Below are 57,671 nucleotides of genomic sequence, written 5' to 3'. Positions count from 1 at the left end.
ACATACGTCGCAACGACCCTCACCAGACCGGTGACGGAGCGCCCGACAACGGGAAGGACGAGAAGCCTCGTCCTTTCCCGACCCTTTCAACCTTCCTCGGCATGGCGGCCGTACTGTTCGTGCTGTGGYTGYTGGCCACCGGCCTTCCGCACCTGTTCCCGAAGACCGAACACCCRGCGCCGTCCAACATAACCGATACTGGAACCCAAAAATGAGCCAGTCCAAATCCGCTGTTATCATGGATGCGCGCATCCTGGTGCCCGCCATCGGCGGCGCCTTCCGCAAGCTTGACCCGCGCACGCTGGTCAAGAACCCGGTGATGTTCGTCGTCGCGGTCGTCTCGCTGCTCACAACCGTGCTTTTCGTCCGCGACCTGGTCACCGGCGGCGGCGATCTCGGCTTCACGCTGCAGATCATCATCTGGCTGTGGTTCACCGTGCTGTTCGCCAATTTCGCCGAGGCCGTGGCCGAGGGCCGCGGCAAGGCGCAGGCCGACTCGCTGCGCAAGGCGCGCACCGAGACTCAGGCCAAGCTGCTCAACAACGGCGACCGCACCAAATTCAAACTGGTGCCGGGCACCAGCCTGAAGGTCGGCGATGTCGTGCTGGTCGAGGCCGGCGACATCATCCCGTCCGACGGCGAGGTGATCGAAGGCGTCGCCTCGGTCAACGAGGCGGCGATCACYGGCGAATCCGCGCCCGTCATCCGCGAATCCGGCGGCGACCGTTCGGCCGTCACTGGCGGCACCCAAGTTCTGTCCGACTGGATCCGCGTGCGCATCTCCGCCGCGTCCGGCCAGACCTTCCTCGACCGCATGATCTCGCTGGTCGAGGGTGCGGAGCGCCAGAAGACGCCGAACGAGATCGCGCTCAACATCCTGCTGGTYGGCATGACGCTGATCTTCGTGCTGGCTACCGCAACCATTCCGAGCTTCGCCTCCTATTCGGGCGGCTATATCCCGGTGACGATCCTCGTCGCCCTGTTCGTCACGCTGATCCCGACCACGATCGGCGCGCTGCTCTCGGCCATCGGCATCGCTGGCATGGACCGCCTGGTGCGCTTCAACGTGCTCGCCATGTCCGGCCGCGCCGTCGAAGCCGCCGGCGACGTCGACACGCTGCTGCTCGACAAGACCGGCACCATCACGCTTGGCAACCGCCAGGCGACCGAGTTCCGCCCGGTCAAGGGCGTCACCGAGCAGGAACTGGCCGACGCCGCCCAGCTTGCCTCGCTGGCCGACGAGACGCCGGAAGGCCGCTCGATCGTCGTGCTGGCGAAGGAGAAATACGGCATACGCGCTCGCGACATGGCAACGCTGCACGCCACCTTCGTGCCCTTCACCGCGCAGACCCGCATGAGCGGCGTCGACATCGACGGCTCCTCGGTGCGCAAGGGCGCGGTCGATGCGGTGCTCGCTCATGTCAATCAGGCGACCGTCGCTGCTCACGGCACGCGTCCCACTGGCGACGCCATCCGCGACCTGCAGGCTGTTGCCGACGAGATCGCCAAGGCCGGCGGCACGCCGCTGGCGGTCGAGCGCGACGGCCGCCTGCTCGGCGTCGTCCACCTCAAGGATATCGTCAAGGGCGGCATAGCTGAGCGTTTCGCCGAGCTGCGCAAGATGGGCATCCGCACCGTGATGATCACGGGCGACAACCCGCTCACCGCAGCGGCGATCGCCGCCGAGGCCGGCGTTGACGACTTCCTTGCCCAGGCGACGCCCGAGAACAAGCTGTCGCTGATCCGCGAGGAGCAGGCCAAGGGCAAGCTGGTCGCCATGTGCGGCGACGGCACCAACGACGCGCCGGCGCTGGCCCAGGCCGATGTCGGCGTCGCCATGAACACCGGCACGGTCGCCGCGCGCGAGGCCGGCAACATGGTCGACCTCGACAGCGACCCGACCAAGCTGATCGAGATCGTCGAGATCGGCAAGGCGCTGCTGATGACGCGCGGCTCGCTGACCACCTTCTCGATCGCCAACGACGTGGCCAAATACTTCGCCATCATCCCGGCGATGTTCGCGGTCTTCTACGTCGCGCCCGGCCAGTCCACCGGTCCGCTGCAGGCGCTCAACATCATGCACCTGGYGACACCGCAGAGCGCCATCCTGTCGGCCATCATCTTCAACGCRCTGATCATCATCGCGCTGATCCCGCTGTCGCTGAAAGGCGTGAAATACCGTGCCATCGGCGCCGGCTYGCTGCTCACCCGCAACCTGCTGATCTACGGCCTCGGCGGCATCATCGTGCCGTTCGCCGGCATCAAGGCGATCGACCTGATCGTCACGGCCCTYGGCCTCGCATAAGGATTTGCCCCTATGTTCAAGCAACTCAGACCCGCTCTTGTCATGATCGTCTTCTTCACGGTGCTGACCGGCCTCATCTATCCGATCGGCATGACCGGCATCGCCCAGGCGCTGTTCCCGAGCCAGGCCAATGGCAGCCTGATCACCAGGGACRGCAAGGTGATCGGCTCCAGCCTGATCGGACAGGCCTTCGCCGGCGACCGCTATTTCCACAGCCGGCCATCGGCCGCCGGCGACGGCTACAATGCGACGTCCTCCAGCGGCTCGAATCTCGGCCCGACCAATCCCAAGCTCATCGAGCGCATCAAAGGCGATACCGAGAAGCTGAAGGCCGAAAACCCGAACGCACCGGTGCCGATGAACCTCGTCACCACCTCCGGCAGCGGCCTCGATCCCGACATCRGCCCCGAGGCCGCCTATTTCCAGGTGCCGCATGTCGCCAAGGCCCGCGGCGTGGACGAGGCCAAGGTGAAGGCGCTCGTCGACAGCCATGTCGAGGATCGCGAGCTTGGCGTCCTCGGCGAACCGGCGGTCAATGTGCTGGCGCTGAACCTTGCGCTGGACGAGCTGAAATAATCCGCCCGCGCCGGGGATCGACACGGTCCCCGGCGCAATTCATGATTGGACTGATGCCGGACGACAGGACCGACCCCGAGAACCGCCCCTCTCCCGACGCGCTGCTGGAGCATGCCGAGCGCGAGGGTCGCGGCCGCCTGCGCATATTTCTCGGCGCAGCGCCCGGCGTCGGCAAGACCTACGAGATGCTGATGGCGGGCCGCGCCCGCCGCGCCGACGGCGTCGATGTCGTGATCGGCGTCGTCGAGACRCATGGCCGTAAGGAAACCCAGGCCCTGGTCGACGGCTATGAGGTGATCCCGCGCCGCCTGGTCGACTATCGCGGCCAGACCTTGGACGAGATGGACATCGACGCCATCCTGAAGCGGCACCCCGCGCTTGTCCTGGTCGACGAGCTTGCCCACACCAACGCGCCGGGCAGCCGGCACCCCAAGCGTTATCTCGACGTCCAGGAGATCCTTGCGCAAGGCATCGACGTCTACACCACGCTCAACATCCAGCATGTGGAAAGCCTGAACGACGTCGTCGCCCAGATCACCCGCGTCAGAGTGCGTGAGACGGTTCCCGATTCCATCATCGACGAGGCCGACGACATCGAGGTCATCGACCTCACCMCCGACGACCTGATCAAGCGGCTGCACGACGGCAAGGTCTATTTCCCCAACACCGCGCAGCGCGCTATCGAGAACTATTTCTCGCCGGGCAATCTGACGGCGCTGCGCGAGCTGGCCCTGCGCCGCACGGCCCAGCGCGTCGACGAGCAGCTGCTCAACCACATGCAGTCGCACGCCATTCCGGGACCGTGGGCGGCCGGCGAGCGGGTTCTCGTCTGCGTCGACTCGCGGCCAGGCGGGGCGGCCCGCATCCGCTATGCGCGAAGGCTCGCCGACCGGCTGCGCGCGCCCTGGACGGCGCTGCACGTCGACACGCCGCGCCTCGCGGGCCTGTCCGAGGAGGACAAGGACCGCCTGGCCAGGAACCTGCGCCTCGCCGAGCAGCTCGGCGCCGAGATCGCCACCATTCCCGGTCAGAACGTCGCCCAGGACATCGTGCGCCACGCGACGGCGAACAACTTCACCCATATCGTCATCGGCCGGCCGACCCGCTCGCGCTGGCGCGAGCTGATCGAGGGCTCGCTCACCTATGACCTGATCCGCAATGCCGGCGACATCAGCGTCCACGTCATCTCGGGCGCCGAGCGCGATGACGACGCTCCGCCGGCACGGGTGAAGGCGGCGCCCGAGCAGAAACCTTTCCAGATCTGGCCCTATCTGTTCTCGACGGCCTATGTCGCCGGCGCGCTGGCCGTCAGCTCGATCCTCGACCAGTTCCTCGACGTCCGCAATCTCGCCAGCGTCCTGCTTCTGGCGGTGCTGACATCGGCCGTGACATTCGGGCTCTGGCCGGCGCTCTATGCCTGTTTCCTCTCCGCGCTTGCCTTCAACTTCTTCTTCCTCGAACCGCGTTACACGCTGACGATCAGGGACCCGGAAAGCATCGTTGCCTTTGCCGTTTTCCTCGTCGTCGCCGTCATCGCCAGCAACCTGACGGCGCGGGTGCAGCGCCAGGCGGTCGCCGCGCGCTCGCGGGCGCGCGCCACCGAGGACATCTACTCCTTCTCCAAGAAGCTCGCCGGCGCGGGCACGCTCGACGATGTTCTATGGGCCACCGCCTTCCAGATCGCCTCGATGCTGAAGGTCCGCGTCGTGCTGCTTTTGCCGGAAAACGGCACCATCACCGTCAAGGCCGGCTATCCGCCGGACGACACCCTGGCTGAGGCCGATATCGCGGCCGCGCGCTGGGCCTGGGAGCACAACCGCGCCGCCGGCCGCGGCGCCGACACCTTGCCCGGCGCAAAACGCCTCTATCTCCCCTTGCGCACCGGACGAACCGCGATCGGCGTCGTCGGCCTCGACAATGACAAGCAGGGTCCGCTGCTCACGCCTGAGCAGCAGCGTTTGCTCGACGCCCTCGCCGATCAGGCTGCCGTCGCCATCGAGCGCGTACAGCTCGTCGCCGATGTCGACCGTGCCAGGCTTGCGGCTGAAGCCGACCGGCTGYGCTCGGCGCTGCTCACCTCCATCTCGCATGATCTGAAGACGCCGCTTGCCGCGATCATGGGCGCGGCCGGCACGCTGAAGGAATTCGCGCCGGCGCTTCCGGAAARGGACCGCGCGGAGCTTCTGTCGACGGTTGTCAGCGAGTCCGAGCGGCTGAACCGCTTCATCGCCAACCTGCTCGACATGACCAGGATCGAGTCGGGCGCGATGGAACCGAATTCGGCGCTCCATTATGTCGGCGATGTCGTCGGCTCGGCGCTGAACCGGGCGCAGAAGATCACGGCCGAGCACAGAATAGAGACCGACATCCCGGCCGACCTGCCAATGCTCAAGCTCGATCCCGTGCTGTTCGAGCAGGCGCTGTTCAACCTGCTCGACAATGCCGCCAAATACGCCTTGCCCGGGTCTGCCATCCGCCTGCAGGCCTGGGTCGACAGCGGCGCTGTCATCCTGCAGGTGATGGATGAGGGGCCGGGTATCCCGCCCGATGACCTGGAGCGGATATTCGATACCTTCTACCGCGTGCGCAAACGCGATCAGGTGCGCGCCGGCACCGGTCTCGGTCTGTCGATCAGCCGCGGCTTCATCGAGGCGATGGGCGGCACGGTCGCGGCGGCCAACCRCACCGACCGTTCGGGCGCGATCTTCACCATCCGCATGCCGGTGCCGGCTGAGTTGCCGGCGCTCGGCGCACCGCTTACGGATGATGCGGCATGACAAACCGGACCGTCTCCATTTTGATCGTCGACGACGAGCCGCCGATCCGCAAATTGCTGCGCGTCGGCTTGGGCAGCCAGGGCTATGCGGTCTCCGAAGCGCCGAACGCCAAGGCGGCGCTCGAACTCATGCAGACCGAACGGCCGGACCYGATCCTGCTCGATCTCGGCCTTCCCGGCATGACCGGCCTCGAGTTGCTTGGCAAATGGCGCGGCGACGGGCTCGACATTCCGGTCGTCGTTCTCTCCAGCCGCACCGACGAGGCCGGTATCGTCGCGGCGCTCGAGCTCGGCGCCGACGACTACGTGACCAAGCCCTTCGGCATGAACGAGCTCGTCGCCCGCATCCGCGTGGCGCTGCGCCACAAATTCCAGCAGCAGGGCGAGAAGCCTGTGTTCCATACCGGCGACCTCTCGGTCGATCTGGTGAAGCGGATCGTCAAGGTCGAGGGCAAGGAAGTGAAACTGTCGCCCAAGGAATACGACATCCTGCGCATGCTCGTGCAATATGCCGGCAAGGTGCTCACCCACCAGTTCCTGATGAAGCAGATCTGGAACGACTCGACCGACGTGCAATATCTCAGGGTCTACGTGCRCCAGCTGCGGCAGAAGATCGAGAAGACGCCTGACCAGCCGCGCTACATCATCACCGAGACCGGCGTGGGATACCGTTTGCGCGAGGTTGAGTAGGTTCGACGGAGTCTCTATCGAAGCCCCTGTCCAAGGTCAGGGCGAGCGAAGCTCCTGGTGAGACGATCAGAAGGATGCTGTGGCGTCGCGTTCCTTCACACCCCCCTCTGTCCCGCCAGCGTTTCAGATTTCTGCCCGCCGCAGCGCTCTTCTGTCGAAGGCAGTATCCTGGCAGTGCAGACCGATCAATCCGCCGACAAATCCGCCGTCCGCGCAAGCGCGCTTCCAAAACCGTTGAGCGAGATGGTGAAGGAGATCGGCTGCATGGTGTCGGCGGCGATTGCGTTGATCTTCAGCGTGGTGCCGTTCTGCAGAAGCGGCGTGGTATCGGCGTCGAACGTCACCGGCACAAGGCAACCCACCGCCTGGCATGTGTTGAACTGCAGCGTCCCGTCCAGCTTCTTGTCGTCGATCTCGAGCGAGATGCCGTTGGCGAGCGCAAGCCCGAAGGGCAGCGCCAGCGTGCCGGCGGAGTCCTGGCCGGTTTTGGTCGTCAATTCGATCGCCAGCAGCCGCTGGCCGCTCTRCTTATTGAACTGCTGATGCGACAGGCTGCAGACCTTGTTAGTGCCGGTGACCTGGCAGTTGACCGTCCAGTCGCCATGCGTTTCCGACAGCGCCGAGGCGCCGCCCGGCAGCTGCGGCTTGGCCGTCGCGTCGGCGGGCTTGGCCGCGGGCGCCGCCTTGTCGCTCTTGTTCTGCGCGGCAAACCCGGCCGCCGGCACACCGGCAATGCAGGCGGCTGCCAGCATCGCCGCGATAGACGCGTACTTGGTCCTCATGACATCCCTTCTTGGCCGTCGTCCCGCGTCAGCTAGAAGCTGACCTTGAGAGACGCGCTGACCGCGTTCTGCTTGACCGTTTCCCCGAAGGCGCCGTTGTACCTGACCGCCAGGCCGACGCCGTTGACGCCATTGAGCTCCAGCCCCGCGCCGACCCGATAGAGCGGCGAATCGATGGCCTCCGTCAAGTGCAATGCCGGGTTRCCGGGGAGATTCTCGGCGGCGGCGAAACGCCCCTCGATCTCCCACTGCTTGGTGGAGAACTCGACGCCGGCCTTCCCGTAGATGCGGAAACTGGCGATGTCGCTGACCGGGATGTCGGCGCCGACCTCCAGCGCCGGCGTCACGGCATAGAACATGTTGTCGCTGCCGTCGAAGCTGAAGGCGGCGACCGAGCCCTCCTCCTTGCCGGAGACGTCGAGCCAGCGCGCGTCGAACTGGAGYGTCGGCTGCAGGTAGAAAGCGCCCATCTGATGCGTCATGCCGACCCGCGCCGAACCCCCGAACTGGGAGGTATCCTGATTGTAGGTGACGCTGTTGCCGATGCCGTCGAGCAGCTCCTCGGGCAGATAGACGCCGTCCAGCGTCTCGCCGGGAATGAAGCCGACCTGATCGATATGGGTGTCGCGCTCGCCCTTGAAGGAGCCGGTGCCGCCGCCGAGCGCGAAGTCGGCGAAGTAGTTGTTGTTCTCGTACTTGGCCAGCGCATAGGYCTGCCAGGATTCGCCCTTTGTGTCCGACAGCTCATCGCCGTTGAAGGCGATCTTGGAATCATACTCGGTGCGGCCGATCGTGGCGCCGAGCGACCAATTGTGCCCTACCTCGGCGATGCCGCCCAACGACATGGTCTTCAACGTATCGTCCCGGCTGGTGGTGCCGGCGCCGGCATTCCTGCTGTATTCGGCCTGCGGGGTGATGGTGCCCCAGATACAGCGGTCGTCGGTATTCTTGTAGGCCGCGACGCCGGTGCATTCATGCGCCTGGTCGAGCATGGTGTCGGTGGAGYGGTTGATCATGTCGAAGGTGTGCACGGCATAGTGCGGGGTGAGCCGCGTCAGCGCCGCGCCCAGCTCCGCCTCGGTCTGCGAAAAGCGCAGCATGTTGATCAGCCGCGCCATCGGATTGTCCGGGCTCGAGGCGGCCTCGACGTCGTCGAGATACTGCGCCATCTGGAACACGCCGGGATCCGTCGTGCCGGRGCCCGGATCCTGCGCCAGCTCGAGGAAGGTCGGGTTGTCGGCGTAGAGCACAAGGTCGGTGCCGTTGTCGACACGGGTCAGGAAGTTGAAGCCGACCGCCGGATGCAACGTCTGCGCCGTGATGCCGGAATCCGTCATCGCCGAGCCCGTCGCCAGCGTGTATTGCGTGAACAGCTTGTCGATCGACAGGAAGTTGAGCGGCGCCGTGCCGGCGAAATCGCCCGTCTCCGTCAAGGTCAGCTTGTCGGTGATCTGGTTGTCGAGGTCGATATCGGTGACGAAGGAGCCGGTATTGTCCTGGGTCCAGCCGCCGGTGACGTCGACCGTCGCCACCACGCCGATGCCCTGGTTGGTCATCAGGCCCTGGTTCTTGAACATCCCGCCGGCGCCGAGATTGATCGATTTAAGACCGACGAACGAGGAATCGGCGAAATTGTCGAACTCGTTGATGCCGCCGCCGAGATCGACATTGCCGATCACGCGGCCGAGGCCGACGATGCTCTTCTGGTTCTTGAAGGTATCGTTGCCCGAGGTGCCGGTGACCGCGAGCGGGCTGAACTGGTCGAGCAGCGATTCCAGGATCGCATCGTCCGGCACGACGGGACCGGGCGCCAGGAGCGAGGCGCTGAAGGCCGCCAGTTTCGATTGCATGATCGAGAAGGTCGGCGTCGCGCCCATCRCATAGAGCAGGCTGTTGTTGTTGACGGTGTTGTCCTGTCCGCCCACCAGCATGACGGCAACGCCGGTGCTGGAACCGCCGATCGTGTACTGGCCCTTGAGATCGATGGTGATGTTGCCCTTGGTGCCCTGCGCCGTGCTCTCGCCATAGGCCGCCACCGAGTCGGCGCCCTGCGCGAACAGGCTGCCGCCGGCGGTYAGATGGACGAGGTTGGAGTTGCCCTGGCCGGTGGCGCTCTGGCCGAACATCGCATAGGAGCTAGCGCCCTTCACCCAGACCTGGCTGTCGGTGCTGGCTGTCGCCGCCGCCGCGTCGCCGATACCGCCTTGCGAGCCGGCCGCCGACTGGTTCATGTCGAGCGAGGAATTGCCGCCCGCGCCACCGCCGCCACCGACCGCCTGGGCGACGATGCCATGCGCGCGGTCGCCATCGGTCTCGATCGCGCCCGACTGGATGATGGTGACCGTGCCGCCGGTGCCCTTGGTGCCGCCCGGCGTGTTGAAGCCGATGGCATTCGGCCCGCCGCCGTCGTCATCGGCGCCGAAGCGGCCGAAGCCCGCGCCGCCGAAACCGCCGCCGCCGCCGACCGATTGCGCGATGATGGCGATGGAATCCTTGCCGTGCGTGATGATCTCGCCGGTGCGGGTCACCGTCACGTCGCCGCCGTCGCCGCCATTGCCGCCAAGGCCGCCGATGGCCAGTGCGTTCGAGGCCTTGCCGCTGGCGTCGCCGCCATAACCGCCGCCGCCGCCGATCGACTGCGCCACCACGCCATGGGCGCGCGCGCCGAACGTCTCGATCTTGCCGGAGACGTCGACCTCGACCTTGCCGCCATTGCCGCCGCTGCCGCCGAAGCCGCCGATCTGCAGCGCCACCGAGCTGTCGCCGGCCGTGTCGGCCGTAACGGTTCCGCCGTAGCCGCCGCCGCCGCCGATCGACTGGGCGAAAATGCCGATCGCGCCGTCCTTGTTGGTGGTGATGACGCCGTCATTGTTGACGATGACATGGCCGCCATTAGCGCCGTCGCCGGCCGGCAGGGAAACCGCGCCGCCGATGCTCATGTCGGCCGTCGAAGCGCTGGCCGCTGCGCCCGAGGCGCCGCCGCCGCCGCCGACCGATTGCGCGAAGATGCCATGCGAAAGATAGCCGTAGGTCGTGATCTCGCCGTGGTTGTCGACGGTGACGTCGCCGCCGCGGCTGCCCGAGCCCCCGATGCCGCCGATCGACAGGTTGACCGCGACGTCCTCGGCCTCGCCGGTCTCGGTCGAGCCGCTGCCGGCCGCGCCGCCGCCGCCGCCGATCGACTGTGCGAAGACGCCGTAGGAATTGTCGCCGTTGGTGACGATCTGGCCGCTCGCATTGTTGATCACATGGACGAACTTGCCGATGCCGCCGTCGCCGCCGAGACCGCCGAGCGATGCCGCGATCGAAACCTTGGCGTCCGCCGATGTCGAGGCGGCCGCGCCGCCGACGCCGCCGCTGCCGCCGATCGACTGCGCCATGATGCCGTGCGAGTTGGCCATGTCGGTCTCGATGATGCCGCTGTTGGTGACATGCACCTCGCCGCCGTCGCCGCCGCCGGCGCCCAGCCCGCCCATCGAGAACTTGACATCGACCGTGCCGCCGTCGCTTCCGGTGCTCTTGCCCGCGCCGCCTGAACCGCCGCCGCCGCCGATCGACTGCGCGAAGACGCCGATCGAGTTCTCCCGCTTGGTCCAGATGAAGCCGTTCGAATTGTTGGTGACTTCGACGAGCGCGCCGTTGCCGGCGCTGCCGCCGCCGCCGGCGATGGCGCCGCCAATGGCGTATTCGGCCGTGGCGCCGGCCGAGGCCGAGCCGCCGACGCCACCGCCGCCGCCGATCGAACTGGCGCTGATGCCGTAGGAGAAAGCGCCGTCGGTGATGATCCAGTTGTTGTTGGTGACGGAAACCTCGCCGCCATTGCCGGCCGTGCCGCCCGGAAGGGCGAGAGCCACGCCGATCGAAACCGAGGTCGAGCCTTCGTCGCCGGAGCCGATATCGCCGCCTACGGTTTCGTCCGAAGCCGACGCGGCGCCCGCCGCGCCACCGCCGCCGCCAACCGACATCGCCATGATGCCAGTGGAGCCAAAGCCTGAGGTGAGGATGATGCCTGTGTTGTTGACCGTGACCTTCATGGCGTCGGCGGCGCCGCCGCCGGAGCCGGCGAGACCCATGTTGACGCTGACGCTGGTCTGGCTGGTGCCACCGATATTGTAGGACTTGGCCGTGCTGGAGCCGCCGATGCCGCCACCGCCGCCGATCGACTGCGCCATGATGCCGGACGAGAAGGCGCCGGTCGTGGTCAGATTGCCCGAATTGATGACATCGACCGTGTTGCCGTAGCCGCCCTTGCCGCCGCTGCCGCCCATGGCAAAGTTTGCGTTGACGGTGACGCCATCGCCGCCGCCCAGGGAAGCCGAGCCGCCGGTGCTGGTGCCGCCATTACCGCCGCCGCCGCCGATCGACTGCGCCACGATGGCGCTGGAGGAATCGCCGTCCGTGGAGACGGTCATCGCATTGGTGACGTGCACATCGCCCGCGTTGTTGCACTTGGTCGGATCGTCGTCGATGCACCCGCCCCCCTTGCCGCCGATGTTGACGGTCGCCGTCACCGTCACGCTGTTGCCGTAACCGCCCGCGCCGCCGAACGTGTCGCCGCCATTGYCGCCGCCGCCGCCGACCGACTGCGCCAGGATGCCGACGGCCTGGAAGCCATGCGTGATGATCTGGCCGCCGCCGACCAAGCCGGACTCGACCGTGACTTTGTTGCCCTGGCCGCCGTTGCCGCCGCTGCCGCCGATGGCGACGCCGACATTGATCGTGACCTCGTCGCTGACCGCGCCGGCGATCGAGGTGGCGCGTCCGCCATTGCCGCCGCCGCCGCCGATCGACTGCGCCACGATGCCGCCCGAGCCGTCAGCGTCGGTCAGCGATACGATCTTGCCGTTGGCCTTGACGAACACCTCGCCGCCCGAACCGCCGTCGCCGCCGCTGCCGCCGACGGTCACCGCCACGGCCGCGGATGCATAGAGCCCGGCGCTGAAGGCGCCGGCGACGGCCTTGCCGCCATTGCCGCCGCCGCCGCCGATGGCCTGCGCGATGATGCCCTTGGCGCCCATGCCGCTGACGGTGATGTCGCCGGTATGGTCGACCGTGACCTTCATGGCGTCGCGGCCCGCGCCGCCATCGCCGCCGACGGCGACGCCGACGCCGACGAAAGCGCCGACCGACACCGCGCCGGCATTGCCGCCATTGCCGCCGCCGCCGCCGACCGATTGCGCCATGATGCCGTGGGCGAGGTCGCCCTTGGTCGTGATGTTGGCGGTGTTGGTGACCTCGACCTCGGCGCCGTTGCCGCCGCCGCCGCCCTTGCCGCCGACGCCGACCGCGGTGAACAGGCCGCCGGCCCCCGCCAGGCCGCCGTCGCCGCCGCCGCCGCCGATCGCCTGGGCCAGGATGCCGACCGACAGATCTTCATTGGTCTGGATCACGCCCGAATTGGTCACGGTGACCTTCATCGCGCTGCCGCCGTCCGCGGCCGCGCCGCCGACCGCGAGCGAAGGCCCGCCGACGGCGATCGAGAAGCCGCCCGAGCCGCCGCCGCCGCCGATCGACTGCGCCTGGATACCGTGCGACTGGATTCCGTCGGTGGTGATGTCGGCGCCATTGGTGACGTCGACGGTGTTGCCATTGCCGCCGCCGGCGCCGTTGCCGGCGATGCCGACATTGAGCGACAGGCTGCCGGCTATGCTGCCGCCGCCCGTGCCGCCGCCGCCGCCCACCGACTGGGCGAGGATGCCCGTCGAATGGTCCTTCATCGTATGGATGGTGCCGTCGTCGATGTCGACGGTGACGGTGTTCGACGCGCCCGCCGCGCCGCCCTTGCCGCCGACACCGACGGAGGCGCCGGCGGCGAGGTTGAACGAGAAGCCGCCATTGCCGCCACCGCCGCCGATCGACTGCACGACGAGCCCGGCCGAATTCACTTCATGCGTGGTGATGGTCGTGCTGGCGGAATGGTATTCGACGGCGCCTGCCCCGCCGCCGCCGGCGCCGTTCCCGCCGACGCCGACGGTGATGCCGGCGCTCAGGCCGATGACGCCGCCGCCATTGCCGCCGCCGCCGCCGATCGACTGCACGATGATGCCGGCCGAGCGCTCGCCGAAGGTCTCGACCGAGCCGTTATAGGTCGTGTGGACAGCAACGCCGGCACCCGCCGCTCCCGCGCCGCCGCCGATGCCGACGGTTGCTATCGCCGCGAATGTCCCGGCGAAGCCGCCATTGCCGCCGCCACCACCGATCGACTGCACGATCAGGCCGGCCGAATCCGCGCCATGCGTGGTGATGGACTGCGTCCCGCCATCGGGCGAGCGGAAGAAGACCTCGCCGCCGTCGCCCCCTTTGCTGCCCGAGCCGCCGACACCCACGGTGGCGCCGAAGCTGCCGGCAACGACGAAGCCGCCATTGCCGCCGCCRCCGCCCAGCGACTGCGCGATGATGCCGGCCGACCGCTCCTTGAAGGTCTCGACACTGCCGCCCGAGGTCACGTCGACCTTCTTGCCGGCGCCGCCGGCGGCGCCCTGGCCCCCGACGCCGACCGCAACCACGCCGGCGCCGCTCAGCGCAAAGCCGCCATTGCCGCCGCCGCCACCGACCGATTGCGCGAGGATGCCCGTGGAATCGCTGCCGTTCGTCGTCACCTTGGCGTTGGCGATGTTGTAGGTCACCACGTCGCCGTCGCCGCCGGCGGAGCCGCTGCCGCCGATGGCGACCGATGCGATCGTGCCGATGGCGAAGCTGCCGCCGCCATTGCCGCCGCCACCGCCGACCGATTGCGCGAGGATGCCGATTGCCGAATTGCCGGTCGTGCTGACGACCGCGCCCGCGCCGGCCTGGTTCACGTTGACGGCGCCRCCGTTGCCGCCCGTGCCGCCGCCACCGCCGATCGCCACCGCGATATTGGCGCCCGCCGAAAGCGCGAAGCCGCCGTTGCCGCCGCCGCCGCCGACCGACTGGGCAAGAACACCATGCGCGCCGTCGCCGCTGCCGTCCGCCCCCGTGGTGATCGTGCCGCCGACATTGGCATTGACGGTGCCGCCCTTGCCGCCGCCGCCGCCCGTGCCGCCGATTGAGACCACGCCGGCCGCGCCGCCGCCGTCGCCGCCGCCGCCGCCGATCGATTCGACGAGCATGCCGATGGCGCCGACGCCGTTGGTCTTGATCGTGCCCGTGTTGGTGCCGGTGGCGGTGCTGCCGTCATTGCCCGCGGCGCCCGACCCGCCCCCGCCGAACAGTCCGAAAGCACCGCCGCCGTCGCCCCCGCCGCCACCCACCGACTGAACGACCATGCCGCTGGCATAGTCGCCCATCGTTGTGATGTTGCCCGAGTTCTTGCCGTCCACCGTGCCGCCGATCGTCGGCACGCCGCCATTGCCGCCGCCGCCGGCGATCAGGCCGCCGCCGCCGGCGCCATCGCCGCCGACGCCGCCGGCGGAACGCACGAGAATGCCCTTCGAGAACGCCCCTTGCGTGAGGATCGTGCCGGCATTGTCGACCGAGGCGGGACCGCCGTAGCCACCAGCTCCGCCATCGCCGCCATCGCCGCTGCCGATCGCTCCGGCAAAGCCGCCGTCGCCGCCATTGCCGCCATCCGAGATGGCGCTGATGCCATTGGAGAAGTCGCCGGTCGTGGTTATGTCGCTGCTGGAGGTGGTGGTGACGGTGGCCGTGCCGCCATTGCCGCCGCGGCCGCCGACGCCGCCATCCGACAGGCCCAGAGAAGCGGCGAATCCTCCATCGCCGCCGTTGCCGCCGCTTGCGTTGGCGATGATGCCATCGGCGGATCCGCCTGACGTCTGCAGCACGGCGGTGTTGGTGATGTCGACGACGCCGCCGGGCCCGCCATCTCCGCCGTCGCCGCCCTCGAGTTCGACAAAGGGCGGGATCGCGRTGGCGTGGATGACGGTCCCGCCGTCGCCGCCGTCGCCGCCCTTGGCGCTGCCGACAAAGGCAGCCGTTCCCACAGTGGAGATGGGAGCATTGTTGGTGAAGGTGGAATTTCCGCCGGGGTCGCCGTTCTCGCCGTCCGAATCGCCGAAGGCATTGGCGCCATCGTCGCCAGGCGCCCCGTCATTGTTGATCACCACCTGCGCATGGGCAGAGCCGCAATGGACGGAAAGCCCGGCCAGAGCCGTCGCGCCGAGCAGAAAACCGAGACGGCCCGCCAGGACCGCGGCCCGRCCGATGCTCAGGTTGAAATCGCCGGCTCCTGTTCCCCTGGCACCGGACCGATGATCCGCAATGCACAACGCACATTGCGCGCGCTGATTCGAAAACAGCGACATGCCCCACCCCTCGTCGTGATCGCGCTCACCACCCTTAAGTCAGCGCCACGTCCCTTGCGGCTTGCAGGCCGCGTCATGCCCGTCCAAGTCGATACACCGCCCGGTTGATGAGCGATGCCTTCTTTAGGATATCCTAACTTTTTGGTTGTGGAAGCCAAAAACTTACGTAAGGGACACTGACCAAATCGCACGGCGTTTGCCAGTCGTCATATGACGACAATCGCGCGGCTTCCGTGAGCCGCATCACGCTTTGCAGTCAGCCATGGCGTTATTGGCCGCCCGCACTATATGAAATGCATGGTTTTTCGTATGGGAGCCGCGCGGATGCTTCGTCACTCTCTGGCTGTTCTGGCTGGCGCCATGCTGGCGGCCGCGATTTCTCAGGTCGCGCCGTCTTATGCGCAAATCGTCATCCCGACGAACCGCAACGCATTGGTGCAACAGAATGAGCTGCAGCAATTGCAGAACAGGTTGCAGCGGCAGCAGTACCAGCAGCAACAGCAGATCTATCGCGAGCTGGACCGGCCGACCCCGCCCAGGAGCCAGCCCGATGTGCCGGTATATGACAAGACATGCCGGATGGAAGCGGTTGGCAACACGATTTCCAGGGTTTGCCGCTGACATTTTGTTTTTTTCAGTTTATTAGCCGACTTWCTTGCTGGCAAAATGGCGGATTGCAAGGGCGGTGGTTTTAGAGCAATTCCAGGAAAAGTGTGACACGGTTTTCCGTCAGGAATTGCGTCAGGACAGAGAAATAGAGCGGTTCGCCGTTTCGACGAAACGGTGAGACRCCGCGCGGACAGCATGYGGCAAAACGCTGCTCTCACCGGAATTTGGGATGRCAACGACCAAAAAGAAAGCAGTTCGCAAAGCCAGGAAAGGCCAACGGATCCGCCAAGTGGCGGCCATTCCGTATCGGTTGGGGRAAGACGGCAGCCTCGAAGTGCTGCTGGTCACCTCGCGCACCACGCGGCGCTTCATCGTGCCGAAGGGTTGGCCGATGAAGGGCAAGAGCGGTCGCAAGGCGGCAACGATCGAAGCCCAGGAAGAAGCGGGCGTTCTGGGCAAGGCGCTGAAGCAGCCGGCCGGCACCTATTCCTATTGGAAACGCATGACCAACGGCTTCATTCGCGTCGATGTGGCGGTCTACCTGCTGCAGGTCACCGAGGAGCTCGCCGACTGGCGGGAAGCCGCGAACCGGCAGCGCGCATGGCTGCCGGCGGCAGATGCCGCATTGCTCATCGACGAGCCGGAGCTTTCGACGCTGTTGCGGGATTTGACCGTTCCGGCGGCGGCATAGGCAATCCCTGTTCGGTGTCGTTCGGAAGGGGCGCGGCGTGGCGGTGCAGGCACAGAGYCATTCCCTGGTCAGCCGCCTCTGTTTCGTTCGCCTTCCCGCGATTGTTCCGCGGTTTCGAGTGGCCCTCATTCGCTGCTTGACTCATACATATCCCAACGGTTATACGTCAATTAATAGCCAACGGGTTATTGATTGGAATGACGACCGCGCATGACATGCTGTTCAGGACGCTTGYCGATCCGACGCGGCGCGCCATCTTCGAACGTCTGTGCCGCCAGGGCGAGCAGACGGTCGGGGCGCTGACCGCGCAGGCCGGYGTATCGCAGCCGGCGGTGTCGAAGCATCTCGGCGTCCTCAAGGAGGCGGGTCTGGTGCGCGACCGCCATGAAGGGCGCCAGACCCATTACAGCGCCCAGCTCAAGGCGCTTGCGCCCTTGATGGACTGGACGCGCGACATGGCGGGATTTTGGGAAAGCCGGTTCGACGACCTGGAAGACCTGCTCAAAAGGATGGATCAATGAATGAAGCCGCAACGCGCTCCGTCATCGTCGAGCGCGAGATACCTTTTCCGCCGGAAAAGATCTGGCGCGCGCTCACCCAGCCGCATCTCATCGAGGAGTGGCTGATGAAGAACGACTTCAAGCCGGCCGTGGACCACCGCTTCAGCCTGAACGCGGAATGGGGCGGTGTCGACTGCCAGGTGCGGGCGGTCGAGCCCAACAGGACCCTATCCTACAGYTGGGACACCAAGGACCTCGAGAGCGTGGTCACCTGGACGCTCACCCCGACGGGCACGGGCACGCATCTGCGCATGGAGCAGATCGGCTTCCGCACGGATCAGAAGCCGTATTATCGCGGCGCCACGGTTGGCTGGAAGCGCAACTTCACGGCCCTGGAGCAGCTGCTTTCGCGGATCGATTGACGTCCGCCGAAGCTTCAAAAGACAAACACGGTCCTGGCGGGGCGGCAAACCGCAGGCRTAAGCAATGGAGACAGGAAATGAAGATCAAGCTGACCAGCATCTATGTCGACGACCAGGAAAAGGCGCTCGGCTTCTACACCGACGTGCTGGGCTTCACCAGGAAGRCCGACTTCACCAACGGACCGTTTCGCTGGCTAACTGTCGTCTCGCCGGACGACCCTGACGGCACCGAGCTGCAGCTGGCGCTCAACGACAATCCGGCCGCAAAAACCTATCAGCAGGCCATCTTCAAGCAGGGCCAGCCGGCGCTGATGCTGTTCACCGACGACGTCAAGGCCGACCATGAGCGCATCAAGGCCAATGGCGGCACCTTCGCCATGGCGCCGACCGCGGTGACGGGCGCCACCATCGCGCAGCTCAACGACACCTGCGGCAACCTCGTTCAGCTCTCGCAGCTGGCGCGCTGGTAGGCAGCTCGATCCGTCTCGTCATTTGCAAGGGAGGTTAGATTGAACTGGAGCAAATGGATCAGGCAGCTTCACCGCTGGCTGTCGATCATCTTCACCGTCACCGTCATTGCCAATTTCGCCGCCATGACCATGGGTCCGCCGCCCGCCTGGATCGTCTATTCGCCGTTGATCCCGCTTTTCCTGCTGCTGTTCWGCGGGCTCTACATGTTCGTGCTGCCCTATACCGGCAGGCAGCGCGGTGAGCCGGCGGGCGAGCGCACGGGATCGGCCTGATGGCGAAGGCGAAATCGAAGGCTGCCGGGTCCGCGAACGCGAAACCTGCCCTGCTTTCAGGCGGCAACCCGCAGATCGCCAAGGGCTATGGCGACGCTCCCGTGCAGGCCTACATCGCGGCGATGCCGGGCTGGAAGAGCGAGGTCGGGCGCCGGCTCGACCAACTCATCATGGACGCCGTCCCCGAGGTGCAGAAGGCCGTCAAATGGAACTCTCCATTCTACGGCATGGAAGGCGAAGGCTGGTTCCTCGGCATCCACTGCTTCGCCAGATACATCAAGGTGGCGTTCTTCCGAGGCCTGTCGCTGGAGCCCGTGCCGCCGGTCGAATCCAGGAGCAAGGACACACGCTATCTCCACATCCATGAGAACGATCGGCTCGACGAGGCGCAGTTCGTCTCCTGGGTGAAGCAGGCAAGCCAGTTGCCCGGTGAACGGATGTAAGCGCGGCAACGATCAAGCGCCGTCTCCCTGAAAGAGACACGATTGCAATTTCCATTCAGCCGCGGGAGAACCGAACATGGAAAAAGACGGCGCCCAGGGCGAGAAGTCTCCATCCGAGCTGATCGATGCGAGGATCGATGAACTCGGCGACTGGCGCGGAGAGACGCTTGYCCGGCTCCGCGCCCTGATCCGRCAAGCCGCGCCCGAAGCGGTCGAGACGTGGAAATGGCGCGGCGTGYCGGTCTGGGAGGATGCCGGCATGATCTGCACCGGCGAGACCTACAAGGCCGTCGTCAAGCTGACCTTCGCCAGGGGCGCGGCGCTGCCCGATCCCAAAAAACTCTTCAACTCCAGCCTTGAAGGCAATACCAGGCGCGCCATCGATTTCAAGGAAGGCGACACGATCGACGCCGACGCCCTGAAGGCGCTCGTCCGCGAAGCCGTGAGCCTCAACAGATCGAAGACCAAACGCTGAGAGGCGGCGACCGAGGGGCGTTATCGGATTGATTTTGCCGAATTTTACTTCGGCGCGCTCGCACCGGGGATATTTACTATGCGCCAAATATCGCCATCACGCGGCGTAAACGTCCTTCAGTTGCTGAGCAATAATTCATGAAACAAATACTGGACAAATTTATCGGCCGTTAAGTCAGGCGCGCTATCTGGATCGGTGTCGCCGGTAACCGGGCGACATGCGGGGAAGAACATCGTCTCAACCGACGGATGAGCCGGTCGGACAGACACCGAGGGAGCCAGAACGAGCTCCATGGGAATGGGATGAAGCTGTCATCGACCGACGCCGCCCCGCGTCTCATCGGACTGGTCTGGCCTTTCGTCGCGGTCGTGCTGATCCAGGCGCTGGTTGCGACACTCAGCCTCCACACGCTGTCTGCCGTGCGCGCCTATGTCGGCGGCGAAAGCCAATGGTCGAAGGGGCAGAAGCACGCCATCTATTTCCTCAGCCTCTATGCCGACACAGGCCGGGAAGAGTATTTCAACGAATATCGCCAAGCCATCGCCGTGCCGCTCGCAGATCGCGCCGCGCGGCTGGCGCTCGAACAGGCCGAGCCCGACACGAATGCGGCCCGGCTTGGCTTTCTTGGCGGCAACAATCACCCCGACGATGTCGCCGGCCTGATCTGGCTGTTCCGGAATTTCCGCGGCGTCAGCTATCTCGATACCGCGATCCGCCACTGGACGGATGCCGACGAGATGATCCTCGCCATCGAAAGATTGGGCGACGACATGCATCGCAGGCTCGATAACGGGCCGGCATCGTCAGCCGAGATCGGTCTGTGGAAGGCGCAAATCCACCAGCTCGACCGCCGGATCGGACCGCTCGCCAAGGCCTTTTCCGACAGTCTCGGCGAGGGATCGCGCTTCATCAAGATGGCGCTGACGGCGGCCAATCTCGCCACCGCTGCCCTGCTTATCCTGCTCGCCGTCTGGCGCACGCGCAAGCTGATGAAACAGCGCCAGGCATTTCAGAACGCCCTCAATGCCGAGCGCGAGCGCGCTCAGATCACATTGGCCTCGATCGGCCAGGCCGTCATCAGCACCGATGCCGAGGGGCGGCTGGACTATATGAATGCCGGAGCGGAGAGGCTGCTCGCCTGCCCGCTGGCCGCCGCCAAGGGCAAACCGGTCGCCTCGTTGTTCCGGCTCGTCGACAAGGACAGCGGCGTCGAGGAGACCGATCTGATCACGCGCCTGCTCGCAGGCGAGCCGCGCCGGTCCAACGTGCGCCCGCAGCTTCTGGAGCGTCTCGACGGCTCGGTCGTGCCCGTGGCGCTGAATGGCGCGCCGCTGATCGTTTCCGGCGCGATCCTGGGGTGCGTTCTGGCCCTGCACGACATGACGCGCGAGCAGGACTATATCGAGCGCCTGTCGTGGCAGGCATCGCATGATGCGCTGACCGGGCTCGTCAACCGCCGCGACTTCGAGAACCGGCTGGCGGGCGCGATCTCCGAAGCGCCGCAAAGGCCGCGCCGGCACGCGCTGATGTATCTCGACCTCGATCAGTTCAAGCTGGTCAACGATACATGTGGCCATGCCGCCGGCGACCAGCTGCTGCGCCAGATCTCGGTGCTGCTCGCCAACGAGCTGCCGCCCGGCGACATCCTGGCGAGACTGGGCGGCGATGAGTTCGGCGTGCTGCTCTTCGATTGCGATGCCGACTGCGCCGCCGCGACCGCCGAGCGGTTGCGCGCCACGGTCCAGGATCTGCATTTCTCCTGGGATGGACGTCCCTTCAACATCAGCGTCAGCATCGGCATGGTCGAAGTCGCCAATGCAGGCATGACGCTGGAGGAGGTGCTGCGCGCCGCCGACGTCGCCTGCTACATGGCCAAGGAAAAGGGCCGCAACCGCGTCCAGCTCCACAATGACGGCGACACGGCACTTCGTGAGCGCTTCGGCGAGATGGCCTGGGTGCAGCGCCTGCATGCCGCGCTGGACGAGAACCGCTTCAGGCTGCACGCGCAGGAGATCGCGCCGCTGCGCGACGATATCGCCGAGGCAGGCGCGCACATCGAAATCCTGCTGAGGCTGACCGACGAGGACGRCAGCTTCGTCACCCCGCAGAGCTTCATACCGGCGGCGGAGCGCTACGGGTTGATGACGGCGATCGACCGCTGGGTGGTGCGCAACACCTTCGCCATCTTGGCGGCGAGGCTCGCCGACCCGCAGGCGGTGCCGGTATCCACCTGCGCGATCAATCTCTCCGGCGCCACGTTCGGCGACGAGACGTTCCTCGGCTTCATGCGCGAGCAGTTCGCCGCGCATGCCATCGCGCCCGAAACGATCTGCCTGGAGATCACCGAGACCAGCGCCATCGCCAATCTGACCGAAGCCATGCGCTTCATCGCCGACCTGCGCGGGCTCGGCTGCCGCTTCGCGCTCGACGATTTCGGCTCCGGCATGTCGTCCTTCGCCTATCTGAAGCATCTGCCGGTCGACTACCTCAAGATCGACGGCGGCTTCGTCAAGGACATGCTCGACGACCGCATCGATCGCGCCATGGTCGAGATGATCCACCACATCGGCAAGGTGACGGGAAAACGCACCATCGCCGAATTCGTCGAAAGCGACGGCATTCTCGACGCCTTGAAAGCGATCGGCGTCGACTATGCGCAGGGCTATGCGATTGCCCGGCCCCAGCCATTCGATGCCACCACCGTTGTGCGCGGCAATCGCAGCGAGCGCGATGCAACGGCGGATAGCTGGGAGGCTTTGGCGCGGACGCTGCGCCGCAAAGCCGGCTAATTACCCAGCAATTCCAGGAAAAGTGTAGAGCGGTTCGCCGTGAAACGGTGAAACGCTCTAGGCGACAACGCCTCCGGCCTGCCGTTCCAGCAGGATCGTCGGCTTGTCGTGATAGGTGGTGCGCAAAATCTCGCGATAGCCGTTCTTCTCGGCCACCTTCTGCGAAGCGCCGTTTTCCGGATCGATGATGCAGACGGTTCTCGCCTGTCCGAACGCCTCGTCGCTCCAGGYGACGATCCGCCCGACGACCTCGCTGGCAAGCCCCCGGCCATGCGCTTCCGAGGCCAGCGCCCAGCCGGCTTCCGGCACGCCTTCGATCGAAGGTTCGATCTCGCGCTTCAGGTCGTGGAAGCCGGCCTCGCCGATGAAGCGCCCCGTCGCCTTGTCCTCGATCGCCCAGAACCCGTAGCCGATCAGCGACCACAGCCCGGCATGGCGCAGGAAACGCATCCAGCTTTCCTCGCGCGTGCGCGGCTTGCCGCCGATGAAACGGGTGACGGCGGGCTCCGCCCACATGGCGGCATAGGTCTCGAAATCACCCAGACGGTGCGGCCGCAGGACGGTGCGCGCCGTATCAAGGATCGGCACGCCGGCTTCCGTCTTGATGCTCATGGCATTCCCCTCCATCGAGGCCGCGGCGCTTAGAGCGTTTCACCGTTTCATGGAAACGGCGAACCGCTCTATCCTTTTGTTTTTACGCAATTCCGGACGGAAAAACCGCTCACACTTTTCCTGGGATTGCTCTAGCAAACCAGCGCGTTCGATCAAGAGCCAGGATAATACGGTGGCTCTTCCAGCCATAACGGCCATATCGCGGCTGCACGCCTATGGGCTTTTCGCCGGGCGGTGCTAGTTTGCGCGCGAAGCCGATCCAGAAACGCAAGTCGACCGGAGAAGAACCATGGACACCACGGACCTGTTGCTGGCGATCGCGCATCACCTGCTGGTGTTCTCGCTGGCCGGCATCATCGGCGCCGAGTTCGTGCTGGTGCGCGGCGATCTGGGCGCGGCGACGCTCAAGCGCCTTGCCGGCATCGACCGTCACTACGGCATCATCGCCGCGCTGATCGTCATCGTCGGCGTCTGCCGGGTGTTCTTCGGTCTGAAGGGTTGGGAATTCTACGTCTACAATTGGGTGTTCTGGGCAAAGATGGTGGCCTTCGCCATCGTCGGCCTGCTGTCGATCGTGCCCACGATGCGCTTCCTCTCCTGGAACAGGCAGGCGAGCAGCAATCCGTCTTTCGCGGTGCCGGCGGCGGAGCTCGCCTCGGTGAAGAATTATGTCCGCGCCGAGGGCTTTATCTTCCTGCTTATTCCGGTCTTCGCCGCGGYGATGGCGCGCGGCTACGGTTATTAGAGCAATTCCAAGGAAAAGTGGGCAGCGGTTTTCCGTCCGGAATTGCGTCAAAGCAACCTCTAGGCTTCGGCCGGAAACGTCTCGTCCAGCGGCGCGATCGGCACCAGCGGCGCCGGCACGTCGGTGGTCTTTTCCTTCGACTTGCAGATATCGGCGATCACGCAGGCCGGGCAATCGGGCTTGCGCGCCTTGCAGACATAGCGGCCATGCAGGATCAGCCAGTGATGCGCATGGCGCATATATTCGGCAGGGATGACCTTGAGCAGCCCTTGTTCCACCTGTTCCGGCGTCTTGCCGGGCGCCAGCCCGATCCGGTTGCCGATGCGGAAGATATGCGTGTCGACCGCCATGGTGTGCTGGCCGAARGCGACGTTGAGCACGACATTGGCGGTCTTGCGGCCGACGCCGGGCAACTTCACCAGATCGTCGCGATCCTGAGGCACCTTGCCCGCATGGTCGTCGATCRGCGCCTTCGACAGCGCGATCACATTCTTGGCCTTGTTGCGCCACAGGCCGATGGTGCGGATATAGTCGCCGACCTTCGCCTCGCCCAATGCCAGCATCCTGGCTGGCGTGTCGGCTGCCGAAAACAGCGCCTTCGTCGCCTTGTTGACGCCCGCGTCTGTCGCTTGCGCCGACAGCACCACCGCGACCAGCAGGGTGAAGGCGTTGACATAGTCGAGCTCGCCTTTCGGCTCCGGCCGTTGGACGGAAAAACGCCGGAAGATTTCATGCACCTCGGCAGGGCTGTAAAGCGGCCGGGAAGCGGCTTTTCGCGGCCGAGCGCCAGGCGCCCGGCCGCTGCCGGCAGGGGCGGGCTGAGGTTTTTTGACAGCTACGGATTTTTTCGACTTGGGAGGCGCCATTTCCTTCCTATAATATTCCCTCATGAGCGACACAAACGCCTCGTTCCAGGCCGACGAGCCATTTTTCCAGGCCCTGCTGACGCCGCACCGCTCGCTCGGCCGAACCGGCTTCCTGATCCTGATGGGGGCGCTTCTGTTCGGCTGGGCGGTCACCGGCGCGTTTTTCCTGGCGCATGGCGCCTGGCCGGTGTTCGGCTTCTTCGGCCTCGACGTGATCGMCGTCTATATCGCTTTCCGCGCCAATTACCGCGCAGCGCGCGCCCGCGAGGAGATATCGGTCTCGCGCACCAGCCTCGACATCCGCAAGACCGCCCCTTCAGGCCRCTCTGAAAGCCATCGCTTCAATCCGTTCTGGACACGGTTTTCGATCGCCCGCCATGCCGAGATCGGCATCACCAAAATGGCGGTGGAAGCGCAGGGCAGGAGCGTGGCGATCGGCGGCTTCCTCAATCCCGACGACCGTGAGAGTTTCGCCACCGCCTTTTCGCGCGCGCTGGCGACCGCCAAGGCGCGCTGACGCCCAAGCAATCAGAACCGGTACCGCAGCAGCCTGCCGACCTTGCGCATGGCGGGGATGAGTTTCCAGAGGCCGATGAACAAGCGCGCGGACCAGCCAAGCCGCGCGCCTTGCTCCGGCTTGTAGGACGGAATCTCGCCGATGAAGCGAAGTTTCGGAACAGCCCGCTCCAGCTCGCGCGGATCCTCGATGGCCCAATGGACTTCGGAGCCTGTTGCCTTGATGGCCGGATTGAGGCGCATCAGCTTCAGCCCGAAACGGCTGTAGGCGTCGAACATCAACTCGCCGCCGGCAAGATGCGCGACAAGCCGCGCGAACAGCCGCGGTCCCTCGTCGGCGGCAAGATAAGGCGTAAGCCCCTCCGCCAACACCATGGCGGGACGGTTGCGGGGCACCATGGTCAGCCAGTCCGGCTCGATCACCGACGAGGCGACAAGGTGATAGCAGTCACGAGGCGGATAGAGCCTGCGCCTGAGCTCGATGACCTCCGGGTAATCGACGTCGAACCAGTCGACGCCCGGCGGCGGGTCGACGCGAAATATCCGCGTATCGAGCCCGCATCCCAGATGCAGCACGATCGCATCCGGATATCTCGCAAGGAAGTCCGCGGCGCAGACGTCCAGTGTTTTCGCCCGGATCGCAAAGCCCAGGCCGAGATTGCCGTCGACCTTGAGCCGCGAGAAATCATAGTCGATCTTCTTCACCGCCTCGTCGGCGAGGCGATCCTGGAGCAGCGAATTGGGCAGCCGGCTYTCCAGCGCCTTGCCGTAAAGCRTCATCAGCAAGGTTTCCTTCGCTYCGGTCAGATCGACCTTTTCGCCGGCCATGATTGTCCTCTTCGGTCCGAAGCTGACTCTATCTGGGTGGGTGTGGAGTGAAGGCAAGTTTCGGGTGGTTGCAAAGCTCTGGAAGACCGATATTCGCGGCCAAGGAGATATTGCCATGAACGCTCAGATGACCATGAATACGCGGATGAAACCGACCGCGATCCTTGAGAACGACATCACGCCGCAAGGCAGCGACTACGACGTCGTGCGCCGCGCCATCGAGAAGATCAGCCTCGACTATCGCGACCAGCCCTCGCTGGAGGTGCTGGCCGAGGAAGTCGGCGAGACGCCGACCGGCCTGCAGAAGCTGTTCACACGCTGGGCGGGATTGTCGCCCAAGGCCTTCCTGCAGGCGGTGACGCTCGACCATGCGCGCAGGCTGCTCGATTCCGGCATGCCGCTCCTGGAGACTTCGTTCGAGCTCGGCATGTCCGGCCCCGGCCGGCTGCACGACCTCTTCGTCACCCATGAGGCGATGTCGCCCGGCGACTACAAGACCCGGGGCGCGGGTCTCACCATCCGCTACGGCTATCACATCTCGCCTTTCGGCATCGCGCTGATCATGGTCACCGACCGCGGTCTCGCCGGCCTTGCCTTCTGTGACGCGGGCGGCGAGCGGGCCGCCTTCGCCGACATGTCCGGCCGCTGGCCGAACGCGACCTATATTGAGGACATGTCGGCCACCCAGGCTTACGCCGCGCGGGTCTTCGACCCGACGCAATGGCGTGCCGACCAGCCGCTGCGGGTGGTGATGATCGGCACCGATTTCCAGCTTCGCGTCTGGGAAGCCTTGCTGCGCATCCCGATGGGCAGGGCCTGCACCTATTCCTCGATCGCGGCAAGCATCGGAGCGCCCAACGCCAGCCGRRCCGTTGGCGCGRCCGTGGGCGCCAACCCGATGTCCTTCGTGGTTCCCTGCCATCGGGCTATCGGCAAGTCCGGCGCGCTCACCGGCTACCACTGGGGCCTGACGCGCAAGCGCGCCATCCTCGGCTGGGAAGCGGGGCAAGTGGCGTCCTGAAACAATCGATTTTTTCGCGCGCCATTGCGAAAAACCGCACATCGTAATATAAATCGGTACAACCTAAATAAAACGATTGGCCTATTCGCAAAATGCAACCGGCGACAACCTGTGGTTATCGTCGGGTTTCTTTTAAGTTGCTTCCCGATATTATTTAAGTTAACGCTAAATTAACCACGATAAAGGGAAGATGACCCTACGTTGAGCCGCATCATCCGGCTCGAAAGAGGGGTCTCAATGAAGTTCTTCCGCGCCGCCTTGGCTGCATGCTGTCTGGCCGCCTGCGCCGGCCAGACAGCATCGGCGGCCCCCACCGGAAATGTGCTGTTCAACGGCACGATCACCGCGACCTGCACGGTTACGATCAACTCCAACGGCACGATGACCGTCAGCAGCAATCTTCAGTCGCTGAGCTCGCACAATGCCGGCGGCTCGGCCGGCAGCGCCCAGGTCGATACGACAGGTGGCGTCCAGCTCAGCGTCGACCCGGTGACGACCACAACCGTGCCGTCCAGCGACGTCACAGCCACCACCTGGACGYCAACTTTTGCCACCACCGGCGCGCAGACGATTGCCGAAACCGGCACTGCGACCGCGCTGACGGTGCYGGGCACATCGACGGTCGCGATCAATCTTGCCGGCACCAAGAGCGGCACGAACCGCTTCTCCGCCRGCAACTACCAGGCAACGGTGACGCTGCGCHGCGAATAGTCCTCTCGCGAAAGGAACGGTCCTTGAGAACGATTGCAATCCTGGCGGCGGGCCTGATCGCCGTGCTGTCTCCCATCGCCGCGACCAGCCAGTCGATGACGCCGATGCGGGGCGAGGTACGATCCTTCACCGATGCCTTCGCCGTTCGCGTCTTCCCGGRCAACCCGTACAACCAGCGCATACGTGTCGAGGTTCATGTCTACGACCAGGATTTCCAGCCGGTCGCGGCCAGGATCACGCCGAGCGCTTTCCTTCTGGCCGGCCAAGCGTCGCGCCCTGTSCTGGTGGTCGTCCCGTTCGACGGCGCGAACGAGCGTAAAGTGCGTATCTGTACCGAGAGTATCCCCTTTCCAAGCGAGCAGACCCAGATAAGGGCACAGATATGCGGAAAGTTCTTCGGGCATCGCAGGTTCTGACCTTGTCCCTGCTGCCCGTCCTGGCTGTCGTAAGCCAAGGGCTTGCCGAGGATATTCTGAACCTGAACCAGAACCAGACGGGTTTCAGCCTGCCCGGCGTCAGCCTGCCCCAGGGCCAGGACGAAGTTCATGCCAGCGACGGCACGACCTGCCGCTCGGCCGTTTCCGGCAGCGGCGCCTATCTCGACCTTGGCGTCATCCGAGGCAACAACTCGAGCAACCAGGCCAACAGCGACATCGCCACATACGGCCGCGTCGTGATCCCGATCGGGCGGACGCCGAAACGCGTCGATTGCAGCCGCCTCTACGAGCTGGAGGTCGAGCGCCTGCAGCTGGAATTGAAGCTCCTCAAAATGGGCGTCGGCGCCGACGGCCAGACGACGGGGAGTGTGGACGCTTCCTCGCCCCAAGGCGCCGCGCCCCGAACCAGCGCGGCCCAAGCCGGCGCGACCCAAGCCGGCGCGCCCCAGGTCAAATCAGCGGGATGGGCCGACGAAGGCTGGACCATCAGAGGCACGACCGGCAGTGAAAAGAAGAAGAAGCGAAAATAGCTCTGCATTGTTGGCGCTGGCAGTGCTTGCCTGCTTCAGTCTCCCGGCGCAGGCGGCGATCATCGGCACCTGCACAATTGTGATCGGGGCATCGGGGACGATGAAACCGAACCCCGCCATCAACATCTTCGGCTCCAAGCAGGCAGGCGGATCGAGCGCCGGCGCCTCCATCACCGCGAACTCGACGCTGTGTTCCATCCTAAACCTGCTGGACTGCTATTCCGTTTCCACGCCGGCGCCGGTCGCGTTCACGTCCGCGCCGAGCGGCGGCGACACCAATGTCTCGTTCGCCTCCGTCTTCCGCCTCGACGGCTCGGGGCTGGATATACCGGGCAGCTCGCCGCAAAAGCTGACCAACGGCACCCACACCATCCAGGTCGATCTGACGRCCACGAAGTCGCCGGGCATCTTCCCAGCGGGCAGCTACCAGGCCGAGGTCACCGTCCGCTGCGAATGATGCTGTGGGCCAGACCGCGCGGACAGCGACGTGATCTGGCAACCGGCGGACTTTGCGGCTAGCTTCGCGCCCAGCACGCAATTCCAGGAAAAGCGCTTCGCGTATTTCGCTGGAGTTGCGCAAGAAGCAGAATCTTGGAGCACGTCCGCCTTTACGCAGGCTGACCCGCTTCAACGGGAGGCAGTCTTTGATCATCGTCGTCGGCTCGATCAACCTCGATCTCATCGCCAATGTCGACCGCTTGCCGGAGCCCGGCGAGACGGTGCGCGGCTCGGGCTTTGCCACCGCGCCCGGCGGCAAGGGCGCCAACCAGGCGCTGGCCGCGGCGCGCGCCGGCGCCCAGGTGCGCATGGTGGGCGCGGTCGGCAAGGATAGCTTTGCCGCCGAAGCGCTCGCCCTTCTCAAGGCCGGCAATATCGATCTGTCCGGTGTCGGCCAGAGTTTCGCCTCCACCGGCACTGCCTTGATCCTGGTCGGCGCCGACGGAGAGAACGTCATCGCCGTCGTGCCGGGCGCCAATGATTCGGTGGTGCCGGGCGATGTCGCCAAGGCTTACCTCAAAAAGGGCGATGTCGTGCTCTTGCAGCATGAGATCCCGCTGCAGACGGTCGAGGCCACGCTGGATGCCGCGCGCGCGGCAGGCGCGGTCAGCGTCCTCAACACCGCCCCCTTCCGGGCTGAAGCCGCCGGCTTCCTCGGCAAGGCCGACTATGYCGTCGCCAACGAAACTGAATTCGATCTCTATGGCGAGGCACTGGCGCTTTCGGGCCGTGACCGCCCTGCCCGCATGCGCGACTACGCCCAAAAGACCGGCCGCGCCATCGTCGTCACGCTCGGCGGCGATGGCGTRCTCGCCGCCACGCCGCACGATTTCCTCACCGTTCCGGCGCTGAAGATCACGCCGGTCGACACGGTCGGGGCCGGCGACACTTTTTGCGGCTATTTCGGCGCCGGCCTGTCATCCGGCCTGTCGCTTGAGCAAGCGCTCACGCGCGCCGCCGCGGCCGGGTCGCTCGCCTGCCTGAAACCCGGCGCGCAGCCGGCGATCCCGCTGACAAAGGATGTCGACGCGGCTTTGGCGGGCACCCGTTAAGCCATGCGCCCCGTCACGAAACACGCCGTGCCCCCGGCCAGCGACATCTGCCGCCTCTCCGCCATCGAGCTCGCCGACAGGATCAGGCAGCGACAACTATCGGTGCATGAAGTCGTCAGTGCTTTCCTCGACCGCATCGAAGCCGTGAACCCGCTGGTCAACGCCATCGTCTCGCTGCGCGAGCGCGCCGACATCCTGGCCGAGGCTGACAGGGCCGATGCCCATCTGGCCCACGGCGGCGAGGCCGGATCGCTGTTCGGCCTGCCGATCGCCATCAAGGACCTGGCCCTGACCAAGGGCCTCAGAACCACTTTCGGCTCGCCGATCTTCGCCGATTTCATTCCCGACACGGACGACTTCTTCGTCGAGCGCATCCGCAAGGCCGGCGCCATCATCATCGGCAAGACCAACACCCCGGAGTTCGGGCTGGGCTCCAACACCTACAACCCGGTCTTCGGCTCGACGCTCAACGCCTTCGACCCGACGCTCACCGCCGGCGGCTCGAGCGGCGGCGCGGCCGTGGCGCTGGCGCTCGACATGGTGCCGGTCGCTGACGGCAGCGATTTCGGCGGCTCGCTGCGCAACCCGGCCGCCTACAACAATGTCTACGGCTTGCGTCCCTCCCAGGGGCTCGTGCCCGCCGGCCCCGACATCGATGTCTTCCATTCGCAGATGGGCGTCGAAGGGCCGATGGGCCGCAGCGTGCGCGACATCGCGCTGCTGCTCGACGAACAGGCCGGCTATCACCCGCGCGCGCCGCTGTCGCACGCCAAGGAGGGGTCGTTCCTTAACGGCCTGGAGGCCAAGGCAGCCGGCGGCCGCGTCGCCTGGCTGGGCGACCTCGGCGGCCACCTGCCGATGGAGCCTGGCGTGCTCGATCTCTGCGAGGCCGCGCTTGCCCGCTTCGCCGACGCCTCGTTCCACAGTGAAAAGCTGGTTCCCGATGTCGATTTCGAGGCGCTGTGGCAGGCTTTTGTCATCTTGCGCCAGGCAAGCAGCGGCTGCGGACTGAAGGCGCATTATGACGATCCCGCAAAACGCAGGCTTTTGAAGCCCGAGGCTGTCTGGGAAGTGGAGCAGGCGATGCGGCTCACCGCGCCGCAGATCCATGCCGCCAGTGTCCGGCGTACCTCGTGGCACCGCACGCTGCTATCGCTGTTCGAGCGCTTCGACCTCATCGCCTTGCCGACCGCGCAGGCCTTCCCGTTCGACGTGACCACCCACTGGCCGCGCGAGGTCGCGGGGCGGACCATGGACAGCTATCACCGCTGGATGCAGGTCTCCGCCTTTGCAACGCTGGGCGGCTGCCCGGCGCTCGCCGTGCCGGCCGGCTTCGATGAGAGCGGCCGGCCGATGGGCATGCAGCTGATCGGCCGCCCGCGCGGTGACCTTGCCGTGCTCAAGGCCGGCGCAGCCTATGAGGCGACACTGCCATGGTCGGCAGGGGCGGCGTAACGGGTCGCCCCGCGCAGCCAGCTTGCGCCAGCATCAATCCCGTGCATTGATCGCGTTCCGCCCAAGTCGGCGCTGTCCTGCTCGAGGGAAGATCATGTCGCTGGAACTCTACGCCACTTACGTCGTCGCTTGCATCGTCATCATCCTGGTGCCGGGTCCCACGGTCACGCTGATCATCGCCAACAGCATCCGCCACGGCTCGCGCGCGGGCTTGRCCAATGTCGCCGGCACGCAGGCCGGACTCGCCATCATGATCGCCATCGTCGGCATTGGCCTCAACACGCTGATCGCCGGCATGGGTCACTGGTTTGAATGGGTGYGGYTGCTCGGCGCCGCCTACCTGATCTGGATGGGCGTGCAGATGTTCCGCGCGAAAGGCGCCCTGAATCCGGACGGATCGGCGAAAAAGCCGCGCGGCGGCTTCTTCCTGCAGGGTTTTCTGGTCGCGATCAGCAATCCGAAGACCTTGGTGTTCTTCGGCGCCTTCTTCCCGCAGTTCATCGCGCCACAGGGCAACTACACGCTGCAGATCGTGGTCATGGGCCTGACCGCCATGATCTTCGCCGCCATGTCGGACTCGACCTACGCGCTTGCGGCAGGCCGCGCCGGCCGCATCCTCTCGGCCAGCCGCGTCAAGCTGATGTCGCGCATCAGCGGCAGCTTCCTGGTCGGCGGCGGACTGTGGCTGGCGTTCTCGAAGGCGAAGTGAACACCTTTCCTTCTCCCCCTGTGGGAGAAGGTGGATCGGCGCGAAGCGCCGAGACGGATGAGGGGTGTTCCAGCGGAGTGAGACGTTAGCGCTCCCTGGAACACCCCTCATCCGACCGAGCTTCGCTCGGCCACCTTCCCCCACAAGGGGGGAAGGAAGAGGTGCTACAGCCGCCCGAGCCGCTCCACCAGCAGCGCAAAGAAGCCGTCATGGTCGATGTCGCGCATCACCATGGCGTTCTTTTCCCGCTTGGTGACGCCCCACCAGTCGATCACCGTCATGCCCATGGTGAGCTCCGACGCGGTCTCGACGCTGACATTGCAGTGGCGACCCTTGAACAGCTCGGGCTTGATCAGATAGGCGATGACGCATGGGTCGTGCAGCGGCCCGCCGTCGGTGCCGTATTTTTCCTCGTCATAGCGCTCGAAGAACTCCAGCATCTCGGCGGTCGCGGTGCCGACCTTGGTGTCGAGCTTACGGAACGCCTGGATGCGCTTGGACGAGGTCAGCGCCTTGTGGGTGACGTCGAGCGGCATCATCACGATCGGAATGCCCGATTTGAACACCAGATCGGCGRCTTGCGGGTCGACATAGATGTTGAATTCGGCGGCCGGCGTGACATTGCCGCCTTCGAAGAAGCCGCCGCCCATCAGAACGATCTCCTTGATGCGCGGCGCGATCCTGGGCTCGCGTATCAGCGCCAGCGCGATGTTGGTGAGCGGTCCGAGCGGGCAGAGCGTGATCGTGCCGCTTTCCTCGCGCATCAGCGTCTCGACAATGAAATCGACGGCATATTGTTCCTGCAGCGGCATGGTTGGCTCAGGCAATTGCGGGCCGTTCAGGCCGGTCTTGCCATGCACTTCCTCGGCGGTGACCAGCTCGCGCGCCAGCGGGCGGATAGCGCCGGCATAGACCTTGATGTCGGGCCGGCCGGCCAATTCGCAGATCTTGCGGGCGTTGTTCTGGGTCAGCTTCAGCGGCACGTTGCCTGCAACCGCGGTGATACCGACGACCTCCAGCTCGGAACTGCCAAGCGCCAGCAATATGGCGACGGCGTCATCCTGGCCGGGATCCGTGTCGATGATGATCTTTCTGGACTGGGGCATTTCAATTCCTTTTGGGGAGTCTTTTTGGGCGGGGCTTACAGCATGATCCCGAACCGGAGGTCAGCGTTAGCAAAAAGTGGGAACCGGTTTTCGGATAAGATCATGCTCCAACGAAGAGGTGAACCAGGATGGCGGTTCAACGAAACGTCATCCTGATTCAGTGCTTGAACTTGATCGCGCGGCGGACCATATCAAGACCATCGGGAAAAATGCCATCCGGGTTTTTCCAGTTTGTGTCGCTCTTCAGAGGACAGTGTAACAATGAGTCGAATGACGCCCTTCTCCAGCCCGCTTCTTTTGGGCTTCGATGCCATGGAAAAGACGCTTGAGCGTCTGGCGAAGTCCGGCGACAGCTATCCTCCATACAACATCGAGCGCCTCGGCGCCGCCGACGGCAAGGCCGAGAGGCTGCGCATCACATTGGCCGTTGCCGGTTTCGCCGAAAGCGACCTCGATGTCACCACGGAGGAAAACCAGCTGATCGTGCGTGGCCGCCAGAGCGACGACACCGAGCGCGAATTCCTGCACCGCGGCATCGCCGCGCGCCAGTTCCAGCGCTGTTTCGTGCTGGCCGACGGCATGCGGGTGATCGGCGCCGAGCTGAAGAACGGACTGTTGTCGGTCGATCTCGACCGGCCGGAGTCCGAGCGGCTGGTACGGAAAATAAACATATCGGTGAAAGACTGACCTTCGCCGATGGCTCTATGCGAGGCGGCCAATCCTGGCGTCCTCGCGCCAAGGAGGCTTGAAATGACCAGAACTGACGAAACGATCACCATGACCAGCGGCGAATTCGCCCATCTCGGCGAAGGTTCGGTCGCCTATCTCAGGAAAGTATCGAGCGACGACCTGCGCGRCCGCTTCCCGGGCCTTCAGGAAATCGCGCCCGGCCTTGAGTTGTGGGCGCTGTTTGCCGCCAACGGCCAGCCGATCCTGCTTTCCGATGCCCGTGACCGGGCGCTGGCGGGCGCGTTGGAGAACGATCTGACCACTGTCGCGATCCACTAGACCATAATCCCGAAAAGTCGGACCCGGTTTTCGGATAAGATTACGGTCAACTAAAGTAGCGATTGCTGGCAGTCCGAAATGGAAAGGGCCGCTCCCGGCGGCCCCTTTAGGGTTTCATCCCAAAACCAGATTCTATCCCAAAACTTCAGGCTGCGTGCGAGGCCTGCGTGTCCGACAGCAGGGCGTGGATCGCCACCGCGTCGCGCGTGCCCCTAATCTTGGCCACCGTGTCGGCATCGCGCAGCACACGCGCGATGCGCGACAGCGCCTTGAGATGGTCGGCGCCGGCGCCCTCGGGCGCAAGCAGCAGAAAGACGAGGTCGACCGGCTGGTCGTCCAGCGCCTCGAAATCGACCGGYGTTTCCAGCCGGGCGAAGACCCCGGCGATCCGCTTCACGCCGGCGAGCTTRCCGTGCGGAATGGCGATGCCGTTGYCGACGCCGGTCGAGCCCAGCCGTTCGCGCTGCAGGACGGTGTCGAACACCTCCCGTTCCGGAATCCCCGAAATCGCCGCGGCCCTCTCCGACAGCAATTGCAGAAGCTGCTTTTTGGAATTCGCCTTCAACGCCGGCATGATCGCCGAGACGCTGATGAGATCACTGAGATCCATGCTTGAAAAATCCCTTGCTCGCCTGCCGCGCCAGTCGTCGTCCCCCTCGCGCGGCTGGCTTTTTATCCCTGAGCGACTTTGGTCGTCGACGGATCGATCCAGCCGATATTGCCGTCCGGCCGGCGGTAGACGATGTTGAGATGGTCGGTTCCGGCGTTGCGGAACAGGAAGACCGGGCTGTCGCTGTTGTCGAGCTCGATGACAGCCGACGCCACCGACATGGTCCGCAGCGTCATGCTTGATTCGGCGACGATGGCCGGAGCGAAGTCCTCCGGAATGTCTTCCTCGTCGTCGGCAAGGGGGGCCATCACCGTATAGGCGATGTCGGTCGGCTCTTCGCCATTGCCGTTGCCGGTGTTGCGTGACTTCAGCCGGCGCTTGTAGCGGCGCAGCCGCGTTTCCAGGCGGTCGGCGGCCGCCTCGAAGGCGAGCGTCGGGTCCTGGGCGTCGCCGGTCGCCTGCAGCGAAGCGCCGGAATCGAGCCGGACCATGCAGTCGGCGGAGAAACGCGACCCCGATTTGATGACCGTGACATGTCCTGAAAAACCCCGATCGAAATATTTCTCGATCGCCTCGCCGACCCGGTCGCTGATGCGCGTGCGGAACGCATCGCCGATGTCCATGTGTTTTCCCGAAATGCGTAGATTCATCTGAAAACTGACCTTCCTTGCTCAGGCTTCAAACTGTTCCCGAGTTTATACCCGTGGCGCGCGCGCACAAGCTTCGCAGCGGCATGCGCGCCGATTTTAGACCCGAACTTTCCGGTTGATCACAAGTCGCCTTCTTGGCCGTCCGTGGCCGTGTCTGACGGACCCATTCGCGAGCGGGCATTACCGCCCCGCTCCATGCGGGCGGGCTTCTAGACACTTCATTGCAGCTTGTCAATCAAGCTTGGGAATTGCGGAAAATCCGCCTGTCTCGCACCGGCGACGGCTTGTCGAGATTCGGATCGAGCCTAGCGGCCGACATTGGCCAGCGCCCGCTTTTCCCGGCGCCGCTGCACAGACGATGGGATGTTCATGCCTTCGCGATATTTCGCGACGGTTCGCCGCGCGATGTCGACACCGCTTTCCTTGAGCATGTCGACGATGGCGTCGTCGGAAAGCACGTCGGCGGGCTTTTCCTCGTCGATCATCTGCTTGATGCGGTCGCGCACGGCTTCGGACGAATGCGCTTCGCCGCCTTCGGCCGAGGCGATCGATGCGGTGAAGAAATAGCGTAGCTCGAAGACGCCGCGCGGCGTCAGCATGTATTTGTTGGCGGTGACACGGCTGACGGTCGATTCATGCATGCCGATGGCATCGGCCACCGTGCGCAGGTTGAGCGGCTTGAGATGACGCACGCCATGGACGAGGAAGGCATCCTGCTGCYGCACGATTTCCGACGCCACCTYGAGAATGGTCTTGGCCCGCTGATCGAGGCTGCGCGTCAGCCAGTTGGCGTTCTGCAGGCATTCGGCGAGAAAATCCTTTTCCGCCTGATCCTTTGYATGGCTCGAAATGCGGGCGAAGTAGACATTGTCCACCAGCACGCGCGGCAGCGTGTCGGCGTTGAGCTCCACCGCCCAGCTGCCGTCATTGGCCGCGCGCACCTCGACATCGGCGACGATCRCATCGCTGGCGCCGCCCGAAAACGCCAGGCCGGGACGCGGATCGAGCGCGCGGATCTCGGCCAGCATGTCGAGGAGATCCTCTTCGTCGACGCCGCAGATGCGTTTCAGCGTCTGGAAATCCCGCCGCGCCAGAAGCTCGAGATTGGCGACCAGCGCTTTCATCGCCGGATCGAGYCGGTCGCGCACCGCCAGCTGCAGCGACAGGCACTCCGCAAGGTCGCGCGCGAAAAGTCCTGGCGGCTCGAAGGTCTGGCAGACGCCAAGCACGCGCGCCACCGCCGTTTCGTCCGCACCGAGCCGGGCCGCGATCTCGCCGAGGTCGGTGCGCAAATAACCGGCTTCGTCGAGCCCATCGGCGAGCTCGCCCGCGATCAGGCGTTCGCCGGGACTGAGAAAAGCGAGCGCGATCTGCTCGCCGACATGTTCGCGCAGCGTGACGGCGGCCGCGGCCATGTCGCCGACATCGAACCCCTCGGACGATGCTGAGCCGGCGGCGCCGCCGGCGGCCGATTTCCACTGCGCCGTGAGGTCCGGCCCCAGCCTCTCATGGGTGCCGGGGTCGTCGGGAAACAGGTTCTCCAGGGAGGAATCGAGCTTTTGCGAGATCGCTTCCGCGCTCCATTCCGTCTCGCCCTCGAACCAGTCGCCTTCGGAAGCCCGCTCCGGCGCCGCCTCGCTTTTCTGGGCCTGGTCGCCTGTGGCGTCGTCCTGCGGCTCGGCCCGCTCCAGGAGCGGGTTGCGCTCGATCTCCTCGTCGATGAAGCGCTCGAGCTCGACATGGGTGAGCTGCAGCAGGCGGATCGACTGCATCAGCTGCGGCGTCATCACCAGCGACTGGGACTGTCTGAGCTGCAGTTTGGCTGCCAGCGCCATGGTGGGATTCAAACGCCTCGTCTACGCGTCGCACAGTTGTTTTTCGGTCGGGCATAGAAACTGGCCCGGCTTTTGCTTGTCAAGGAAAACGCTAGCAGCCGGGGCTTACCGGAGCGTTATCGAGCRCTAAAATAGCGAAAAGCCGCCACGCGACCGCGCCACAACCCGAAGACCGGCAGTCAGAGCGTGAAGCCCTCGCCGAGATAAAGACGCCGCACATCGGCGTTGGCGACGATCTCGTCGGCGCGGCCATGCGTYAGCACCTGGCCGGCATGAATGATATAGGCGCGGTCGATCAGGCCGAGCGTCTCGCGCACATTGTGGTCGGTGATCAAGACGCCGATGCCGCGGGCCGTGAGATGGCGAACGAGCTGCTGGATGTCGGCGACGGCGATCGGGTCGATACCGGCGAAAGGCTCGTCGAGCAGCATATAGGCCGGCCGCGTCGCCAGCGCCCGCGCGATTTCGAGGCGACGCCGTTCACCGCCCGACAGCGACATCGACGGCGCCTTGCGCAGATGGCTGATGTGGAATTCCTCGAGCAGCTCGTCGAGGTTGCGTTCACGCACCTTGCGATCCYTTTCGACCACTTCCAGCACGGCACGGATGTTCTGCTCGACGTTCAGGCCGCGGAAGATCGACGCTTCCTGCGGCAGATAGCCGATACCGAGGCGGGCACGCCGGTACATCGGCATCGAGGTGACATCGAAGCCGTCGATCTCGATCGAGCCTTCGTCGACCGGCACTAGCCCCGTGACCATGTAGAAACAGGTGGTCTTGCCGGCACCGTTAGGGCCAAGCAGGCCGACGGCTTCGCCGGCGCGCACGCCAAGCGTGACACCGCTCACCACCTTGCGGCCCTTATAGCTCTTGGTCAGACCCTTCGCGATCAGGGTGCCCTTGAACTTTGCCTTATCGGTGCCGACCGTCGCCGGCGCAGCCGGCTTTGCGGCCGCCCGTCCCGGAAGACGGGCCAGCAGCGAGGTTACGCCGGCCATTAGTTGCCTGACGCTCCCTGCTGTTGCGCGCCCTGCTTTTGGGGCGTGAACGACATCATCACACGGCCGCCGCAGCCGTCGACATTGGCGAGTCCGCTCTTCATCTGCACGGTGAGCTTGCAGCCCTTGAGCACATTGTCGCCCTGCGACAACACCACTTCCTTGCCCTTGAGCACCAGCACCTGCGTCTTCATGTCGAATGTGCCGCTGTCGCCCGTGGCGATCTGGTCGTTCGACTTGACGTAGACTTTGTTCTCCACCTCGAGGTGGTCGATATTGGCGGCGCCGGTCATAGCCGACGCGCCGGCCGCGGCGCTTTTGCCGGCATTGGCATCCTTGACATAGTAGACCGTCATCTTGCCGGCCTTCAGCAGGGTCGGCCCTTGATTGACGGTGACGTTGCCGCTGAATATGGCCATGCTTTCGGCCTGGCGGACCTCGAGCTTGTCGCTTTCGATCTGGATCGGCTGGTCACCCGACAGCTTGAGCCCCGGGATCTGGCTGGTCGCGCTCGATTGCGCGAAGGAATGCGCCGTCRCCAAAAACAGCAATGCGGAAGCAGCGCCCGAAAGCCATGCGGATTTACTGCGACGCATTCTGTTCTCCACCGTTTACCCCCGCTGCCTTCAGCGCGGCTGGATCTATGTTGACGCGAACCCGGTTCTCGAAGACTACGAGCCTGCCGTTGTCCTCGACCGCCATCGAATCCGCCGTGATGCGCGACCCGCCGCGGCTGACATCAACCGGATTGTTCGTCTTCATAGAGCCTTTGCCCATGTCTAGGAAGATCGATTTGAACTTCGCCGCCAGGCCGTCCGTCGTCGTCACGCTGACGTCGCTGGTCAGGTCCATCGTGTTGGCGTCGCGATTGTAGATACCGTGCGCGGYATCGACCGATACGATATTGTCGGTGGCGACGGGCAGTTTGGCGTTGATGCCTTCGAGGTCGATGACGGCCTGCTGGCCGACATCCTGCGTCGCCCTGGTCGCCGTCAGCGAATATGGCAGCTTCTGCTTGGTGAAGCCGTTGAGCTTCGGATTGGCCATCACCAGCTTGCCGTCGGAAAACGCCGTGCCGTCGGCCTGCACCGAGACCGACAGGGGCGCTTTGAGGTAGGAATAGACTGGAAAGGCGACGGCGATGGCGACCGCGAGCAGCGGCACCGCGAATTTCAGCACGCGCACGCGGCGCGAGTGCCGCTGCGCGCGGTTGAAGGCATCTCCGCGCGTGCCGCCCTCGGCCGCCGGAGCCGATGCCTCGCCAGCATCGCTCGTTTCGTCAGATCGCGCCAACATGACTTTCTAATGGACCTTTGCCCGCCCAAACACCGCCTATAGGTGGTATGCCGACACCTACAAGCAAGCACAAGCGGATCAAAACTGCAAAAATGTGACAACTGCCACCCGCAAAATCGACAGGAATCCGGCGAGACGGCTTGTACTTCATAGCAGATAGGGACTTGGTTGCGTTAATTTTTCGTGAGGTCGGCGTCAACGCTTCACGGCGCGGCATTTTCAGGAAACGGTAGCCGTGTGCCGAGGCTTGCTTTAAAAGCGTGCTTTCCCACCGATCCATGAGGCTGACGATGGCAATGAGAGCCGACGACCTGATCGACCGCCGCCGCTTGCGCCGCAAGCTGACTTTCTGGCGCGTGGTCGCGTTTCTGGTTCTGGCGGCCGCGGTGATCGCGTTCTCGACCTGGGTCTATGACGACAATTTTACCGGCCAGGCGGTTCCGCACATCGCCAAGGTCAAGATCGAAGGCACCATCACCGAGGATGAGGAACTGCTCAAAAGGCTGGAGGCGATCCGCAAGTCGCCAGAAGTGAAGGGCGTCATCCTGTCGATCGATTCGCCCGGAGGCACCACGGTCGGTGGCGAGTCGACATTCGAAGCCGTGCGCAAGCTTGCCGGCGACAAGCCCGTGGTGGCCGAGGTCGGCACGCTGGCGGCATCGGCCGGCTATATGATCGCCAGTGCGGCCGACCATATCGTCGCCCGCCAGACCTCGATCGTCGGCTCGATCGGCGTGCTGATCCAATATCCTGACGTCAGCGGTCTCATGGACAAGCTCGGCATCAAGCTGGAGGAAGTGAAATCGTCGCCGCTCAAGGCTTCGCCCTCGCCCTTCAAGCCGACCAATGACGATGAGCGCGCCATGGTGCGCAAGCTGATCCTCGACAGTTACGACTGGTTCGTCGGCATCGTCGCGGACCGCCGCAAGATGACGCACGAGCAGGCGCTGGCGCTGGCCGACGGTTCGATCTTCACCGGCCGCCAGGCGTTGGCCAACCATCTGGTCGACGCCGTCGGCGGCGAGCAAGAGGCGATCGACTGGCTGGCGACGAAGGGCGTGGACGCCAAGCTCAAGGTCGTCGAGTGGAAGGACAAGGACAGGCGTGGYGGTTTCCTGTTTTCCCAGTCGATGGCAAAACTGGCGGCCAAGGCGCTCGGCCTGCCGGATGCCGGCGGCGATGTCATTCACGAGCTCGGCGCCGACCGCTTGTTTCTTGACGGTCTCGTTTCGGTCTGGCACCCTTGACATCTCGCTTGGACGAGCCAAAAAAGCAATAAAATCATCCTGATAATCGACTGCAGTGGTTTTACGGGGAACGTTATATGATCAAATCCGAGCTTGTGCAGATTATTGCCGCGCGCAACCCGCACCTTTTCCTGCGCGATGTCGAAAACATCGTCGGTGCGATCTTTGACGAGATCACCGATGCGCTTGCCGAGGGCAACCGGGTCGAGTTGCGCGGTTTCGGCGCCTTTTCGGTGAAGAACCGTCCCGCCCGCACCGGCCGCAATCCGCGCACCGGCGAATCCGTCGAGGTCGAGGAAAAGTGGGTGCCGTTCTTCAAGACCGGCAAGGAGTTGCGCGAAAGGCTGAACAGCGGCAAATAGGCCGCGCGCCGGCGGGTTGAAACGGCATCTTGGCGCTTAAAGCATGTCTCCCGAAAGTGGAGGCCGGTTTCGGGACAAGGACATGCGCGCTTAGGAAGCTTCTCTCTGTGGAGATCTGATGTTCAATCGCTTCGTCCTCGTCGTGGTCTTCGTGCCGCTGGCCATCATCCTGATCGCGCTTGCCGTCGCCAATCGCGGCCCCGTCGCCTTCACGCTCGATCCATTTCATCCCGGCAATCCCGCGCTGACGCTGAACCTGCCGCTTTTCATCTTCCTGTTCCTTGCCCTGGCCGTCGGCATGGTCGTCGGCAGCATGGCGACGTGGGTGAAGCAGGGGCGCTACCGCAAGCTCGCGCGCCAGCGCGGTCTGGAAGCTGAAAACCTTCGCCAGGCGGTGAGCCGCCCACCGGCGGCGCCCAATGGACCAGCGCTGCCCAAGCCGAACTAGCTAACGCCTCACGGAGCCTCCGATGCTGACCGTTTCGRCCGCCGAGGTCGACCGCGCGCTGACCTTTCCCGGCCTTGTCGAGACATTGCGCACCGCCTTCCGCGAAGGCGCGATGCAGCCGGTTCGCCATCATCATGGCGTCGAGCGCCCGGACGGCGCCGCCTCGACCCTGCTTTTGATGCCGGCCTGGACCGACTTCAATGCCGCTGGTACCTCGGCGGGAGGCCATATCGGCGTCAAGATCGTCACCGTATCGCCGGACAACAACGCCATCGGCAAGCCGGCGGTGATGGGCCTCTATCTTTTGCTCGACGGCGTCACCGGCGAGCCGCAGGCGCTGATCGACGGCCAGCGCCTGACGCAGTGGCGCACGGCTTGCGCCTCGGCGCTTGCCGCCTCCTATCTCGCCCGCAAGGACGCCTCGCGGCTTCTGGTGATCGGCGCCGGCGCGCTGTCGCCGTTCCTTGCCAAGGCACATTCGGCGGTCAGGCCGRTCGCATCCATCCGCATCTGGAACCRCACGCCGGCCAATGCCGAAAAAGTGGCGGCCACCTTGCGAGCCGAAGGCCTTCCTGCAAGTGCCGCCGGCGATCTCGACGCGGAGCTTGCCGAGGCCGACATCGTCGCCTCCGCGACCATCTCGAACACGCCGCTGGTCAAGGGCGCGCTGCTGAAGCCCGGCGCCCATGTCGATCTCGTCGGCGGTTTCACGCCGACGATGCGCGAAAGCGATGACGACGCGATCAAGCGCGCCCGCGTCTATGTCGACACCCGCGCCGGCGCCACCAAGGAAGYCGGCGACATCGTCCAGCCGCTGGCCTCRGGCGTRCTGAAACCGGAAGCGATCGTCGCCGACCTGCACGAGCTTGCCCGCGGCGAGAAGCAGGGCCGGCAAAGCGACGGCGAGATCACGCTGTTCAAGTCGGTTGGCGCAGCGCTTGAGGATCTCGCCGCAGGCATCGCCATCTACAAGGCGCTGCGCGCAGGCAGTAGGGATTAGGCAGGAGGAAGACTCACACCTACTGCCTACTGCCTACTGCCTACTGCCTACTGCCTACTGCCTACTGCCTACTGCCCATTCGGCCAGTAGACGCGCAGGCGATGATTGTCCGGATCGAGCGCCACGAAGGTTCGTCCGAAATCGAGATCGGTTGGCGCCTGCAGTACCTTAAGGCCTCTGCCGATCCAATCCGCGTGAGTGGCGTCGACCGTCGCTGYGTTCTCAACCGCGATCACGAGCTCGCCGCCACCGCCTGCTGCCGCCGCAGCCGGTTCCACTGTGTGGCGCGACCAGAGGCCGAGCTTGAAGCCTTTGTCGAGCACGAACATCACGAAGGTCGGCGAGGATTCGACCGGCTCGCGTCCGAGCAAGGAGGCATAGAACGCACCGCTCTTTTCCGGACTGTCGACATAGAGGATGACGAAATTCGGCGTGGTCATATCTGATCTCCAAACTATCTGAACCTTGGAAACCATACGCAGAGCTACTGTCAGATTCTGGCAGCAGCGATCAGCCGGAAGCGTCTTTCGCGCCGTTCCGGCCGGGCGCGTCAAGGCCCGCCCGCCACTCTTTCAGCATCGCCTGGCGGCGGCGCGGATAGCGGATGTCGGTCGCTGTCAGATCGGATATCCGGTCGGCGCGGAAATGCCGGAAATCCCGGCGCGTCTCGCACCACGCCACCATCACCCGCACCTTGTCGAAGAAGGCGAGCGCGAACGGCCAGACCAGGCGCTTCGATGCTGCTCCACCGGCGTCACGATAAAGGAAGCCGAGCTTGCGCTCGTCGCGGATCGCCTGCCGCACGATGGCCAGGTCGATCGCTTCGGCATTTTCCGAGCGCGGTCCGACAAGCAGCGTTGTCGCGTCGAGATCCTCGCGCAAATCATCCGGCAGCACCGCCGCGATCTTGGCCAGCGCATCGGCCGCGGCGACCGCCAATCTCTTGTCCGGCTGCTTCGCCACCCAGCGCGAGCCGAGTACGATCGCCTCGATCTCCTCGTCGCTGAACATCAAAGGCGGCAGCATGAAGCCGGGCCTCAGCACATAGCCAAGCCCCGCCTCGCCCTCGATCGGCGCGCCCTGCCCCTGCAGCGTCGCGATGTCGCGGTAGAGCGTGCGGATCGACACACCCATCTCGTCCGCGAGCATGCGGCCGCTCACCGGCCGGCGATGGCGGCGCAGGATCTGGATCAGGTCGAGCAGGCGTTCCGAACGGGACATGAATGGCTAACCGGCGTGCCGGACAATAAGGCTGGCCCGCGCATCGCGGCAAGCAGCCAATGCCACGGAACGCCTGCGTCCCGTTCCCGTTGTCTCCGCAATGGAGATGCGCGGTTTCCTGTTCTTCTGGTCGGTGCTGACCGTTTTCGTCGCGGCGCTCAGCCTTGGGCCGTCCTTTGCCCATGTGCTGGAATCGCTGCCCAGGCTGACGAAATGGTCGCCGGCGCTGTGGCGAGAGGCGACGGTCTTCAACGGCCAGTTCCTGCTTTTTGCCGTGATCGGAGCCCCGCTCGATATCGCTGCGATCCTCTGTCCGGCGTTGCTTGCCTGGATGCTGCGTGGCCAGGCTGCGGCCTTCCGCTTTGTGCTCGCGGCCACATTGCTCTATGCGGCCGCGCTGGCGCTCTGGTTCGGCCTCGTCAAACCGGCCAACGATATCCTCGCGACCTGGACGCCGGGACCGATCCCGGAAAACTTCGAAGCCATCCGGCTACGTTGGGAAACCGGCCACATGGCGGTGACTGTGGCCAAGGCGCTTGGCTTCATTTCGCTCTGCTTCGGCCTGCTCGGCGTTCGGCATGGCTGACGACCCACCATTGAATGAGCCGGGCTTTGTTGCGCCGGTGGGCTTAGCTGTGGCAGAAGCGGGCCGAACCGCCGGAGATGATCCTTCTTGAAATCTTTTCGCGACAAACGCCGCGATGGCCGCCCGCATCCCGCAAGGGCGGAACAGCCTCGCCCGCGTGATGCGTTCCCGGCCGGGCGGCATCAGGCCGCGCCCRCCGAGCGCCGCGAAACGAAACCGGCGGACCGGCAGGACGCCAAACCGGCGCCACGCGTGCCGGCGCGCCCCGAGGGCGTGCTGCCCGCCGAGCGCCTGCCATTGATCCTCGAAGTCGCGCCCAACGCCGATTACGCGCTGCTGGACAGCGGCGCCGGCGAAAAACTCGAGCAATATGGCCCCTACCGCATCGTGCGCCCCGAGGGCCAGGCAATCTGGCAGCGGGCCCTTCCAGCGAAGGAATGGGAGCGCGCCGACGCCATCTTCACCGGCGACACCGACGAGGAAGGCATCGGCCGCTGGCGCTTTCCCAAGGCGCCGCTCGGTGAGACCTGGCCGATGAAGCATGACGGCATCGATTATCTCGGCCGCTTCACCTCCTTCCGCCATGTCGGTGTTTTTCCGGAGCAGGCCTCGCATTGGGACCATATGGCCGGGCTGATCGCGGYGGCGAAGCGCCCGGTCAAGGTGCTGAACCTCTTCGGCTACACGGGCCTCGCCTCGCTGGTGRCAGCCCGCGCCGGCGCCGAGGTCACCCATGTCGATGCCTCGAAGAAGGCGATCGGCTGGGCGCGCGAGAACCAGGAGATGGCCGGCCTTTCCGGCAAGCCGATCCGCTGGATCGTCGAGGACGCGGTGAAGTTCGCCGAGCGCGAGGACCGCCGCGGCAGCCGCTACGACATCGTGCTGTTCGACCCGCCGGCCTATGGCCGAGGCCCGAAGGGCGAGGTCTGGCAATTGTTCGAGGACCTGCCGGGCCTCACCGACCTTTGCCGCTCGATCCTGACGCCGAAACCGCTGGYCGTCGTTCTCACCGCCTATTCGATCCGCGCCTCCTTCTTCGCCATCCATGCGCTGATGCGCGACACTTTTGCCGGCATGGGCGGCACGGTCGAATCCGGCGAACTGATCATTCGCGAGAAGTCGGCCGGCCGCGCTTTGTCGACCTCGCTGTTCTCGCGCTGGGTGGCTTGAATGAACCCACATGACGGCGCCCGCCCGGTTGGGCAGGTCAAGGAAGTCACCAGCCTTGCCAATCCCCTGGTCAAGGACATCAAGGCGCTGGCGCTGAAGAAATTCCGCGACCAGCAGAACGCCTTCATGGCCGAGGGCCTGAAGCTCATCATCGACGCGCTCGACCTCGGCTGGTCGATCAGGACCCTGGTCTTCGCCAAGGCCGGACGCGGCAACGCGGCGATAGAAAAGGCCGCCGCGCGCACCGTCGCCGCCGGCGGCACGGTGCTCGAAGTTTCGGAAAAGGTGCTGGCCGCCATCACCCGGCGCGAAAACCCGCAAATGGTGGTCGGCGTCTTCGCGCAGCAGACCGTGCCGCTGAAGGACATCCGCGCCAGGGACGGCGATGTCTGGGTGGCGCTCGACCGGGTGCGCGACCCCGGCAATCTCGGCACCGTGATCCGCACCGTCGACGCGGTCGGCGCCAGGGGCGTCATCCTGGTCGGCGACACCACCGATCCGTTCTCGCTGGAGACGGTGCGCGCCACCATGGGTTCGATCTTCGCCGTGCCGGTCGCGAGAGCCACCGAGCAGGCTTTCCTCGCCTGGCGGCGCGATTTTTCGGGTCTTGTCGTCGGCACGCACCTCAAGGGCGCGGTCGACTATCGCTCCGTCGATTTCACCAGGGGGCCGGTTCTGCTGCTGATGGGCAACGAGCAGCAGGGACTGCCCGACAGCCTCGCCGAAAGCTGCGACCGCCTGCTCAGGATCCCCCAGGCCGGCCGGGCCGATTCGCTCAACCTGGCGGTCGCCACCGGCGTGATGTTGTTCGAGATAAGGCGCGGCGCGTTGAAGCTCGAGCCCGCCAACGACAGCCGATGAGGACTCCCAAGTGAAATCCTGGTCCCCTTACGTCGTGCTGGTCGTCATCGTCATTGCGCTCGACCAGTGGATCAAGCAACTGGTCGAGAACGGGCTCGCTTTCCAGGAGAAGGTCGATCTCCTGCCCTTCCTGGCCCTATTCCGCACCTACAACACCGGCATCGCCTTCTCGATGTTCGAGTCGTTCGGCGATACCGGCCTGGTGGTCATCGCCGTGCTGGTCGTGGCCTTCGTGCTCTATCTCKCCACGCGCACGCCGGCCGGCCATGTCGTCGCCCGCATCGGCTTTGCGCTCATCATCGGCGGCGCGCTCGGCAACCTCATCGACCGCGCCGTCTACGGCCACGTCATCGACTACATCCTGTTCCACACGCCCGTCTGGTCTTTCGCGGTGTTCAACCTCGCCGACGCCTTCATCTCGGTCGGCGCGGCGCTTGTCGTCTTCGACGAACTGATCGGCTGGGGCCGCGAGGCCAAGCCCCAGGATCCAGGCAATTGACCTGACGCGGTTGAAGCCGCAGACTTCCGAGCAATTCCAGGAAAAGTGTGCAGCGGTTTTCCGTCCGGAATTGCTTAAAGCGTAAAGCTCAGAACCGAGGAGAAAAACGTGACCGACACCTTCAAAGCGATCCTCGTTTCGCGCGATGCTGACAAGAAGCAGTCCGTCGATGTCGTCGACCTCACCGAGGCCGATTTGATGGAAGGCGACGTGACCGTCGCCGTCGAGGCGACGACGGTGAACTATAAGGACGGGCTCGCCATCACCGGCAAGGCGCCGGTCGTGCGCCGCTGGCCGCTGGTTCCTGGCATCGATTTCGCTGGCACCGTGATCTCCTCCTCGCATGCCGACTGGCGCAAGGGCGATAAGGTGATCCTTAACGGCTGGGGCGTCGGYGAGACGCATTACGGCGCCTACGCTGGCCGCGCCCGCRTCAACGGCGATTGGCTGGTGCCGCTGCCCGACGGCATGAGCCCGCATGACGCGATGGCCGTCGGCACGGCGGGCTACACGGCCATGCTTTCCGTCATGGCGCTGGAGCGTCACGGCATCGTGCCCGACCGCGGTCCGGTGGTGGTGACGGGTGCTGCCGGCGGCGTCGGCTCGGTCGCCATCTCGATCCTGTCCAGCCTCGGCTACCATGTCATCGCCTCGACCGGCCGCAACGCCGAGAGCCCCTATCTGATCGATCTCGGCGCCGCCGAGGTGATCTCGCGCGAGGAGCTCAGCCAGCCGGCGAAGCCGCTCGCCAAGGAGCGCTGGGCCGGCGGCGTCGACTCGGTCGGCAGCCATACCTTGGCCAACGTCCTGTCGATGACCTCCTATGGCGGCGCGATCGCTGCCTGCGGCCTGGCCGGCGGCATGGATCTGCCGGGAAGCGTCGCGCCCTTCATCCTGCGTGGCGTCTCGCTGCTGGGCATCGATTCGGTGATGGCGCCGAAGGYCGTCCGCCTGGAGGCATGGCGCCGCATCGGCACCGATCTCGACTYGAAGAAGCTTTCGACATTATCGCGCACGATCGGTTTCGACGGCATTGTCGCCGCCRCGCGCGACATCGTCGAAGGCAAGATCCGGGGCCGCGTCGTCGTAGATATGTAGCCGGAAGTCGCGGCTCCGCCCGCGCCCGCAAGGCGGTAGGAATCCACGCAATCGCTAAAATTCGAACGATCCCTCCCAATCTTCCATAATCTCTGTCTGGCATGGTCCGTGCATGGTCGCGGACTCCGACATCAGACAGGACAGCAAAGCCACGAGCGCTGACAGGCTCATCGCCGATGCGCCGAAGCGGCARGTGCTTGCCGCGCCGCCGTTGGCTCCCGAATTGCCCGCGGCCAGCCACGAAGGCCTGYCGTTCCTGACGATCGTCGCCATCGCCGTCATGGCAGGGCTCGCRCATCTCACCGGAGCGCCGCTCATCGTCACCRCCGGCCTTGTTGCTGCGGCCCTTGCCGGCCTCGCCATGCATCTGCGCAGCCGTCGCGACGAGCGTCGCACCGCGGCACTTCTCGACGAAACCGCCGCCCGCAGTCGCGCCGAGATCGAGACCCTCGCCGACCGCATGTGGGAGATGCAGGAGAGCGAGGAACGCTTCCGCGGCCTGATCGACGCGCTTGGCGACCTCGTCGTCCATCGCGACCGCGACGGCCATATCGTCTATGCCAACAGCGTCTTTGCCTCGCTTGTCGACGTCGACGCGCGCGATCTTGCCGGCAGGACCTTGTCCGAGCTCGGCATCGATGTCGGCGTCGTCCCTGACGCCGCCTTCTCCGATCATGAATGCCTGAGCTCCACCGACGTCGCGATCCGCACCCCGAACGGGCCGCGCTGGTTCTCCTGGATCGAATTGTCGGTGCGCGACAAGGACACCGGCGCGGTCTCGCACCGGGCCATCGCCCGCGACATCACCGCCCGCAAGCGCGCCGAATCCTCGCTGATCACCGCGCGCGAGCGGGCTGAATATGCGAGCCAGGCCAAGTCGCGCTTCCTCGCCACCGTCAGCCATGAGATCCGCACGCCGATGAACGGCATCATGGGCATGGCGAAGCTGCTTGCCGATACCGACCTTTCGCCCGAGCAGCGCACCTATGTGGGCGCCGTCTCCACCTCGGCCAGCGCGCTGCTCGCGCTCATCGAGGACCTGCTCGACTATTCCAAGATCGAGGCGGGCCGCTTCGAGCCCGAGCCGCAGCCGACCTCGCTGCGTGAAATCGCCGACAACATCATCGAGCTTCTGGCCGCGAAAGCCTTCGCCAAGAACATCGGCCTTGGCTRCCATGTCGAGCCCGACGTGCCGCAGATGATCACCGCCGACCCCGGTCGCGTGCGCCAGGTGCTGCTGAACCTCATCGGCAACGCGGTGAAGTTCACCGACACGGGCGGCGTGCTGCTCACCGTGGCGCGCGCGCGCACCGAAACCACCGACCGCATCTGCTTCACCGTCGCCGACACCGGCCCGGGCCTGCGCGAAGAGGACATGGAGCGCATCTTCGAGGAGTTCGAGCAGTCCGACGGCACCTCGACCAGGGTGCATGGCGGCGCGGGTCTCGGTCTTGCCATCTCGAAGCGGCTGGCTACCGCGATGGGCGGCACGATCTCGGTCTCGAGCCGGCTCGGCGAAGGGTCCGAATTCGTCCTCGAGCTACCGGCGGTCGCTGCAACCGAGCCGCCGCCGCATCGCCACAACATCCTCGCCGACCGGCGAGCGGTGATCGTGTCGAAAAACCCCACCGAGGCCGATGCCATCGCCCGCACGATCAGGGCCCATGGCGGCATCGTCGAGATCGCGGCGACACCAAGCCAGGCCGCTCCCTTCGCTGCCGGCTGCAACGTGCTCCTGATCGACGCCGCGCTCGAAAACAGCGACGGCAGGCTGCTCAAGCGGCTGCGCGACTCGGGTTTTACCGACTGCGAGGCCATCACCCTGATCGCGCCGACCGACCGCGGCATGCTCGGCGAATTCCGCGCCAGCGGCTACGCCACTTTCCTCGCGAGGCCCGTGCGCGGCGAGACCCTGCTGCGGGTGCTGTTGACCAGCCATGGCTCCGCGCTCGTCCAGCCGCGGCCGGAGCCCCGCCAGGCTTCCTCGCGCAAGCGCGACCAGGGCCTGTCGGTGCTGATCGCGGAAGACAATGACATCAACGCCATGCTCGCCCGCGCCACGCTGCTCAAGGCCGGGCATCGCGTCAAGATCGTCGGCAACGGCAAGGCCGCGGTCGATGCCGTCACCGATGCAGGCCTCAAGTTCCRCTTCGACGTGGTGCTCATGGACCTGCATATGCCTGTCATGGACGGRCTCGATGCGATCGCCGCCATCCGTCGCCATGAAGAGTCGCTCGCCATGCCGCCGATCCCGATCATGGTGCTTTCGGCCGACAGCCAGGAAAAGACCCGGCATGCCGTGCTCGCCCATGGCGCCAGCGGTTTCGTGACCAAGCCGCTCGACCCGGACGCGCTCGTCCAGGCGGTCGAGGGCCAGGTTGCGGCCTGAGGAAATTTTTGACCGTTGAACACCTTGGCTTGACTGGCTTTCGCGGCCACAAGATAGCCGGTTGAGAGTATTGCCCAGCCGACAAAGTATTGCCCGCCACGTCGTATCACGGTACTGTCACAATCCTGTTGCACCTACACCGTATCCCCGTGCCAAGAGGGATGRCTCGAAGGAGAATCACTCGTGCATACAGTCGTGCCTGAATGTGACACTCGGCCGAACGCCGGCGGCGCCCTGCTCGCTGCCCGTACCGCCGACGCCGTCGCAAGCGGTGCTCCGCTGGGCCGCATCGGCAATCTCGAAGTGCGGCTCGCCCGCAACGAGGCCGAAATCGCCGCCGCCCAGGAAGTCCGCTATCGGGTATTCTACGACGAGCTCGGCGCGAGGAAGGACCTGTTCCAGGCGCAGAACCGGCGCGACGCCGACCGTTTCGACCCGCTCTGCGATCACCTTCTTGTGTTCGATACCTCCCTTCCCGGTCCTGAGCATCGCCGGATCGTCGGYACCTACCGCTTGCTGCGGCAGGAGATCGCCACAGCCGCCGGCGGCTTCTATTCCGAGGGCGAGTTTGAGCTCACCAAGCTGATCGCGCGGCATCCCGGCCAGCGCTTCCTCGAGCTCGGCCGCTCCTGCGTTCTGCCGGAATACCGCTCCAAGCGCACCATCGAGGCGCTCTGGCAGGGCATCTGGGCCTATATCRACCATTACGGCATCGGCGTGATGACCGGCTGCGCCTCTTTCCRTGGCATCGTGCCGGCGGCGCATGCCGAGGCGCTGACCTATCTCGCCCATCATTGCCGCACCAACTCCGCCTGGGATGTTCGCGCGGTTCCGGGACGCTACTRCTCGATGGACCTGATGCCGATCGAGGCGGTGAACACCAAGGCGGCAATCGCCGCCATGCCCCCGCTGGTCAAGGGCTACCTGCGCGTCGGCGCCCGCATCGGCGACGGCTGCGTCATCGACCACGAATTCTCGACCGTCGACGTCTTCGTCGTCATGYCGGTCAAGGAGATCGGCGCCCGCTACGTCAACTACTATGGCGGTGAAGGGCAGCGCTTCGYGGCTTGAGGCAGTAGGCAGTAGGCAGTAGGAGAACTGCTACGATTCGTGCTCTTACGACTGTTGCCTAGTCCCTAACTCCTATTCCCTCTCTTCACGGAATATCTTCCGGCCTTCGCCCCGGCCGACTCTTGTAGGCCGGAAACGACCAGCCGAACTTGAGGGCCCCGCCGCGCACCGCGAACGCGCCCGCAAAGCCGAGCAGGCTCGACGCCAGCGCCGGCAGGCCGGCAAGATCGCCAATGGTGAAGATCGTCGCGCCGGCAAGGGCCGCGGTGACATAGATTTCGGGCCTGAGCAGCACCGAGGGCTCGCCGGCAAGCAGGTCGCGCAAGATGCCRCCGAACGTTGCCGTCAGCACGCCCATGATGACCGACACGACGGGCGAGCCGGTGATCGCCAGCCCCTTGGCCGCGCCCAWCACCGAAAACGCGGCAAGGCCGATGGCGTCGAGCCAGAGCAACAGCTTGTAGCGGGATTCGAAGCGGTGGGCGCTGAAGAACACCAGCACCGCGACGACGGCGCAGATCAGCACATAGCCGCTGTTGGCGACCCAGAACACCGGCAGGTTGAGGATGACGTCGCGCAACGTCCCGCCGCCGATGCCGGTGACGCTGGCCAGGAACAGGAAGCCGATGATGTCGAGCTGCTTCCGCGATGCCGCAAGCGCGCCCGTCGCCGCGAAGACGGCGACRCCGGCATAGTCGAGCAGCGCGATGGGGTTTAAGGGCATAGGCAGTAGGGAGTAGGCAGTAGGGAACAAGGGCGTATAAATAACACGAAGCCGCGCGATTGATACGGCCCCCTACTGCCTACTGCCTATTCCCTAATCACGCATCCTTCTCGGCCTGCTCGTTCACTGGACCCGGYTCGACCTTCGCCTCGGCGGCCGTCTTCGGTCCGCCCTTGGCGACGCCGACCATCGCCGGCCGCAGCACGCRCTCGCCGATCGAATAGCCCGGCTGAACCACCTGCACGACGGTGCCGGCCGGAACCTCCGGATTGGGCACCTCGAACATCGCCTGATGGAAGTTCGGATCGAACTTCTCGCCTTCCGGCGCGAGCTTCTTCACGCCGTGGCGCTCCAGCGCCGAAAGCATGGCGCGTTCGGTGAGGTCGACACCTTCGATCAGCGCCTTGAACCCGGCGTCGCCGCTGGCCTTCGCCTCGGCTGGGATCGCGTCCAGCGCGCGGCGCAGATTGTCGGATACCGACAGCATGTCGCGCGCGAAATTGGCGACGGCGTAGGCGCGGGCGTCCTGCACATCGCGCGCTGTGCGCCGCCGCAAATTCTCCATCTCGGCCGCCGCGCGCAACGCACGGTCCTTCAGTTCCTCGTTTTCCTTCAGCAGCCGCACCAGCGCTTCGTAGTCGCCGTCGACACCACCTTCCGCACGCTCGCCGGAAGCCTGGGTGGCTTCCATATCTTCGGGCGTGCGTTCGTCTTTTGCCTGGTCGCTCATCGCGTTTCCCGTCATTCGGATTGGTTTGGATTTGCGCCCGATATCGAGGTTTGGCGGTCAAAAATCAAGGGGTAAGCGCGGACCGAGAATGTCCGGCCGTCGTTCCAAGTTAATTCAAATTTTACCCTATCACGCGGCTTTGCTTGCCCTCGAATGCCGTTGCGGGAACCATAAACGGGCTGGAGGAGTTTCGAAGCCGACACAGGATTTTGGGACATGAGCGGCAATCACGRCAACAGGCGCGCCGAGCTGGCCAACGATATCCGGCGGCAGGCCGGCAGCGAGGTAACGAAGCGCTTTCTGCGCACCTTGCCGGCATTTCGCCTGGAAAAGGAGATGCCCCAGCGGCTAAGTGATCTGCTTGACCGCCTCGACGATGCAGAGGCGGAGAATGCGGACGGCGGGCGGCGCTCAATTGCCGCGCGCCGCCACTAAGAGCAATTCCAGGAAAAGTGTGTAGGGTTTTCCGTCCGGAATTATGCAAAAGACAAGTTCAGGCCGCCTTCCGGTCATCGCGCATCAGCGCTTCGCCATGACGGATTTCCGTGCCGAGCACCTTCAGGCATTCCCGCATGAAGGCCGCGAGGCCCGGCCAGCCCTTGGCTGAAACCAGATTGCCGTCGACATGCGCCCCGGTCGGGGCGACATCGATATAGGTACCGCCGGCAAGCGTCACTTCCGGCTCGCAATACTGCAGCGCCGCGACCTCCTTGCCGCGCACCACGCCATCGACCGCGATCAGGATCTGCACGCCGTGGCAGATCGTGAAGATCGGCTTCCCGGTCTCATGGAAATGCCTGACCAGCGCCTGCACGCGCTTGTCGATGCGGATATATTCCGGCCCGCGCCCGCCCGCCGCATAGACCGCATCGTAATCGGCCGGATTCACCTCGGCGAAGGTCTTGTTGAGGATGTAGTCGTGGCCCAGCTTTTCGGTATAGGTCTGGTGGCCCTCGAAGTCGTGCAATGAGGTCTTCAGCACGTCGCCCGCCTTCTTGTCCGGGCATACGACATGGACGGTGTGGCCCACCGCGTGCATGRCCTGTTCGAACACGAAAATCTCATACTCCTCGCTGAACTCGCCAACGAGCATCAGTATTTTCTTACCGGCCATGCTCTTCCTCCTTTGGCTGGCTGTTATTTCGCGGTCCGAAATAATGACCCCTACCCTAAGCGCAGGCCAGCCGAAGGGAAAGCCTGAATCGCCAATGTGGTCCGACCAGAACGATACGGGGTTCGTTCCAGACCTATTTTGGGCCGATCCGGCCGCCGCCCTGTGCGGCGCTGGTCAGACCAGCACCGTACCCTCGCCGCTCGAAAAACAGAGTCAGCCGGGACGTTTGCGCCGCCAGGAATATTTCGGCCCCCTGGGTTCCGCCTCCACCGCCGGCTGATAGTACACCGGCAAGCCGCCGGTCTTGCCTTCCTCCAGGCGCTTCAACAGCACCGGGTTGGAGACCTCGAACTCGTCGAAGCCAAGTCGCAGCATATGCGGAAGCTGGTCGACCAGCACCTGACCGGTGGCGCGCACGGCGCCCTTGAAATGGTACCGGGCCCGCAGCAATTCGCCCTTGGAGAAGGAGCGGCCGTCATTGAAGGCCGGAAAGGCGAGCGCCACCAGGGACAACTGGTCGAGCAGGCCGGTTATCTTGTCGAGCTCGTCGCCGGGCTGCAGCAACACCCCGAGGCGCTCCTTGGCTGACTTGCGAACGTCCTCATCCAGCCCAAGAAAAACCTGTAGCGGCAGGACGAAACGGCCATTACCGGCAAGCGCTTCGGCGCTTTCGGCGTGCGTCCACTCGTCTTCGCGAAAACCGTCCGGGGTCCAAAGGCGGGTCCCCGCTGTCGTCGATCCAGTCATCAAATCCTAAAGTCCTAAAGATTCCAAGGATATGCCGAGATTCAGGTGAGGCCGAGCCGAAAATGGTGACTTCCGAGAACCGGAGCGGAGCGTACTTGAAGTACGTGAGCACCGGAAGCACAGGAAGTCGCCATTTGCAGGCCGGCCTCACCTGAATATCAGGCGTATCCTAAAGTGAGGCGTCGGTCAGCGACTTTTCCAGTCCGGAGAGGTGAATGCCGCACTCGGTCTTGGCGTGCCCAGCCCAGCGGCCGCTGCGCGCGTCCTCGCCGGGCTGCACCGGCTGCGTGCAGGGGAAGCAACCGATCGAGAGATAGCCATAGGCGACCAGCGGATTTTCGCGCAGCGCATGCGCGCGCATGTAGTCGGCTTGGTCCGAGGTCGTCCAGTGAGCCAGCGGGTTGATAYGGATGCGCGAGCCGACCGCCTCGAAGACGGGCAGCGCCGCCCGCGTCGAAGCCTGGAAGCGCTTGCGTCCGGTGAACCAGGCGCGGAACGGTTCGACGCCGCGCGCCAGCGGCTCGACCTTGCGCACATTGCAGCAGGCGTCGGTGTCGGTCTCGTGCAGCCTGCCGGTCGGATCGACGCGTTCGAGCGCGGCCTCCTCCGGCTGAATCACCCTTATATCGGTCAGGCCGAAATCGGCCACCAGCGCGTCGCGATAGCCGAGCGTCTCCTCGAAATGCTTGCCGGTGTCGAGGAAGATGACCGGCAGCGAACGGTCGATCTCCGAGATCATGTGCAGAAGCACCGCCGAATCCGCGCCGAAGGACGACACGGCGGCGACCTCGCCGCGAAACAGGTCACGCGCCGCTCGCTCGATGATCTCGATCGGCTTCAGATGGCCGTGCAGCGCGTCGAGCCCCGCCGCTTCCGCGGCGACGCCCGTCTCCACGCTGCCGGTACGGTCAAGCGGCCTTGGTTTCGCCAGCATAGAGCGCCTCCTTGAACGGCGCGGGACCGACACGGCGGTAGGCGTCGATAAAACGTTCGTCGGGATTGAGCCGAAGGCCGAGATAGGTGTCGACGATCTGCTCGATGGCATCGGTGATCTCTTCCGAGGAGAAGCCGCGGCCGATGATCTCGCCCACGGATGTGTTTTCGTCGGCCGAGCCGCCAAGCGTCACCTGGTAGAGCTCGGTGCCCTTCTTCTCGACGCCGAGGATGCCGATATGGCCGACATGGTGGTGGCCGCATGCATTGATGCAGCCGGAGATCTTCAGCTTCAATTCGCCGATCTCGCGCTGYCGCTCGAGCGAAGCGAAGCGGCGCGAGATTTCCTGCGCCACYGGAATGGAGCGCGCCGTGGCCAGCGAACAATAATCGAGGCCCGGGCAGGAGATGATGTCGCTGATCAGGTTGGAATTGGCAGTCGCCAGGCCGATCTCCACCAGCGCGTCGTAAACCGCCTTGAGATCGGCGCGCGCCACATGCGGCAGGATCAGGTTCTGCTCGTGGCTGACGCGCAGTTCGTCGAAGGCGTATTTCTCGGCAATGTCGGCAACTGCTTCCATCTGGCTGTCGGTGACGTCGCCGGGCACCTCGCCGATGCCCTTGAGCGAAATCGTCACCGCCGCATAATCGGGATGGCGATGCGTCACGACGTTCTGGTCCAGCCATTCCGAGAAGCTCTTGGAATCGAGCCGCGCCTGCTTGACGACAGCATCGCCTTCCGGCCGGGCCGACAGCGCCGGCGGCGCGAAATAGGCGTTGATCGCCGCGATATCGGCCTCCGGCAGCTTCAGCTCGGTGTCCTTGAGCTCCTGCCACTCGGCCTCGATCTGCCTTGCGATTTCCTCGACGCCGGTCTCGTGCACCAGGATCTTGATACGCGCCTTGTACTTGTTGTCGCGGCGGCCGTAGAGGTTGTACACGCGCAGAATCGCCGTGCAGTAGGACAGCAACTGGGCTTCCGGCAGGAAGTCGCGGATCTTCTTGGCGATCATCGGCGTGCGGCCCAGGCCGCCGCCGACATAGACGGCGAAGCCCAGCTCGCCGGCCGCGTTCTTCTTCAGATGCAGGCCGATGTCATGCGCCTGGATGGCGGCCCGGTCGCGCTYGGCGCCGGTCACCGCGATCTTGAACTTGCGCGGCAGGTACGAAAACTCCGGATGGACCGATGACCATTGGCGCAGGATTTCCGCATAGGGACGCGGATCGGCGACCTCGTCCGCGGCCGCCCCGGCGAAGTGGTCGGCGGTGACGTTGCGGATGCAATTGCCGCTGGTCTGGATGCAATGCATCTCAACGCTGGCAAGATCGGCCAGGATCGCMGGAACATCGGCGAGCGCCGGCCAGTGRAACTGGAGGTTCTGGCGCGTGGTGAAATGGCCGTAGCCCTTGTCGTATTTGCGCGCGATATGGCCGAGCATGCGCAATTGCCGGCTGTTCAGCGTGCCGTAAGGCACCGCGATGCGCAGCATATAGGCATGCAGTTGCAGATAGACGCCGTTCATCAGCCTGAGCGGCCGGAACTGGTCCTCGCTGATCTCTCCGGCAAGCCGGCGCTTTACCTGGTCGCTGAACTCGGCGACACGGGCCTGAACGAAATCGTGGTCGAACTCGTCGTAACGGTACATGCTTTGTCTTTCAGGGCGCGTCCGCCCGTTGCCTTCCTTGGATTTAAGCGGCTCGTTCCGCTTGCTTGCCGAGATCGGGGTGGATGGTTGGGCCCGCGGCGCGGATCTTCTCGCGCAGCCGCACCGGCTCGACCAAACCATCGACAATGGTGACGTCGATCACGTTGACGTCCAGGACCTCATTGTTGGCGGCGGCCGCGGCGCCGATCGCTTCGAGTCGATCCTCCGCCGCCTTGTCATGCGCGACATCGGCATGGCCGACCGTCTCCGCCCAGCCGCCGGCGGCGTACCAGACGGC

At 65.0% G+C, this 57,671-nt stretch carries 58 protein-coding genes (1 of these 58 running past the window's edge); 37 read left to right on the top strand and 21 right to left on the bottom strand.

Features of this window, described 5'->3' with window-relative positions; all coding sequences use genetic code 11:
• Positions 1-211: 211 nt before the first annotated feature.
• Genes kdpB through LCM4576_RS14665 form a run of 4 tightly spaced genes read left to right on the top strand, consistent with a single transcriptional unit; the run spans position 212 to position 6,347 of the window.
• The gene (gene kdpB / locus LCM4576_RS14680; RefSeq protein WP_071032722.1) at positions 212-2,305 is read left to right on the top strand and encodes a potassium-transporting ATPase subunit KdpB; all 2,094 of its coding nucleotides are present in this window, start codon (positions 212-214) and stop codon (positions 2,303-2,305) included.
• 12 nt (positions 2,306-2,317) lie between these two features.
• Positions 2,318-2,881 carry a potassium-transporting ATPase subunit KdpC gene (gene kdpC / locus LCM4576_RS14675; protein WP_071032720.1) on the top strand — a complete coding sequence of 188 codons (564 nt, stop codon included), beginning with the start codon at positions 2,318-2,320 and terminating at the stop codon, positions 2,879-2,881.
• 53 nt (positions 2,882-2,934) lie between these two features.
• Positions 2,935-5,658, top strand: a complete 2,724-nt coding sequence (locus LCM4576_RS14670) for a sensor histidine kinase KdpD (RefSeq protein WP_071033145.1) — start codon at positions 2,935-2,937, stop codon at positions 5,656-5,658.
• Complete coding sequence (locus LCM4576_RS14665; protein WP_071032719.1) at positions 5,655-6,347, top strand: response regulator transcription factor; 693 nt, start codon at positions 5,655-5,657, stop codon at positions 6,345-6,347. The genes LCM4576_RS14670 and LCM4576_RS14665 overlap by 4 nt, the downstream gene beginning before the upstream one ends.
• Before the next feature lie 185 nt (positions 6,348-6,532).
• On the opposite strand, the gene LCM4576_RS14660 is transcribed toward LCM4576_RS14665, so the two are convergent.
• Together LCM4576_RS14660 and LCM4576_RS14655 are read right to left on the bottom strand one after the other, a co-directional pair.
• On the bottom strand, positions 6,533-7,129 hold the full coding sequence (locus LCM4576_RS14660; protein ID WP_071032718.1) for an invasion associated locus B family protein: 597 nt from the start codon (positions 7,127-7,129) through the stop codon (positions 6,533-6,535).
• A gap of 32 nt (positions 7,130-7,161) precedes the next feature.
• Entirely contained in the window at positions 7,162-15,372 is an 8,211-nt protein-coding gene (locus LCM4576_RS14655; RefSeq protein ID WP_244510804.1) for an autotransporter outer membrane beta-barrel domain-containing protein, read from the bottom strand.
• 324 nt (positions 15,373-15,696) lie between these two features.
• Between LCM4576_RS14655 and LCM4576_RS14650 the strand changes: the two genes are divergently transcribed.
• The 9 genes from LCM4576_RS14650 (at position 15,697) to LCM4576_RS14610 (ending at position 22,044) form a co-directional block, all read left to right on the top strand.
• The gene (locus tag LCM4576_RS14650; RefSeq protein WP_082369999.1) at positions 15,697-15,993 is read left to right on the top strand and encodes a hypothetical protein; all 297 of its coding nucleotides are present in this window, start codon (positions 15,697-15,699) and stop codon (positions 15,991-15,993) included.
• A gap of 217 nt (positions 15,994-16,210) precedes the next feature.
• On the top strand, positions 16,211-16,672 hold the full coding sequence (locus LCM4576_RS14645; protein ID WP_071032717.1) for an NUDIX hydrolase: 462 nt from the start codon (positions 16,211-16,213) through the stop codon (positions 16,670-16,672).
• Positions 16,673-16,869: 197 nt separating this feature from the next.
• Positions 16,870-17,193 (top strand): helix-turn-helix transcriptional regulator, encoded by a 324-nt coding sequence (locus LCM4576_RS14640; protein ID WP_071032716.1) that lies wholly within the window; start codon positions 16,870-16,872, stop codon positions 17,191-17,193.
• Positions 17,190-17,594, top strand: coding sequence for an SRPBCC domain-containing protein (locus LCM4576_RS14635; protein WP_071032715.1), 405 nt, complete (start codon positions 17,190-17,192; stop codon positions 17,592-17,594). The genes LCM4576_RS14640 and LCM4576_RS14635 overlap by 4 nt, the downstream gene beginning before the upstream one ends.
• Positions 17,595-17,671: 77 nt before the next feature.
• On the top strand, positions 17,672-18,064 hold the full coding sequence (locus LCM4576_RS14630) for a VOC family protein (protein ID WP_071032714.1): 393 nt from the start codon (positions 17,672-17,674) through the stop codon (positions 18,062-18,064).
• A 39-nt stretch (positions 18,065-18,103) separates the two neighbouring features.
• Positions 18,104-18,337 carry a hypothetical protein gene (locus LCM4576_RS14625; RefSeq protein ID WP_071032713.1) on the top strand — a complete coding sequence of 78 codons (234 nt, stop codon included), beginning with the start codon at positions 18,104-18,106 and terminating at the stop codon, positions 18,335-18,337.
• Positions 18,337-18,780 (top strand): DUF1801 domain-containing protein, encoded by a 444-nt coding sequence (locus LCM4576_RS14620; protein ID WP_071032712.1) that lies wholly within the window; start codon positions 18,337-18,339, stop codon positions 18,778-18,780. The genes LCM4576_RS14625 and LCM4576_RS14620 overlap by 1 nt, the downstream gene beginning before the upstream one ends.
• A 76-nt stretch (positions 18,781-18,856) precedes the next feature.
• The gene (locus LCM4576_RS14615; RefSeq protein ID WP_071032711.1) at positions 18,857-19,255 is read left to right on the top strand and encodes a DUF1801 domain-containing protein; all 399 of its coding nucleotides are present in this window, start codon (positions 18,857-18,859) and stop codon (positions 19,253-19,255) included.
• A 302-nt stretch (positions 19,256-19,557) separates the two neighbouring features.
• Positions 19,558-22,044, top strand: a complete 2,487-nt coding sequence (locus tag LCM4576_RS14610; RefSeq protein ID WP_071032710.1) for an EAL domain-containing protein — start codon at positions 19,558-19,560, stop codon at positions 22,042-22,044.
• A gap of 57 nt (positions 22,045-22,101) precedes the next feature.
• Here LCM4576_RS14610 and LCM4576_RS14605 read toward each other — a convergent pair whose 3' ends face one another.
• Positions 22,102-22,656 carry a GNAT family N-acetyltransferase gene (locus LCM4576_RS14605; protein ID WP_071032709.1) on the bottom strand — a complete coding sequence of 185 codons (555 nt, stop codon included), beginning with the start codon at positions 22,654-22,656 and terminating at the stop codon, positions 22,102-22,104.
• Positions 22,657-22,945: 289 nt separating this feature from the next.
• On the opposite strand from LCM4576_RS14605, the gene LCM4576_RS14600 reads away from it, so the two are divergent.
• On the top strand, positions 22,946-23,401 hold the full coding sequence (locus tag LCM4576_RS14600; RefSeq protein ID WP_071032708.1) for a DUF2214 family protein: 456 nt from the start codon (positions 22,946-22,948) through the stop codon (positions 23,399-23,401).
• Between the two features lie 59 nt (positions 23,402-23,460).
• On the opposite strand, the gene nth is transcribed toward LCM4576_RS14600, so the two are convergent.
• Positions 23,461-24,267: an endonuclease III gene (gene nth / locus LCM4576_RS14595; RefSeq protein ID WP_071032707.1), complete on the bottom strand. Its 807-nt coding sequence runs from the start codon at positions 24,265-24,267 to the stop codon at positions 23,461-23,463.
• 22 nt (positions 24,268-24,289) lie between these two features.
• Here nth and LCM4576_RS14590 point away from each other — a divergent pair, with 22 nt between their 5' ends.
• Entirely contained in the window at positions 24,290-24,784 is a 495-nt protein-coding gene (locus LCM4576_RS14590; RefSeq protein ID WP_071032706.1) for a DUF2244 domain-containing protein, read from the top strand.
• An 11-nt stretch (positions 24,785-24,795) separates the two neighbouring features.
• Here the strand turns inward: LCM4576_RS14590 and LCM4576_RS14585 are convergent, their stop codons facing one another.
• The gene (locus LCM4576_RS14585; protein ID WP_071032705.1) at positions 24,796-25,611 is read right to left on the bottom strand and encodes a class I SAM-dependent methyltransferase; all 816 of its coding nucleotides are present in this window, start codon (positions 25,609-25,611) and stop codon (positions 24,796-24,798) included.
• 115 nt (positions 25,612-25,726) lie between these two features.
• Here LCM4576_RS14585 and LCM4576_RS14580 point away from each other — a divergent pair, with 115 nt between their 5' ends.
• The 8 genes from LCM4576_RS14580 to LCM4576_RS14545 all read left to right on the top strand — a co-directional run bounded on the left by LCM4576_RS14580 (position 25,727) and on the right by LCM4576_RS14545 (position 32,024).
• Positions 25,727-26,632 carry a methylated-DNA--[protein]-cysteine S-methyltransferase gene (locus LCM4576_RS14580; protein WP_071032704.1) on the top strand — a complete coding sequence of 302 codons (906 nt, stop codon included), beginning with the start codon at positions 25,727-25,729 and terminating at the stop codon, positions 26,630-26,632.
• A gap of 237 nt (positions 26,633-26,869) precedes the next feature.
• The gene (locus tag LCM4576_RS14575) at positions 26,870-27,343 is read left to right on the top strand and encodes a hypothetical protein (RefSeq protein WP_071032703.1); all 474 of its coding nucleotides are present in this window, start codon (positions 26,870-26,872) and stop codon (positions 27,341-27,343) included.
• 23 nt (positions 27,344-27,366) lie between these two features.
• Positions 27,367-27,759, top strand: a complete 393-nt coding sequence (locus LCM4576_RS14570) for a hypothetical protein (RefSeq protein ID WP_071032702.1) — start codon at positions 27,367-27,369, stop codon at positions 27,757-27,759.
• Positions 27,726-28,310, top strand: a complete 585-nt coding sequence (locus LCM4576_RS14565) for a hypothetical protein (protein WP_071032701.1) — start codon at positions 27,726-27,728, stop codon at positions 28,308-28,310. Before LCM4576_RS14570 ends, LCM4576_RS14565 begins: the two co-directional genes overlap by 34 nt.
• A gap of 10 nt (positions 28,311-28,320) precedes the next feature.
• A complete protein-coding gene (locus tag LCM4576_RS14560; protein ID WP_244510803.1) occupies positions 28,321-28,767 on the top strand; it encodes a hypothetical protein in 447 nt (148 codons plus the stop codon).
• A gap of 187 nt (positions 28,768-28,954) precedes the next feature.
• The gene (locus LCM4576_RS14555; protein WP_071032699.1) at positions 28,955-29,860 is read left to right on the top strand and encodes a ribokinase; all 906 of its coding nucleotides are present in this window, start codon (positions 28,955-28,957) and stop codon (positions 29,858-29,860) included.
• 3 nt (positions 29,861-29,863) lie between these two features.
• On the top strand, positions 29,864-31,315 hold the full coding sequence (locus LCM4576_RS14550) for an amidase (protein WP_071032698.1): 1,452 nt from the start codon (positions 29,864-29,866) through the stop codon (positions 31,313-31,315).
• A 94-nt stretch (positions 31,316-31,409) separates the two neighbouring features.
• The gene (locus LCM4576_RS14545; protein ID WP_071032697.1) at positions 31,410-32,024 is read left to right on the top strand and encodes a LysE family translocator; all 615 of its coding nucleotides are present in this window, start codon (positions 31,410-31,412) and stop codon (positions 32,022-32,024) included.
• Between the two features lie 164 nt (positions 32,025-32,188).
• Here the strand turns inward: LCM4576_RS14545 and LCM4576_RS14540 are convergent, their stop codons facing one another.
• Positions 32,189-33,130 carry a nucleoside hydrolase gene (locus LCM4576_RS14540; protein WP_071032696.1) on the bottom strand — a complete coding sequence of 314 codons (942 nt, stop codon included), beginning with the start codon at positions 33,128-33,130 and terminating at the stop codon, positions 32,189-32,191.
• Between the two features lie 261 nt (positions 33,131-33,391).
• Here LCM4576_RS14540 and LCM4576_RS14535 point away from each other — a divergent pair, with 261 nt between their 5' ends.
• Positions 33,392-33,817: an Hsp20 family protein gene (locus LCM4576_RS14535; protein WP_040990309.1), complete on the top strand. Its 426-nt coding sequence runs from the start codon at positions 33,392-33,394 to the stop codon at positions 33,815-33,817.
• A 63-nt stretch (positions 33,818-33,880) separates the two neighbouring features.
• On the top strand, positions 33,881-34,138 hold the full coding sequence (locus LCM4576_RS14530) for a DUF1150 family protein (protein WP_071032695.1): 258 nt from the start codon (positions 33,881-33,883) through the stop codon (positions 34,136-34,138).
• 145 nt (positions 34,139-34,283) lie between these two features.
• Here the strand turns inward: LCM4576_RS14530 and ptsN are convergent, their stop codons facing one another.
• The 6 genes from ptsN to lptC all read right to left on the bottom strand — a co-directional run bounded on the left by ptsN (position 34,284) and on the right by lptC (position 39,527).
• Positions 34,284-34,748 carry a PTS IIA-like nitrogen regulatory protein PtsN gene (ptsN, locus tag LCM4576_RS14525; protein WP_071032694.1) on the bottom strand — a complete coding sequence of 155 codons (465 nt, stop codon included), beginning with the start codon at positions 34,746-34,748 and terminating at the stop codon, positions 34,284-34,286.
• A 62-nt stretch (positions 34,749-34,810) separates the two neighbouring features.
• Entirely contained in the window at positions 34,811-35,398 is a 588-nt protein-coding gene (gene hpf, locus LCM4576_RS14520; RefSeq protein WP_041004919.1) for a ribosome hibernation-promoting factor, HPF/YfiA family, read from the bottom strand.
• A 305-nt stretch (positions 35,399-35,703) separates the two neighbouring features.
• Complete coding sequence (rpoN, locus tag LCM4576_RS14515; protein WP_071032693.1) at positions 35,704-37,233, bottom strand: RNA polymerase factor sigma-54; 1,530 nt, start codon at positions 37,231-37,233, stop codon at positions 35,704-35,706.
• A gap of 179 nt (positions 37,234-37,412) precedes the next feature.
• Positions 37,413-38,231, bottom strand: a complete 819-nt coding sequence (gene lptB / locus LCM4576_RS14510; RefSeq protein ID WP_071032692.1) for an LPS export ABC transporter ATP-binding protein — start codon at positions 38,229-38,231, stop codon at positions 37,413-37,415.
• A complete protein-coding gene (locus tag LCM4576_RS14505) occupies positions 38,231-38,827 on the bottom strand; it encodes an LptA/OstA family protein (protein WP_071032691.1) in 597 nt (198 codons plus the stop codon). Before LCM4576_RS14505 ends, lptB begins: the two co-directional genes overlap by 1 nt.
• Complete coding sequence (gene lptC, locus LCM4576_RS14500) at positions 38,814-39,527, bottom strand: LPS export ABC transporter periplasmic protein LptC (protein ID WP_071032690.1); 714 nt, start codon at positions 39,525-39,527, stop codon at positions 38,814-38,816. The genes LCM4576_RS14505 and lptC overlap by 14 nt, the downstream gene beginning before the upstream one ends.
• A gap of 290 nt (positions 39,528-39,817) precedes the next feature.
• Here lptC and sppA point away from each other — a divergent pair, with 290 nt between their 5' ends.
• The 4 genes from sppA to LCM4576_RS14480 all read left to right on the top strand — a co-directional run bounded on the left by sppA (position 39,818) and on the right by LCM4576_RS14480 (position 42,584).
• Positions 39,818-40,774 (top strand): signal peptide peptidase SppA, encoded by a 957-nt coding sequence (gene sppA / locus LCM4576_RS14495; protein ID WP_040990429.1) that lies wholly within the window; start codon positions 39,818-39,820, stop codon positions 40,772-40,774.
• A gap of 77 nt (positions 40,775-40,851) precedes the next feature.
• Positions 40,852-41,136 carry an integration host factor subunit beta gene (locus LCM4576_RS14490; protein ID WP_040990317.1) on the top strand — a complete coding sequence of 95 codons (285 nt, stop codon included), beginning with the start codon at positions 40,852-40,854 and terminating at the stop codon, positions 41,134-41,136.
• 118 nt (positions 41,137-41,254) lie between these two features.
• Positions 41,255-41,584 carry a hypothetical protein gene (locus LCM4576_RS14485; RefSeq protein WP_040990318.1) on the top strand — a complete coding sequence of 110 codons (330 nt, stop codon included), beginning with the start codon at positions 41,255-41,257 and terminating at the stop codon, positions 41,582-41,584.
• Between the two features lie 22 nt (positions 41,585-41,606).
• On the top strand, positions 41,607-42,584 hold the full coding sequence (locus LCM4576_RS14480) for an ornithine cyclodeaminase family protein (protein ID WP_071032689.1): 978 nt from the start codon (positions 41,607-41,609) through the stop codon (positions 42,582-42,584).
• Between the two features lie 68 nt (positions 42,585-42,652).
• Here the strand turns inward: LCM4576_RS14480 and LCM4576_RS14475 are convergent, their stop codons facing one another.
• Both LCM4576_RS14475 and LCM4576_RS14470 read right to left on the bottom strand, forming a co-directional pair.
• Positions 42,653-43,024 carry a VOC family protein gene (locus tag LCM4576_RS14475; RefSeq protein WP_071032688.1) on the bottom strand — a complete coding sequence of 124 codons (372 nt, stop codon included), beginning with the start codon at positions 43,022-43,024 and terminating at the stop codon, positions 42,653-42,655.
• A 70-nt stretch (positions 43,025-43,094) separates the two neighbouring features.
• Positions 43,095-43,805 carry a YafY family protein gene (locus tag LCM4576_RS14470; RefSeq protein WP_071032687.1) on the bottom strand — a complete coding sequence of 237 codons (711 nt, stop codon included), beginning with the start codon at positions 43,803-43,805 and terminating at the stop codon, positions 43,095-43,097.
• 100 nt (positions 43,806-43,905) lie between these two features.
• Here LCM4576_RS14470 and LCM4576_RS14465 point away from each other — a divergent pair, with 100 nt between their 5' ends.
• From LCM4576_RS14465 to LCM4576_RS14435, 7 genes are all read left to right on the top strand, one after another.
• A complete protein-coding gene (locus LCM4576_RS14465; RefSeq protein WP_071032686.1) occupies positions 43,906-44,391 on the top strand; it encodes a hypothetical protein in 486 nt (161 codons plus the stop codon).
• 87 nt (positions 44,392-44,478) lie between these two features.
• Positions 44,479-45,561, top strand: coding sequence for a class I SAM-dependent rRNA methyltransferase (locus tag LCM4576_RS14460; RefSeq protein ID WP_071032685.1), 1,083 nt, complete (start codon positions 44,479-44,481; stop codon positions 45,559-45,561).
• Positions 45,562-46,422 carry an RNA methyltransferase gene (locus LCM4576_RS14455; protein ID WP_071032684.1) on the top strand — a complete coding sequence of 287 codons (861 nt, stop codon included), beginning with the start codon at positions 45,562-45,564 and terminating at the stop codon, positions 46,420-46,422.
• Positions 46,423-46,432: 10 nt separating this feature from the next.
• Positions 46,433-46,921 (top strand): signal peptidase II, encoded by a 489-nt coding sequence (gene lspA / locus LCM4576_RS14450; protein ID WP_071032683.1) that lies wholly within the window; start codon positions 46,433-46,435, stop codon positions 46,919-46,921.
• Between the two features lie 108 nt (positions 46,922-47,029).
• Positions 47,030-48,019 (top strand): MDR family oxidoreductase, encoded by a 990-nt coding sequence (locus LCM4576_RS14445; RefSeq protein WP_071032682.1) that lies wholly within the window; start codon positions 47,030-47,032, stop codon positions 48,017-48,019.
• Between the two features lie 112 nt (positions 48,020-48,131).
• On the top strand, positions 48,132-50,408 hold the full coding sequence (locus LCM4576_RS14440) for a PAS domain-containing hybrid sensor histidine kinase/response regulator (protein ID WP_071032681.1): 2,277 nt from the start codon (positions 48,132-48,134) through the stop codon (positions 50,406-50,408).
• Positions 50,409-50,591: 183 nt separating this feature from the next.
• Positions 50,592-51,479 (top strand): GNAT family N-acetyltransferase, encoded by an 888-nt coding sequence (locus LCM4576_RS14435; protein WP_071032680.1) that lies wholly within the window; start codon positions 50,592-50,594, stop codon positions 51,477-51,479.
• An 85-nt stretch (positions 51,480-51,564) separates the two neighbouring features.
• On the opposite strand, the gene LCM4576_RS14430 is transcribed toward LCM4576_RS14435, so the two are convergent.
• Positions 51,565-52,203 (bottom strand): trimeric intracellular cation channel family protein, encoded by a 639-nt coding sequence (locus tag LCM4576_RS14430; protein ID WP_071032679.1) that lies wholly within the window; start codon positions 52,201-52,203, stop codon positions 51,565-51,567.
• Positions 52,204-52,300: 97 nt separating this feature from the next.
• The gene (gene grpE / locus LCM4576_RS14425; RefSeq protein WP_071033142.1) at positions 52,301-52,933 is read right to left on the bottom strand and encodes a nucleotide exchange factor GrpE; all 633 of its coding nucleotides are present in this window, start codon (positions 52,931-52,933) and stop codon (positions 52,301-52,303) included.
• A gap of 216 nt (positions 52,934-53,149) precedes the next feature.
• Between grpE and LCM4576_RS14420 the strand changes: the two genes are divergently transcribed.
• Positions 53,150-53,368 (top strand): hypothetical protein, encoded by a 219-nt coding sequence (locus tag LCM4576_RS14420; protein WP_071032678.1) that lies wholly within the window; start codon positions 53,150-53,152, stop codon positions 53,366-53,368.
• A 58-nt stretch (positions 53,369-53,426) separates the two neighbouring features.
• On the opposite strand, the gene LCM4576_RS14415 is transcribed toward LCM4576_RS14420, so the two are convergent.
• From LCM4576_RS14415 to LCM4576_RS14395, 5 genes are all read right to left on the bottom strand, one after another.
• Positions 53,427-54,047, bottom strand: coding sequence for a DJ-1/PfpI family protein (locus tag LCM4576_RS14415; protein ID WP_071032677.1), 621 nt, complete (start codon positions 54,045-54,047; stop codon positions 53,427-53,429).
• Between the two features lie 213 nt (positions 54,048-54,260).
• Positions 54,261-54,794, bottom strand: a complete 534-nt coding sequence (locus LCM4576_RS14410; protein ID WP_040990332.1) for a DUF934 domain-containing protein — start codon at positions 54,792-54,794, stop codon at positions 54,261-54,263.
• Positions 54,795-54,963: 169 nt separating this feature from the next.
• Positions 54,964-55,728: a phosphoadenylyl-sulfate reductase gene (locus tag LCM4576_RS14405; RefSeq protein WP_071032676.1), complete on the bottom strand. Its 765-nt coding sequence runs from the start codon at positions 55,726-55,728 to the stop codon at positions 54,964-54,966.
• Positions 55,703-57,373 (bottom strand): nitrite/sulfite reductase, encoded by a 1,671-nt coding sequence (locus LCM4576_RS14400; protein ID WP_071032675.1) that lies wholly within the window; start codon positions 57,371-57,373, stop codon positions 55,703-55,705. Before LCM4576_RS14400 ends, LCM4576_RS14405 begins: the two co-directional genes overlap by 26 nt.
• 43 nt (positions 57,374-57,416) lie before the next feature.
• Positions 57,417-57,671: the 3' portion of a DUF2849 domain-containing protein gene (locus LCM4576_RS14395; protein ID WP_040990335.1), read on the bottom strand. 39 nt of this gene lie beyond the right edge of the window; 255 of the gene's 294 nt are visible here — the last part of the coding sequence; its start codon lies off the right edge, out of view; the stop codon is at positions 57,417-57,419.

It is taken from the genome of Mesorhizobium sp. LCM 4576 (assembly GCF_001854815.1).
Taxonomy (GTDB): domain Bacteria; phylum Pseudomonadota; class Alphaproteobacteria; order Rhizobiales; family Rhizobiaceae; genus Mesorhizobium; species Mesorhizobium plurifarium.
Note: the sequence above shows the minus strand (reverse complement) of the source record. Positions and strands in the feature narration are given on the sequence as shown.

Bases quoted from the DNA above. Each gene is read 5' to 3' on its own strand.
- LCM4576_RS14650 (WP_082369999.1), top strand. From the start codon at position 15,697: ATGCTTCGTCACTCTCTGGCTGTTCTGGCTGGCGCCATGCTGGCGGCC.
- LCM4576_RS14620 (WP_071032712.1), top strand. From the start codon at position 18,337: ATGGCGAAGGCGAAATCGAAGGCTGCCGGGTCCGCGAACGCGAAACCT.
- LCM4576_RS14565 (WP_071032701.1), top strand. From the start codon at position 27,726: ATGCGGAAAGTTCTTCGGGCATCGCAGGTTCTGACCTTGTCCCTGCTG.
- LCM4576_RS14550 (WP_071032698.1), top strand. From the start codon at position 29,864: ATGCGCCCCGTCACGAAACACGCCGTGCCCCCGGCCAGCGACATCTGC.
- LCM4576_RS14535 (WP_040990309.1), top strand. From the start codon at position 33,392: ATGAGTCGAATGACGCCCTTCTCCAGCCCGCTTCTTTTGGGCTTCGAT.
- hpf (WP_041004919.1), bottom strand. From the start codon at position 35,398: ATGAATCTACGCATTTCGGGAAAACACATGGACATCGGCGATGCGTTC.
- LCM4576_RS14490 (WP_040990317.1), top strand. From the start codon at position 40,852: ATGATCAAATCCGAGCTTGTGCAGATTATTGCCGCGCGCAACCCGCAC.
- LCM4576_RS14485 (WP_040990318.1), top strand. From the start codon at position 41,255: ATGTTCAATCGCTTCGTCCTCGTCGTGGTCTTCGTGCCGCTGGCCATC.
- LCM4576_RS14470 (WP_071032687.1), bottom strand. From the start codon at position 43,805: ATGTCCCGTTCGGAACGCCTGCTCGACCTGATCCAGATCCTGCGCCGC.
- LCM4576_RS14465 (WP_071032686.1), top strand. From the start codon at position 43,906: ATGGAGATGCGCGGTTTCCTGTTCTTCTGGTCGGTGCTGACCGTTTTC.
- LCM4576_RS14455 (WP_071032684.1), top strand. From the start codon at position 45,562: ATGAACCCACATGACGGCGCCCGCCCGGTTGGGCAGGTCAAGGAAGTC.
- LCM4576_RS14410 (WP_040990332.1), bottom strand. From the start codon at position 54,794: ATGACTGGATCGACGACAGCGGGGACCCGCCTTTGGACCCCGGACGGT.